This is a genomic window from Pseudomonas sp. GM49 (genome assembly GCF_000282355.1).
Lineage (GTDB): Bacteria > Pseudomonadota > Gammaproteobacteria > Pseudomonadales > Pseudomonadaceae > Aquipseudomonas.
In genome coordinates this window covers 1-43150 of sequence record NZ_AKJL01000018.1, presented here as the reverse complement: position 1 = coordinate 43150, position 43150 = coordinate 1, and the positions used below count along the sequence as shown (strand labels likewise).

The following is a 43150-nucleotide window of genomic DNA, read 5'->3' as shown; positions in this document are numbered from 1 at the left end:
GGGGGGGAGCCGTCAACACGTAGGCGCGTTTGCCGCTGAGCAGGCCTTGCGGGCCGGTTTCGGTGTACTTGAAGGTCACGCCGGCACGCAGCACATGGTCGAGCCAGGCTTTCAGGGTGCTGGGAATCGCAAAGTTGTACATGGGTGCGGCCATGACCAGTACATCGGCGGCGAGCAATTCGTCGGTCAGCTGGTTGGAGCGTTCCAGGGACGCCTGTTCGATGTCGCTGCGCTGCTCGGCGGGTTTCATCCAGCCACCCAGCAGGTTGATATCCAGGTGCGGAACCGGCTTGACGGCCAGGTCCCGGACGGTGATCTGGTCATTCGGGTGAGCGGCTTTCCACTGGCTGATGAACGTCTGGGTCAGTTGGCGGGAAACCGAGTCTTGCTGACGGGCACTGCTTTCGATGATCAGAACGCGGGACATGGGATGTAGCCTCCATCTGAGAATGCTGTAGGTCGATGGAGTGAAGGTTAAACGGAGTCATATCGATGAAAAAGCGCAAATAACTGCTATAACCCATCAATAAATTCGTTTATAAGCTCAGCATACTCTGTGGGAGCGGGCTTGCTCGCGAAGAGGTCGTGTCATTCAACTTTTCTTTTGCCTGACACACCGCTATCGCGAGCAAGCTCGCTCCTACAGAAGACCCTGGCGTCATTTCGGGGCGCAAGTCAGCTCGATGCGCAGCTTGATGATGTTGCGGCTGAACTTGACGGTGGCATTTTTGTGCTTGCCGGCCGGCACGTCGATCTTGCGGGTACGCGGTGCTTCCGGGCCATTGATGAAAACGGCCTTGCAGCTTGCATCGACGTCGCCGTAGTTGGCCACCTGAATGGAGCCGATGTCGTTATCCGTGTCGTAGGTCTGGTAATCGATCTTCATGCCGTTGAGGTCTTTCTTCACATCGATCGGGTAAGCCATCGCCGTCAGCGGCAGCAGCGCCAGCAGCACACAACAGAATTTTTTCATTCAGCAGCCTCCAATAAGGGCTGCCAGCTTAGGACAAGAGGAGCTCAACATGAAAGCGCCCCGCGTGACCCTTGATCAATGGCGAACGCTGCAGGCCGTGGTCGATCACGGTGGTTTCGCCCAGGCCGCCGAAGCGCTGCATCGCTCGCAATCGTCGGTCAGCTACACCGTGGCACGCATGCAGGATCAGCTCGGTGTACCGTTGTTGCGCATCGACGGACGCAAAGCCGTGCTGACCGAAGCCGGCGGCGTGCTGTTGCGCCGCTCCCGGCAACTGGTGAAACAGGCCAGTCAACTCGAAGACCTGGCCCATCACATGGAACAGGGCTGGGAAGCCGAAGTGCGCCTGGTGGTCGATGCCGCTTACCCAAGCGCCCGCCTCGTTCGCGCCCTGACCGCATTCATGCCGCAAAGCCGTGGCTGCCGGGTGCGCCTGCGTGAGGAAGTGCTGTCGGGTGTGGAGGAAGTCCTGCTGGAAGGCGTGGCCGACCTGGCCATCACCGGGTTCAGTATTCCCGGCTACCTGGGCGCGGAATTGAGCGACGTCGAGTTCGTCGCGGTCGCCCACCCGGAACATCCCCTGCACCGCCTCAACCGCGAACTGAACTTCCAGGACCTGGAAAGCCAGATGCAAGTGGTAATTCGCGACTCGGGCCGCCAGCAACCACGGGACGTCGGCTGGCTCGGTGCCGAACAGCGCTGGACCGTCGGCAGCCTGGCCACCGCCGCAACCTTCGTCAGCAGCGGCCTGGGTTTTGCCTGGCTGCCCAGGCACCTGATCGAGCGGGAACTCAAGGAAGGTACGCTCAAGCTGCTACCGTTGGATCAGGGCGGTAGCCGCAACCCGAGCTTTTACCTGTATTCGAACAAGGACAAGCCGCTGGGGCCTGCCACGCAGATTCTCATCGAACTGCTGCGTACGTTTGACACCGCACCACTGGACGCGCCGTTCGCCGCCCCCGAACAAGCCTGACACGGAGTGTATGCATGGCCTATTTCGAACACGAAGGTTGCAACCTGCACTATGAGGAATATGGCCACGGCACGCCGCTGCTGCTGGTCCACGGTCTCGGCTCCAGCACACTGGACTGGGAAAAACAGATCCCGGCACTTGCCACCCGCTACCGGGTGATCGTCCCGGATGTCCGCGGCCACGGCCGTTCGGACAAGCCCCGGGAGCGCTACAGCATTGCCGGATTCAGCGCTGACCTGATTGCACTGATCGAGCACCTCAATCTCGCTCCGGCACACTATGTCGGCCTGTCCATGGGTGGCATGATCGGTTTCCAGCTGGGCGTGGATCAGCCGCAACTGCTCAAGAGCCTGTGCATCGTCAACAGCGCGCCGGAGGTCAAACTGCGAAGTCGCGATGACTACTGGCAGTGGTTCAAGCGCTGGAGCCTGATGCGCGCCCTTAGCCTGGGCACCATTGGCAAGGCGCTGGGCGGCAAGCTGTTCCCGAAACCCGAGCAGGCTGACCTGCGACAAAAAATGGCCGAACGCTGGGCAAAAAACGACAAACATGCTTATCTCGCCAGCTTCAATGCAATTGTGGGCTGGGGGGTCCAGGAACGACTTTCCAAGGTTACCTGTCCAACCCTCATCGTCAGTGCCGACCGTGACTACACACCGGTGGCGCTGAAGGAAAACTACGTAAAACTGCTGCCCGATGCGCGGTTGGTGGTGATCGCCGATTCACGCCACGCCACGCCGCTGGACCAGCCGGAACACTTCAACCAGACACTGCTGGAGTTTCTGACCGCAGTCGACACCACCACTCAGGATCACTGACCCATGCTGAAAAAAATCGCCCTCGCCGCAGGCTCCGTCCTGTTTGCCGCCAACCTGATGGCGGCAACGCCTGCCAAGGCACCGCACGTGCTGCTGGACACCACCAACGGCCAGATCGAAATCGAACTGGACCCGGTCAAGGCCCCGATCAGTACCAGGAACTTCCTTGAGTACGTCGACAGTGGCTTCTACAACAACACGATTTTCCACCGGGTGATTCCGGGTTTCATGGTCCAGGGCGGTGGCTTCACCCAAGCCATGCAACAAAAAGAAACCAAAGACCCGATCAAAAACGAGCACAACAACGGCCTGGTCAACGTTCGCGGTACCTTGTCGATGGCCCGTACTTCGGTGCCTGACTCGGCCACCAGCCAGTTCTTCATCAACGTCAAGGACAACGACTTCCTTGACCAGGGCGACGGTTACGCGGTGTTCGGCAAAGTCGTCAAAGGCATGGACGTGGTCGACATCATCGTTAATTCACCAATCACCGTTCGTAACGGCATGAAGGACGTGCCGGCCGACCCGGTGTTCATCAAGTCGGCCAAGCGCATCGACTGAGACTAAGCTGGACAAGGATGTCCGAGCCGTTGCCGGTGTTTGCCGGCAACGCTCAAACCGTTAAAAGGAGAGCCCGTTCGCGGGCGAACAACCGATGCTTTATCGCCGCTTTGAAAAACTGATCGATGTTTTCCGTGAAGCACCGACGGCATCTCCGCCGGACCGGGTTTTCCCTTTTTACACTTATTACCTCAAGCAGGTCTGGCCGAGCTTCGCCGCCCTGTTGATCGTCGGCCTGATTGGTGCATTGATCGAAGTGGCGCTGTTCAGCTACCTGAGCCGCATCATCGACCTGGCCCAAGGGACGCCGAACATCAATCTGTTTCAGGAACACGCCCTCGAACTGACCTGGATGGTGGTGGTTGCGCTGGTGCTGCGCCCTATATTCGTGGGCCTGCATGACCTGCTGGTGCACCAGACCCTGAGCCCCAGCATGACCAGCATGATCCGCTGGCAGAACCACAGTTATGTGCTCAAGCAGAGCCTGAATTTTTTCCAGAATGATTTCGCCGGGCGCATCGCCCAACGCATCATGCAAACCGGCAACTCACTGCGCGACTCCGCCGTGCAGGCCGTGGATGCGCTGTGGCATGTGCTGATCTACGCCATCAGTTCGCTGGTGCTGTTCGCCGAAGCCGACTGGCGCCTGATGATCCCGCTGCTGACGTGGATTTTCGCCTTCATCGGTGCCCTCTGTTACTTCGTGCCACGGGTCAAGGATCGGTCGGTGGTGGCGTCTGATGCGCGCTCCAAACTCATGGGGCGGATTGTCGACGGCTACACCAATATCACCACCCTGAAGTTGTTCGCCCACACCAACTTCGAGCAGCAATACGCCCGCGAAGCCATCAAGGAGCAGACTGAGAAAGCCCAGCTGGCGGGTCGCGTGGTCACCAGCATGGACGTGGTCATCACCAGCATGAACGGCTTGCTGATCGTCTGCACCACCGGCCTGGCCCTGTGGTTGTGGACGCAGTCGTTGATCAGCGTGGGCGCGATTGCCCTGGCCACCGGCCTGGTGATCCGTATCGTCAACATGTCCGGCTGGATCATGTGGGTGGTGACCGGCATCTTCGAAAACATCGGCATGGTGCAGGACGGTCTGCAGACCATCTCGCAACCGGTCTCCGTCACCGACCGCGACCAGGCCAAACCCCTGGCGGTGGCCCGTGGCGAAGTGCGCTTCGAACAGGTGGATTTCCACTATGGCAAGCAGAGCGGGATCATCGGCGACCTCAACCTGAGCATCAAGCCCGGTGAAAAAATCGGCCTGATCGGCCCGTCCGGTGCCGGCAAATCGACCCTGGTAAACCTGCTGCTGCGCTTGTATGACGTCGAAGGCGGACGCATCCTGATCGACGGCCAGAACATCGCCGACGTCAGCCAGGAGAGCCTGCGCGAACGCATCGGCATGATCACCCAGGACACGTCGCTGCTGCACCGCTCGATCCGTGACAACCTGCTGTATGGCAAACCGGACGCCACCGACGCCGAACTCTGGGAAGCCGTGCACAAGGCCCGGGCCGACGGCTTCATTCCTTCACTGTCGGACGCTGAAGGTCGCACCGGTTTCGATGCCCACGTCGGTGAGCGCGGGGTGAAACTCTCCGGTGGCCAGCGCCAGCGCATCGCCATCGCCCGCGTACTGCTCAAGGACGCGCCGATCCTGATCATGGACGAGGCCACGTCGGCACTGGATTCGGAAGTCGAAGCGGCGATCCAGGAAAGCCTCGAAACCCTGATGCAGGGTAAAACCGTGATCGCCATCGCACACCGGCTCTCGACCATCGCCCGCATGGACCGGTTGGTGGTACTGGAAAACGGCCAGATCGCCGAAACCGGCAGCCATGCCGAACTGCTGGCCCATGGCGGTTTGTATGCGCGCTTGTGGCAACACCAGACCGGTGGGTTTGTCGGGATCGATTGATCCCTGGGATGGCCACATAACCTGTAGGAGCGAGCTTGCTCCGGGCGGCGTTCCGACGATGGATTAAGGGACGCCGCGCGGTGTCAGGTTTTCAGCATTATCGTTGACGACCATCGCGAGCAAGCTCGCTCCTACAGGGATTGGCGCGACCGATAGCCTCCAAAAAACCGCCAGAACCCTTCAACCACGGGTCCTGGCGGTTTTTTGTGCCTGCTGGAATTCTAAAAAAACCCTGCTGTACTCACTGCAACGTTCTGGAGGTGGTTCTGCAGTCCATCGGCTGGATGCTCAAGGCGGCATAATCTCGAAAGGGCTCACTCTCATGTCTCTGTTAAAACGTTCGGCTACAGAGTTGGTAGGTACGTTCTGGCTGGTGTTGGGTGGTTGCGGCAGTGCGGTGCTGGCGGCGGCATTTCCGGATGTGGGGATCGGTCTTCTCGGGGTGTCCTTCGCGTTTGGCCTGACCGTGCTGACCATGGCCTTCGCCATTGGCCATATTTCCGGTTGTCATCTCAATCCTGCGGTATCCCTCGGCCTGGTGGTGGGTGGACGGTTTCCGGCCAATGAATTGCCGGCCTACATCATTGCCCAGGTCATTGGCGGCGTGATTGCAGCCGCCCTGCTGTATTTCATTGCCAGCGGCAAACCCGGTTTCGAACTGGCGGGAGGATTGGCATCCAACGGCTATGGCGAACACTCGCCTGGCGGCTATTCGATGGCGGCAGGGTTTGTCTGTGAACTGGTGATGACTGCGATGTTCATCCTGATCATCCTCGGCGCCACCGACAAACGTGCACCGGCAGGACTGGCACCGATTGCCATCGGCCTGGGGCTGACGCTAATCCACCTGATCTCGATCCCCGTCACCAACACCTCGGTCAACCCGGCGCGCAGCACCGGCCCGGCGCTGATCGTCGGCGGCTGGGCGATTCAACAACTGTGGATGTTCTGGGTCGCACCGCTGCTCGGTGCCGTCGTCGGTGGCGTGCTGTATCGCTGGCTGGGCAAGGAAAACACCTGACACGCTGCACCGTGAAGGTCAGCCTTGGCGATAAGGCAAGGCTGACTTTGCGTCTTCCGCATAAGCCAGTACCCCCAACCGCTCCTGCTCCAGGAAGTCCTTCACCGCCGCTTTTAATCCCGGATGCCTCAAGTAGTGCCAGGAATGCGTAATGACTGGCTCGAATCCGCGAATCAGTTTGTGCTCACCCTGGGCTCCGGCATCGAAACGCTGGAAACCGTTGGCGATGGCGTAGTCCATGCCCTGGTAGAAACAGGTCTCGAAATGCAGGCGGTCGAACTCCGCCAGGCAGCCCCAGTAACGCCCGTAGAAACTGTCGCCCCCCACCAGGCTGAAAGCCATCGCCACCGGCCGTGAACCCTGCCTGGCCAACACCACGCGAATCGACTCCGGCATGCGTTCGGCCAACAAGCTGAAAAACTCCCGCGTCAGGTACGGCGCCTGGCGGCGCACCGCATAGGTATTGGCGTAGCAGGCATAGACGAAATCCCATTGCGCCTGGTTCAGCTCCCGCCCTTGCAGCCATTCGAACTCAAAGCCCTGCCCCGCCACCTGCTCGCGTTCCTTGCGCATCTGTTTGCGCTTGCGCGAACTCAGCACGTCAAGGAAGTCCTGGAAATCCCGGTAACCGCGATTCTGCCAGTGGTATTGACAGCCAACTCGCTGCAGCCAGCCGGGCTGCTCGCTCAATGCCGCGTCGGTGAACGGATCGGTGAAGTTGATGTGGGCGCTGGAGAGCCCTTCGAGCTCAAGGTAGCCCGGCAGGCTTTTCATTAACTCGAAGCCGTCTTCGACCGTGGCCGCCAACAGCCGCGGCCCGGTGACGGGACTGAACGGCACGGCAGTCAACAGTTTGGGGTAGTAGTCGATGCCGGCGCGTTCACAGGCATCGGCCCAGGCGTGATCGAACACGTATTCGCCGTAGGAATGCCACTTGCGATAACTGGGTAGCGCGGCGATCAGGCGGTCACCTTCAACGTGCAGCAAATGCTCGGGCTGCCAGCCGGAATGAGGTCCGACGCTGCCGCTGTCTTCCAGTGCGCTCAAAAAAGCGTGACGCAGAAAAGGCTGAGTCTCGGGCACCAGGGCGTCCCAGGTCTGCGGGGCGATTTCTGACAGTCTTTGCAGGCGTTGCAGCGGCATCACCATCCTCACTTTTCATGGTGTAAAAGCCTCGCGAGTATCGCCGATCGCTCTCCTTTGCACACGGTCAATTCGACGACAGTGCTCTAACTCAATAGTTCAAGACGACTCTATATCGTCATCGACATGACATCACATAGCCACCGCTCTGTCATAAACCATCGCGATACTGGCGCCTGTTTTTAGAGCGCCGGGTTATACCCGGCCACTGTTTTCCGCCCCCTAAGTGGTCGGTTGTGCCCCGGATGGCTCTGTCATCCCCTCTCATCTTCGGAGATTGATATGCGTCTTGCTTCCACGAAAACTGCGGCGGCCTTGTGCGGTGGCCTGCTGTTGGCCATGAGTGTTCCGGCCAGTGCCGCAGTCGACGCCAAACTGCTCGACATGCTCAAGGCTAACGGCTCGATCACCAACGCGCAGTACAGCGAACTGCAAGCCGAGCTGGCCAGGGATCAGAAAGACCAGCAAATCGCCCGTCAGGCTCAGCAAGAGACTAACGAGCAAATCGCGGCCACCGCGAAGAAAACCGAGGCACTGAGCACCTTCGACCAGAAACTGGCCTGGGCCGCCAAGACCCAATTCAAGGGTGACGTGCGTTTCCGTGAAGAAACCGTGCACAACGATGGCGTGCCAAACAACAAGGACCAGGATCGTCAGCGCATTCGTGCCCGCCTGGGTGCCTACAGCGAAATCAACCCGCAGGTCGACACCGGTATCCGTATCGCCACCGGCAGCAACGACGACGCTCGTTCGACCAACCAGGATCTGAACAACTACTTCGACAAGAAGCAGATCTGGCTGGACTTGGGTTACATCGACTACCACCCTGACGCGATCAAGAACCTGCACCTGGTTGGCGGCAAGATGCCGCAACAATGGGTGAGCATGGGCGACATCATCTGGGACAGCGACATCAACCCGGAAGGTCTGGCCGTCACCTACAAGTACCCGCTGAGCGGCAGCACCGAGCTGTTCGGTAGCGCCGGTCACTACACCCTCAAGGACAACGTCGACGGTGAAGGCGTGCAGTTCAAGCACGACCTGCGCCTGTACGCTGGTCAGTTGGGTGGTCGCTTCGCCATTACCGACAGCATGAAAATGACGTTGGGCGGCAGTATCTACTCCTACGACAACGACAGCAGCAGTGCCTGCCCTACCTCCGGCACCGTTACCACGCCATGCGCCCTGGCCGTCAACGGCAACAGCCCGAACGAAACTTTCAAACTGTACGAAGGCTTTGGTCAGCTGGACTTCAGCAACCTGCCAGTTCCGCTGTCGATCTACGGTCAGTACGTCAACAACGCCGATGCCAGCAACGACCAGGACACTGGCTGGTTGGCCGGTGTGAAGTCCAAGGTCTACGGTTTCAACCTGGACTACAACTACCGCGACGTGCAGCGTAACGCTGTGGTGGGTGCCTTCACCGACTCCGACTTCGCCAACGGCTTCACCGGTTCGCGCGGCAGCAAGCTGAAAGTGAGCTACGACCTGGACAAGAACTTCGCCCTGGGCGCGACCTACTTCATGGCGACCTCGGACCAGACCAACGCCAACATCAACAAGAAAGATTCGGACATCAACACCCTGCAACTGGATGCCGAAGCGAAGTTCTGATTCACCCCGCTACACGACCCGGGCAAGGAAGCCCGGGCCGCTTTTACAGCCTGGCGTTGATGTATCGGTCCCCATCATCCTCCGATACATCAACGCCGGGCTGTTTGTTTTTGCCAACCCGCCCTTGCAGGAGCGAGCTTGCTCGCGATAAACCCGAGCACGCCGCGGGGCGTCAGGCTTATCGCGTTATCGTTGACGACCATCATCGGAACGCCGCCCGGAGCAAGCTCGCTCCTACAGCTTGCGCAGCAACACGCTACCAATCGAATAACCGGCGCCGAACGAGCTGAGCACAGCCAGCGAACCGGCGGCCAGGTCATCCTGGTTCTTGTGGAACGCAATCACGGAACCGGCGGAACTGGTGTTGGCGTAGGTGTCGAGAATCACCGGCGCTTCCTGTTCGGTGGCGTCTCGCCCCAGCAGCTTCTTGACGATCAGGTGGTTCATGCTGAGGTTGGCCTGGTGCAGCCAGAAGCGCTTCACGTCGCTGATATTGAGCTGGTTCTCTTGCAGATGCTCAGCGATCAGCTCGGCCACCATCGGGCAGACCTCCTTGAACACCTTGCGGCCTTCCTGCACGAACAGTTTGTCCTTGGCGCCGATGCCCTCTTCCGCCGCGCGGTTGAGGAAGCCGAAGTTGTTGCGGATGTTGTTGGAGAACTTGGTCAGCAGCTTGGTGCTGACGATGTCGAACTGGTACCTGGACGTCGCCAGGTCGGCGCGCTCAATGATCACCGCGGTGGCGGCATCGCCGAAGATGAAGTGGCTGTCGCGGTCACGGAAGTTCAGGTGGCCGGTGCAGACTTCCGGGTTGACCATCAGGATCGCCCGGGCCTGGCCCAGTTGCACGCTGTTGGCGGCGGTCTGGATACCGAAAGTCGCCGAGGAGCAGGCCACGTTCATGTCGAAACCGAAACCCTGGATGCCCAGCGCTTCCTGAACTTCGATGGCGATGGCCGGGTAAGCACGTTGCAGGTTGGAGCAGGCGACGATCACGCCGTCGATGTCGGCGGCAGTCTTGCCGGCGCGCTGCAAGGCTTGTTCGGCAGCGCCAATGGCCATCTGGCACAGCACCGACCACTCGTCGTTGGAACGCTCCGGCAGGCGTGGGGCCATGCGTTGCGGGTCGAGGATGCCGTCCTTGTCCATGACAAAGCGGCTCTTGATGCCGGAGGCTTTCTCAATGAACGCGGCGCTGGACTCGGTCAACGCTTCCACTTCACCGCGCGCGATGGCGTCGGCGTTGTCGGCGTTGAATTGCGCCACGTAGGTATTGAAAGACTGCACCAGCTCTTCATTGGAAATGCTGTTGGCCGGGGTGTACAGGCCGGTGCCGCTGATGACGACGTTATGCATGGTCGTGTCTCTAATCTGTTCAGGCAGAAAGCATTGGCACCGTCGTACCAACACGCAAAGGGTCTATTCCCATCCAGGGGACGCAAACCTGGCATCGCTTTATTCCGGACCTGCCCGTAACCGTGAAGGCTCAAAACCGCGGGGCCGGCGTTTATAGGCGCGAAGTTTGCCATAAACCTTGGGTTTTGGCGCCTTTTTGCTGGATGAACCCTACCTGCAAGCCATGCAAAACTGTGGGAGCGAGCTTGCTCGCGATTGCGGCCTGACAGGCAACATAGATGTTGAATGTGATGCCCCCATCGCGAGCAAGCTCGCTCCCACAGGTATTGCACTGGCCTCGCGTCTACGGCTCGACTTGCGACCACTGCTTGTTCAGGCGCTTGTCGGAGATAGGCACCTTGGTTCCCAACTGTTGCGCAAACAGCGAAACCCGGTATTCCTCCAGCCACCAGCGATACAACTCCAGCTGCGGATCGCGCTTGCCTTCCTGGGCGTGTTTACCGGCACGGGTCTGGTATTGCGTCCACAGCCCGCTCAATTCGCCGCTCCAGACCCGGTCGCGCTGCACCTGGGCGCCGATTTTCTCGAAGCGCTGTTCAATCGCCTTGAGGTAACGCGGCAACTCCTTGAGCCATTGCATCGGCGTTTCCCGGACAAACCCCGGATACACCAGCTGGCTGAGCTGCTGCTTGATATCGTTCAGGGCCACGGCTTGCGCCAGATCAATCTTGCCCTTGAAGCGCTTTTGCAGGCCATGCCAATGCTTGAGGATTTCCAGGGTCAGCTTCGCCACACGCTCGGCGTGCTCGGTCCAGGCGCCACGCTTGCGCTCGGCCAGGGACGCCAGACCGGCGCCGTCACGGGGCAACGGGTCTTCGCCTTCGAGAATGCAGCTGTCGAGGCTGGCCAGCAGAATGTCTTCCACCAGCGCATCGACGCGCCCCATGTCGCGGTACAGCAGGCCCAGTTCGGTAAGGCCCGGCAACTTGCCACGGAGGAATTTTGCCGACTCGGCCAGTTGCTGCATCAGCAAGCGTTGCAGGGCACGGCGATGCTGGAACTCGGCCTCGGCCGGGGTCGAGAAACGCCCTTCCTTGACCGTACCGGCTTCTTCCACCAGCGCCGGATAGACCGTCATCGACAGCCCGGCGATCTTCTGTTGGGTTTTCTCGGCCACTGCGGCAAACACTTTCGGCTCCACCGGTTGCTGGCTCTTCGCGGTTTGCGGCACCGCCAACGCCGCCTGGCTGGCCTCGGCGAAACGTGCAGTCAGTTCGGCCAGATCGCGACCTTCACCGAGGAACTTGCCTTGGGCGTCGACGATTTCCAGGTTCATCCGCAGATGGCTTTCGACCTGCTGCGCCGCCTCGGCCCAGGCTTCATCGCTGACCCGCGCGCCGGTCATGCGTAGCAACTCACGACCCAAGGCCTGGGGCAGCGAACCCTCGGCAAAGGTCATGCGCTGCAAGGCCGCCTTGACGAAGTCCGGCACTGGCACGAAATTCTTGCGCAAGGCCTTGGGCAAGTTGCGCACCAGGGCAATGCACTTGGCTTCGATGACACCCGGTACCAGCCATTCCAGGCGTTCCGGCGGCAGCATCGGCAACAGCGGTGCCGGCACGCGCAGGGTCACGCCGTCCCGTGGATGGTTGGGTTCGAAGTGGTAGCTGAGGGCTAATTCCAAATCGCCGATGTGCAGCGTATCCGGGTAATGCTGGGCGGTGACTTCACTGGCTTCGCGGGCCAGCACGTCTTCTTCGCGCATGATCAGCAACTGCGAGTCTTTCTGGCTGTTGATCCGGTACCAGCTGTCGAAGGTCGCAGTCTGGTGGATCTCCGCCGGCAGACGTGCGTCGTAGAAGGCGTACAGAGTTTCTTCATCGGCAAGGATGTCGCGACGGCGGGCCTTGGCTTCCAGTTCGTCAAGTTGTTCCAGCAACTGTTTGTTGGCCGTCAGGCATTTGGCCCTGGACTGAATTTCGCCGCGCACCAGCGCTTCGCGGATGAACAGTTCGCGGGACACCACCGGGTCGACCGGGCCGTAATGCACCGGCCGGCGCCCGACCACGATCAACCCGAACAGGGTGATCTGCTCGAACGCCACAACCTGGCCGCGCTTCTTTTCCCAATGGGGCTCGAAGTGGTTTTTCTTGATCAGGTGCCCGGCCAACGGCTCGATCCAGTCGGCGTCAATCTTGGCGACCATGCGTGCATAGAGCTTGGTGGTTTCCACCAGCTCGGCGGTCATCAGCCATTGCGGGCGTTTCTTGCCGATGCCCGAGGACGGGTGAATCCAGAAGCGCCGCTGACGGGCGCCGAGGTAATCACCCTCTTCGGTTTTCTGGCCGATTTGGCTGAGCAACCCCACCAGCACCGCTTTGTGCAGTTTCGGATAGTCCGCCGGCTCTTTATTGAGGCTCAACTGCATGTCGCGGCAGATCAGGCTCAGCTGGCGATGGGAGTCGCGCCATTCGCGCAGGCGCAGGTAATTCAGGAAATTCTTGCGGCACCAATTGCGTAGCGGGTTGGCACCCAGCGCCTGACGCTGTTCTTCGAAACCGCGCCACAGGTTGACCAGTCCGGCGAAGTCCGAGTCGGCGTCCTTCCACTGGGCGTGGGCCTGATCCGCCGCTTGCTGACGTTCCGGCGGACGCTCGCGCGGGTCCTGGATCGACATGGCGCTGGCGACAATCAGCACTTCCTGCAAGCTGCCGAGCTTGGCCGCTTCCAGCAACATGCGACCCATGCGCGGGTCCACCGGCAGCCGCGCCAATTGGCGGCCGAGCGGCGTCAACTGGCTGTTGCGATCTACCGCCGAGAGTTCCTGCAGCAGGTTGTAACCGTCGCTGATGGCCTTGCCATCCGGCGGCTCGATGAACGGGAACGCGCTGACTTCGCCAAGGCGCAGATGCAGCATCTGCAAAATAACCGCCGCGAGGTTGGTACGGAGGATTTCCGGATCGGTAAATTCCGGGCGACCGAGGAAATCCTCTTCGCTGTACAGGCGCACGCAAATGCCCGGTTCGACCCGTCCGCAACGGCCCTTGCGCTGGTTGGCACTGGCCTGGGAAATGGCTTCGATGGGCAGGCGCTGGACCTTGGCGCGGTAGCTGTAGCGGCTGATGCGTGCGGTGCCGCTGTCGATCACGTAGCGGATGCCCGGCACGGTCAGCGAGGTTTCCGCGACGTTGGTCGCCAGCACCACGCGACGGCCCGGGTGCGACTGGAAAATCCGCTGTTGCTCGGCCGGCGACAACCGCGCGTACAACGGCAGGATTTCGGTGTGCTTGAGCTGAGCCTTGCGCAGCATATCGGCGGCATCGCGAATCTCGCGCTCGCCGGGCAGGAACACCAACACGTCACCGGGACTGCGGCGCTCGCTGCGCTCATACGCGGCGATTTCGTCGAGAGTGGCGAGGATCGCCTGATCCACGGTCAAGTCATCTTCGACGCGGTTGCCCTCTTCGTCCTGCTCCAGAGTCAGTGGGCGATACCAGGTGTCCACCGGGAAGGTGCGGCCGGAGACTTCGACAATCGGCGCATCGTCGAAGTGCTTGGAAAAGCGCTCCAGATCGATGGTCGCCGAGGTGATGATGACCTTCAGGTCCGGGCGGCGCGGCAACAGGGTTTTCAGGTAGCCGAGCAGGAAGTCGATGTTGAGGCTGCGTTCGTGGGCTTCGTCGACAATGATCGTGTCGTAGCGTTCCAGATAGCGATCGTTCTGGGTTTCCGCCAGCAGGATGCCGTCGGTCATCAGCTTGATCAGGGTGTTGGAATCGCTTTGATCCTCGAAGCGCACCTGATAACCGACCAGTGCGCCCAGCGGCGTGCCGAGTTCTTCGGCAACCCGGCTGGCCACGCTGCGCGCAGCGATCCGGCGTGGCTGGGTATGGCCGATCAGGCCATGTTGGCCGCGACCGATTTCCAGGCAGATCTTTGGCAACTGGGTGGTTTTACCCGAACCGGTTTCGCCGGCAATGATCAGCACCTGGTGCTTTTCCAGCGCTTTCTTGATTTCGTCGCGCTTGGCGGCAATCGGCAAACTGTCGTCGTAACGAATCACCGGCAGGCTGGCCTTGCGCGCCAGCACCTGCTCACAGGACGCCTGCATCCGCGCCACCCACTGGGCCAGCCTGGCCTCGTCGGGTTTCTTGCGCAGCTCAAGCAACTGCCGCCGCAACCGGTGGCGGTCGGCGAGCATGGCGTGATCGAGGTTTTTCAGCAGTTTGTCGATGGAGGGCGATTCGTCGGTCATCGGGTACGCAATTCAGTCGTCTAGTGGCGCAGGGTGCGGATTGTCGCAGATTTTACGACCGCTGCGCGGCCGATCGCGAGCAAGCTCGCTCCCACATGGGATCTATAGCGACCACAAAATCGGGGCACGCCACGGTCAAATGTGGGAGCGAGCTTGCTCGCGATCGATTGCGAAGCAATCGCAGAGAACTACTCGTTATCGAGGCCCTTGCGCCGATACGGAAACACATCGATCACTTTGCCGGCGCGAATCGCCTCCTGCAGGCTTTTCCAGTAATCAGCGTTGTACAGCTCGCCATGCAGTTGATCGAACAACTTGCGCTGCCCCGAATCGGCAAACAGGAACGGCGGAAACTCTTCCGGGAACACGTCCAGCGGCCCGATCGAGTACCAGGGTTCGGACGCCATCTCATCTTCCGGAGTGCGCGGTTGCGGGATGTGGCGGAAGTTGGCTTCGGTGAGAAAGCAGATCTCATCGTAGTCGTAGAACACCACCCGGCCGTGACGGGTGACGCCGAAGTTCTTCAGCAGCATGTCGCCGGGAAAGATGTTGGCCGCCGCCAGTTGCTTGATCGCCAGCCCGTAGTCTTCCAGGGCTTCGCGTACCTGCGCTTCGTTGGCGTTTTCCAGGTAGAGGTTAAGCGGGGTCATGCGCCGTTCGGTCCAACAGTGGCGGATCAGCACCGTGTCATCTTCCACCGACACCGTCGACGGTGCGACTTCCAGCAGTTCCTCCAGGCACGCCGGGTCGAACTTGCTCAGCGGGAAACGGAAGTCGGCGAATTCCTGGGTATCGGCCATGCGCCCGACCCGGTCGACGCTCTTCACCAAACGGTACTTTTCGATCACCGTGGCGCGGTCGACGTTTTTCGATGGCGAGAAACGGTCCTTGATGATTTTGAACACGGTGTTGAAACCCGGCAGGGTGAACACGCTCATGACCATGCCGCGCACGCCGGGGGCCATGATGAACTGGTCGTCGGTGTTGGCCAGGTGATTGATCAGTGCCCGGTAGAACTCCGACTTGCCGTGTTTGTAGAAGCCGATCGAGGTGTACAGCTCGGCAATGTGCTTGCCCGGCAGGATACGCCGCAGGAAGCCAATGAACTCCGCCGGCACCGGCACATCCACCATGAAATACGATCGGGTGAAGGAGAAAATGATCGACACATCCGCTTCGTCGGTGATCAGCGCATCGATCTGGATGCCACGCCCTTCAAGGTGCAACAAAGGAATTGCCAGCGGCCATTGCTCATCGGCGGTGTAGATGCGACCCACCAGGTACGCGCCTTTATTGCGGTACAGCACCGAGGAAAACAGCTCGACGCTCAGCTCCGGGTCCTTGCACACCCAGTCCGGCAGGTTTTCGCGCAGTTGCGCTTCGAGGCGCTTCAGGTCACCGGACAGGTCGGCGTAATCCTCGCTGAAGCGGTAGTCGGCGAAGATACTGGCAAGCATCGCCGACAATTGACCTTGCGGCTTGTAGGTGCGGGTTTGCGCGGCCCGGGCACGGCGCAGGCTCGGCCGGGTGGTGTGGATGAACATGCAGCCGTCGCTGATCAGGTCATGGCTGAACAGCCCGCAGAAGATCGAGTTGTACCAGGTCTCGGACAATTCATCGTCGAAGCGCAGGTCGATCAGGCTGATGTAAGCACTTTTCACCAATGGCCAGCAGCTGACGTCCAGGGTGTCGGCGTCAAACGCGGTGCGCAGTCGCTCCACCGTTTCACTGACTTTATCTTCGTACAGATTGATCCGCGCCGCCGACGCCGATTGTGTCTCTTGCCACCGGGCCTGTTCGAAGCGGGCCCGGGCGCCGTCGGTGATCTGCCGGAAATGCTCGCGGTAATCGTCAAAGCCATCGAGGATCAAACGGGCGATGTCGGCGGCTGGCCATTGCTGCGGCATGGTGAGACCTCTGCGGGAATTCGGGAGGCTTGAGCTTAGCCAGTGAACCGGGTGCAGGAGAAGTGTAATTTTCCACTCGAATTAAACGCCCGGTTTTCGGTTGCCATCGCTCACACACTCAGCAACACTTTCGCCCCTCCCCAAAGGAAGGACCGCGCTGTGAACCCCGTCGATATTTTCCGTTTACTGTCCCTGGCGGCCATTTGGGGTGCGAGTTTTCTGTTCATGCGCATCATCGCCCCGGTGATTGGCAGCATTCCTACCGCTTTTTTCCGTGTATCAATAGCCGCTGCCGGACTGCTGGTGATTCTTGGGCTGATGCGCATGAGTTGGGACTTCAAGGGCAAACTCAAAACCGTGATGCTGCTCGGAGTGATCAACTCCGGGATTCCGGCGACGCTCTATTCGGTGGCCGCGCAGGTGCTACCTGCCGGTTATTCGTCGATTTTCAATGCCACAACACCCTTGATGGGCGTGCTGATCGGCGGCCTGTTTTTCCATGAAAGGCTCACTGGCGCCAAGCTCAGCGGCGTGTTCCTGGGGCTGTTTGGCGTGGGCGTGCTGACCCGTGCCGGTCCGGTGGCGTTCGATATCGAACTGCTGATGGGTGCCGTTGCCTGCCTGCTCGCAACCACTTGCTACGGCTTTGCCGGCTTTCTCGCCCGGCGCTGGCTCGACCAGGCCGGTGGCCTCGACAGCCGTTTGTCGGCACTGGGCAGCATGCTCGGCGCGACGTTGTTCCTGCTGCCGCTGTTCGGCTACAGCGTGATCAGCCAACCACCCGCGAACTGGGGCGGCTGGAGCGTATGGCTGTCGTTGCTGGGGTTGGGTCTGGGATGCACGGCGTTTGCGTACATTATTTACTTCCGGCTCCTGAGCTCCATTGGCCCGGTGAAATCGATGACCACGACCTTCTTGATCCCGCTGTTCGGTGTGTTGTGGGGGGCGCTGTTTCTTGATGAGCCACTGTCGATGGCGCATGTCTATGGCGGGATGTTGATTGCGCTGGCGTTGTGGTTGGTGTTGAAGCCGGCTGCTGTGAAACCGGGTTTGGTGGCTGAGCGGTAGAATTGTTGCGTTGCGGATGACGCCTTCGCGGGCAAGCCCGCTCCCACAGGGTTCGATGTCGCGTACAAATTTTGTATACGACATCAAATACTGTGGGAGCGGGCTTGGTCCGGGCGGCGTTCCGACGAAGGCGGCTGATCAGACGCCAAAAATCACAAAGGCCCGGAGCAATGCTCCAGGCCTTCCCGGGTTTACGCAGGTTTACGGAACACAAACACCAGGCCGACGATGATCAACAGCATGCCGAACAGGCTCAACAGCGCCAGTCGGTTACCGAAAATCAGATAATCCATCACCGCCGTTACCGCTGGCACCAGGTAAAACAGACTGGTGACGTTCACCAGATTGCCCCGGGCGATCAAGCGGTACAGCAACAACGTCGCCAGCACTGACACCACCAGCCCCATCCACAGCACCGGCAGGATGAAGCCGCTGCTGTGCTCGTAGTGAAATGGCTGGAAGGGTACGAAAATCCCGCACAACAGCAGTCCGGCGAGGTACTGCACCGGCAGCGTGCCGAGAGGGTTTTCAGTGATGCGTTTCTGCATGATCGAACCGAACGTCATGCTCACCAGCGCCAGCAGACCGAAAAGCATTCCGGCCAGCGACATTCCGGCCAGGCCGATGCCCTGATAGACCACCATGATCAAACCGGTCAGCCCCAGAACCAGACCGAACATCCGGCTCCAGGAACGCTGACGCTCCATCAGCACCACCGTGAGGATCGGCTGCACGCCCATGATGGTCGCCATCACCCCGGGCGTGACTTTCAGGTCGAGGGCCAACAGATAGAAAATCTGATAAGCCCCCAACAACACCACGCCGGTGGCCATTGCATACAGCATCGGCTTGCCGCCCTTGGGCAGCTTCAGCTTGAGCAACGGCACCAGCAACACCAGCCCGCATAGCGCGATGACGAAACGAAACATCAGGAAGGCGAAGGGTGACGCGTGGGCCAGCCCCCATTTGGAGAAGATCGCCCCGCTGCTCCACAGCAGGACGAACAGGCTCGTGGACGCCGCCGCGAGCGCGGTTTTTTTCGAAAGGACAAACATGAATACCACCTGTAGTCAGGCAAAAAGCCAACTCAGCAAAAGCTGAAATCCAGTAGTTTTTTCAGGCGGGCGCGGGAACAGCAGAAGAAAGCTGATCAGCCCGAAATGCCAACGCCTGGCGGTGATACGACTGCGCACACCGGCGTGCTACTGACAGGTGGGGGGTAATGACTGATCTGCCCGGGCTGCTGATTCCCGCACGGCACGACGCCAGCGTTGACCGCTGAATCGACTACCGCGTTGAGGAGGGATGCAGGCATTGGGCTGATCTTTGCTCGAGGGATAAAAAGTGAGTCCGAAACTCACTGTGCGCCGACTATAACCAGCGTACGACAGGGATTGCAACGATTCGGCAACGACAGTCGGCACAGAGTCCGCATTGTGCGGCAGGAGGAGCATTCAGGGATTGCGTGAAGATCCATAAAAAAAACCGCTCACAACGAGCGGTTTTTTATTCTGTATCCGGCTTCAACCAAACAACCAATACCCCAACAACGTCAGCACCACCACCGCCAGTACCGGGCGTAGTACCCGATAGGCCTTGGGGTTGCGCCGCTTCCATTGCTTGACCAAGCCACTGAATTTATCGCTGGAGTTCTTGCTCCAGGCGTAGGCCCGATTGATCCCGCCCACACGCTCGTCGTCCAGATTCTGTGGTGCCGTGGCGCGACCCAGCCAGGCGCTGATACTGCGATTGATGCGGGCCATGAAGCGATTGTTCAGTGGACGCTCGATATCGCAGAACAGGATGACGCGGGTCTTTTCCGTTTCGTTCTTGACCCAATGCACGTAGGTTTCGTCGAACATCACGTCTTCACCATCGCGCCAGGCGTAAACCTGACCGTCGACAAAGATGCGGCAATCGTCGGAGTTCGGTGTCGACAGCCCCAGGTGATAACGCAGGGAACCGGCAAACGGATCGCGATGCGGGTTGAGGTGGCTGCCGCCCGGCAACAGCGCGAACATGGCGCCTTTGACGTTGGGAATGCGGCTGACCAGCTCCACGGTTCTCGGGCACAGGGCTTCGGCAGAAGGCAGCGGTTTGTCATACCACTTGAGATAGAAACGCTTCCAGCCCTTCTTGAAGAACGAGCCAAAACCGGCGTCATTGTTCTTTGCCGCCGCACGGATATACCCCTCGTCGAACAAGTGCATCGCTTCGTCGCGAATCACTTCCCAGTTGTCCCTGAGCACATCCAGTTCCGGGAACTTGCTGCGATCCAGATACGGTTTCGAAGGCACACCGGAAAACAGGTACATCAAGGCGTTATAGGGGGCGAACAGTGCCGAATGGTTAACGAACTGACGCAAAACCGGCAGACGCGCCTTGCCGCGTAAATGCACATAGAGGGTGCTGCCGAGAAACAGCAGCAACAACGAGGCCTTCGCAGCAAACGATAAGGTCATCAACAACTCCTTTGAAGATAAGCGACACTGCGCCACGTCCATTGCCCGACATGGCTGCCAGCATGATAAACACTACCGACCCGGTTCAAAACCTGCACTTTTCAACATTCAGTATTAACAAGCATGTAACAAAGAATTTCTTAACATAGGGCGCCTGAACGCTGGCTGATGAAAATCCATCATCAACCGGACCAGATCAATAGATCGCAACCAGCGATAACGCCTCAGCCATCACCGCCAGCCAGGATCCGCCAATGTTTAGCGTTTACTGCTGATTATCCTGTTCGGTAAACAGATCACTGAACAGCATGCTCGACAGGTAACGCTCACCGGAATCCGGCAGGATCACGACGATGGTCTTGCCCTGCATTTCCGGGGTCTCCGCCAGCCGAACGGCCACTGCCATGGCGGCGCCGCAGGAAATCCCGCATAAAATCCCTTCTTCCTGCATCAAGCGCAAGGCCATGGTCTTGGACTCTTCGTCACTGACCAGTTCCACCCGATCGACGATCGACAAATCGAGGTTCTTCGGGACAAAACCGGCACCGATGCCCTGGATCTTGTGCGGGCTCGGCTTGATTTCTTCACCGGCCAGGGCCTGGGTGATCACCGGCGACACCGCCGGTTCCACCGCCACCGAGAGTATCGGCTTGCCCTGGGTATTCTTGATATACCGTGAAACTCCGGTGATGGTTCCACCGGTTCCGACGCCTGCCACCAGCACGTCGACCGCGCCGTCGGTATCGTTCCAGATTTCCGGGCCGGTGGTTTTTTCGTGGATGGCCGGGTTGGCCGGATTGTCGAATTGCGCCGGCATGAAGTACTTCGACGGGTCGCCGGCAACAATTTCACCGGCTTTCTCGATGGCGCCCTTCATGCCTTTGGCCGGCTCGGTCAACACCAGTTCGGCACCCAGTGCCTTGAGCACCTTGCGGCGTTCGATACTCATGGACGCCGGCATGGTCAGCATCAGCTTGTAGCCACGGGCGGCGGCCACGAAGGCCAGGCCGATGCCGGTATTGCCGGAGGTGGGTTCGACGATGGTCATGCCCGGCTTGAGTTTGCCGCTGCTCTCGGCATCCCAGATCATGTTCGCGCCGATCCGGCACTTGACCGAGTAACCGGGGTTGCGCCCCTCGATCTTGGCCAGAATGGTCACACCACGCGGCGCAATGCGATTGATCTGCACCAGCGGCGTGTTGCCGATGGAGTGGGCGTTGTCAATGAAAATGCGGCTCATGGCTGGGTCCTTAACGACAGCATGGAAATAGGGCATCAAGGTAAGCCTCTTGCCCGCAGGCGTCCAGTCGGGTCGAACGTCCGCTTATCAGTGCAGTCAATGGCTTTGGATCGCCAGAGACTTGCCACCATGAAACGTCGATACAACTGGCCTCTGCGGCCCCTCATCGGCCTGGTTGTGCTGCTGATATCGCTACACATCGCCTTGCCCAATCTGGTGCGCAACTACCTCAATTTTTTGCGCGTGACGATGTACCGGCCAGTGTCTTCTGCCGCACGGGGCGAATTCGATTGCTGTTGCAGGAAATCCCAACCCAGGCAGGCCAAGGCCAACGATCGCGGCACCGCTTCGCGACCACTGCTGTATCGGGTGATGCTGCGGGTACTGACCCCCAGCGCTTCAGCCGCCTGATTAAGCGGTAACCCGGTGCGAGCACGCCAGTCGATAAAGATTCGGGTGTTCTCGTCGGCGGCATTTTGCGCCAAGGCATCCAGGTAGAGAGTGTCTGCACCAATCTGGATATCCAGTTCAGGCCATTCGACACTCCAGCCATCGTCACCCAACGCAGCATGAGCAAAAGCGTCTCCCTGCAAAGGTTGCAGGCCTGGATAGGCCAGCAGGTCGCGGCTCAAATCGAGCAGCAGTTGCTGGCCATCGATAAACGTCAGCGCCAATCGGTAATCCGGCAATGCTTGCACTGCCGATAGCCGCGGGCGTTTCATGGGTAGCATCGTTTCCACTCCTCCAGTAATTGAGTCTGGTGGGCTCTGACCCACTCCAGAGCTTCCTTGACGATCAGCGGCGGCGCCTTGCCCACCATCACTTCGACAGTTTCCAGGCTCAACATGACGTCCAGCCCGCCACCCGTCAGATGAACATGGGGTGGTGGATGATCCTTTTCGCGCAACTGAATGCGATACGTATCGCGAAAGCGGTATTTAGTAGACATGCCCGGCAAGCTATCGCCAAAATGGCGATAGCTCAATACTGGCCAGCAGCCGAGACTGAGTCAAGATGTGACGCCCCATTCAGAGACTGAATAAGCCGTCTGCGTTCACAGTCGACCGGGCACCGCGTTATAGTCGGGGCTGACCATTTTATTGCGCCCCCCGCCCTGACTCGTACAGGTCGGCGTCACCGTTCGAGGATTAGCAGATGAAGTTCGAAGGCACCCAGGCCTACGTCGCCACCGATGACCTGAAGCTGGCGGTCAACGCCGCCATCACCCTGGAACGGCCGTTGCTGGTCAAGGGCGAACCGGGCACCGGCAAGACCATGCTCGCCGAGCAACTGGCCGAATCCTTTGGCGCCAAGCTGATCACCTGGCACATCAAATCCACCACCAAGGCTCACCAGGGCCTCTATGAGTACGACGCGGTCAGCCGCCTGCGCGATTCGCAGCTCGGCACGGAAAAGGTCCACGACGTTCGCAACTACCTGAAAAAGGGCAAGCTCTGGGAAGCCTTCGAATCCGAAGAACGGGTCATCCTGCTGATCGACGAAATCGACAAGGCCGACATCGAATTCCCCAACGACCTGCTGCAAGAACTCGACAAGATGGAGTTCTACGTTTACGAGATCGACGAGACCATCAAGGCGAAAAAGCGCCCGATCATCATCATTACCTCCAACAACGAGAAAGAGCTGCCGGACGCGTTCCTGCGCCGCTGCTTCTTCCACTACATCGCCTTCCCGGATCGCGTGACGATGCAGCGGATCGTCGACGTGCACTACCCGGACATCAAGAAAGACCTGGTCAGCGAAGCGCTGGACGTGTTCTTCGACGTGCGCAAGGTGCCGGGCCTGAAGAAGAAGCCTTCGACCTCCGAACTGGTGGACTGGCTGAAGCTGCTGATGGCCGACAACATCGGCGAAGCGGTGCTGCGCGAGCGCGATCCGACCAAGGCCATCCCGCCGCTGGCCGGCGCTTTGGTGAAAAACGAACAGGACGTGCAATTGCTTGAGCGTCTGGCGTTCATGAGTCGTCGCGGCACTCGATAAGGGTCAACGCCATGTTGCTCAACCTGTTCAATGAAATGCGCGCAGCCAAGGTGCCGGTCTCGGTGCGTGAGCTGCTGGACCTGATCAACGCGCTCAAACAGCGCGTGACCTTCGCCGACATGGACGAGTTCTATTACCTGTCCCGGGCGATCCTGGTGAAGGACGAACGGCATTTCGACAAGTTCGACCGCGCGTTCGGTGCCTACTTCAATGGCCTGGAAAAACTCGACGATCACCTGCAGGCGCTGATTCCGGAAGACTGGTTGCGCAAGGAGTTCGAACGCTCGCTGACCGATGAAGAGCGGGCAGCGATCCAGTCCCTCGGCGGCCTGGACAAGCTGATCGAAGAGTTCAAGAAACGCCTCGAGGAACAGAAGGAACGCCACGCCGGTGGCAACAAGTGGATCGGCACCGGTGGCACCAGCCCGTTCGGCTCCGGCGGCTTCAACCCGGAAGGCATTCGGGTCGGCGACGCCGGCAAGCGCCAGGGCAAGGCGGCCAAGGTCTGGGACCAGCGCGAATACAAGAACCTCGACGACTCGGTCGAGCTGGGCACCCGCAACATCAAGGTCGCCCTGCGCCGCCTGCGCAAGTTCGCCCGTCAGGGTGCGGCGGAAGAGCTGGACATCGATGGCACCATCGATCACACCGCCAAGGATGCCGGCTTGCTGAACATCCAGATGCGGCCGGAGCGGCGCAACACCGTCAAGCTGTTGCTGCTGTTCGACATCGGCGGCTCGATGGACGCTCACGTGAAGATTTGCGAGGAGCTGTTCTCGGCCTGCAAGACCGAGTTCAAGCATTTGGAGTACTTCTACTTCCACAACTTCATTTATGAATCGGTGTGGAAGAACAACATGCGCCGCACCTCCGAGCGCACCTCGACCATGGACCTGCTGCACAAGTACGGCGCCGACTACAAGGTGATCTTCATCGGCGACGCCGCCATGGCGCCCTACGAAATCACTCAGCCGGGCGGCAGCGTCGAGCACTGGAACGAAGAAGCCGGCTACGTGTGGATGCAGCGGTTCAAGGAAAAGTACAAGAAACTCATCTGGATCAATCCGTATCCGAAAGATACCTGGGGCTATACCTCATCGACCAATATCGTGCGGGATTTGATTGAGGACCAGATGTATCCGTTGACACTTCGCGGATTGGAAGAAGGGATGCGGTTTCTTTCCAAGTAGTCTTTGTTGTCTGGTCTGACGCCATCGCGAGCAAGCTCGCTCCCACAGGGTCTTATGTACGGCAAAGATCCAATGTGGGAGCGAGCTTGCTCGCGAAGCTTTTAGCGGTTTATGAAGCGCTGTAAATACTCGACTTGCTCGCGATGAGCGACATCCTGCACCACCGGCCGCAATCTCACCGATGCACCCGGCAAACACTGCGCCAACCGCGCCAGCGCCAACGGCGTCAACGCCCCCAGACGCGGATACCCACCAATGGTCTGCCGATCATTGAGCAACACAATCGGCTGCCCGTCAGGCGGCACCTGGACAGCCCCCAACGGAATGCCTTCGGAAATCATCGGTTTGCCCTGGTACTGCAACGCCGTGCCCAACAGACGAATCCCCATCCGGTCGGCACGGCTGTCGAGGTTCCACACGCTATTGAACGCGTCGAACAGGCTTTGCCCGCTGAACTCGCCAATCTGCGCACCAAGCACCAGATCCAGCACCGGGTCACCGGTAAAATCCGGCACCGATTCGCTCGGCAACTCCCGCAGCATTACCAGCGAGTTCCCCGAGTAGCTCAATGAGGCGCCCTTACCCAGCGCATGGCCCATTCCGTCCAGGCCGCCGAGTTCCTCACGGACCACCGTCGCGCTACTGCCCAGCACTTTCGGTGCATCAAACCCACCCGGCGCCGCCAGATAGGCCCGGGCGCCGAGCAACGGCCGGGTGAATTGCAAACGCTGACCTTTGTGCAGCCTGAAACTGCGCCACGGCGCCAGCGCCTCACCGTCCACCTGCGCACCAAGATCCGCTCCGGCCAAGGCCAGCACGCATTCTTCCTCGGCAACGACGGTGAACCCGCCGAGAGTGATTTCGATAACCGGCTTATCCAGTCCGTTGCCCAACAGCCAGTTGGCCCAGGACATCGAACGCCAATCGGCCGCTCCGCCTTGGGTCACGCCCAGATGGCGCACGCCGAATCGACCGGCATCCTGCAACAGGCACAGAGCCGTACTCGCTTCAATCGTCAGACGGCTCATGCCTGGACCTCCAGTGGCGTATCGTCACCGCCCAGGTTAATGAACTCGGCATGACCGATCGCTTCGAACCGTACGGTGTCCCCTGGCTGCATCAGGCTGTAACCGTCACGGTTGCGATCGAACAATTTGGCCGGCGTACGGCCGATCAAATTCCAGCCCCCCGGCGACACCACCGGATAAGCCGCTGTCTGCCGTTCGGCGATGCCGACACTGCCGGCGGCGACTTTCTTGCGTGGCGTGCTCAGACGCGGTGCGGCAAGCACCTCGTCCACCAGCCCCATGAAGGCGAAGCCCGGCGCAAAGCCCAGGGCGAACACCTGATATTCACGCTCGCTGTGACGACGGATCACCTCCTCGACTGCCAATCCGCTGCGCTGCGACAACAGGCTCAGCTCTGGACCGACACTCAAGTCGTACCACACCGGCAGCACATGACAGGTGCCGCGAGTACGCGCATTGGGCGACAGATCGATCAGCGCCTGGGCAATCAATTCCCGAGACTGGGCGGGACTCAGTGCAGTCAAATCGTAATGCACCATCAATGTGGTGTAGGACGGCACCAGATCGATCAAATGCTCAGCGAACGCCGTGCGCAGACTCTCACTGGCCGCCAGCATCCACGGCATGTTGGTTTCGGCAATTTCATCGAACAGGCGCACCATCAGGCAATCGAGCGCCACCACTTCCACCCGCAGCTTCATGACGCACTCTGCCGGTTCAAGGCTTCACGGATGCGTTGCACGGCAGCGACCGAACTGGCGTTGTCGCCGTGCACGCAGAGGGTGTTGGCCTGCAAATGCAGTGCGCTACCGTCGCTGGCGGTGAGCTGATCGCCACGGGCAATGGTCAGTGCCTGCTCGATGATTTTTTCCGGGTCGTGATGCACCGCTCCCGGCAATTGTCGCGATACCAGCCTGCCGGCGCTGTCGTAAGCACGATCGGCAAAGGCCTCGAACCATAGCGTCACCCCGTACTCATCGCCCATTTGTTGGGCAGCGCTGTTGTCGCGGGTTGCCATCAACATCAACGGCAGGCTGCAGTCATAGGACGCCACCGCTTGCAAAACGGCGCGCAACTGCGCCGGGTTGGCCATCATGTCGTTGTACATCGCGCCATGGGGTTTGACGTAGCTGACCCGGCCGCCCTGGGCCCGGCAGATGCCGTCGAGGGCGCCGATCTGGTAATGCAGAATGTCTTGAAGTTCCTGGGTAGCATACGCCATGGAACGGCGGCCGAAGCCCACCAGATCCTGATAGGCCGGATGCGCGCCAACTTGCACACCGTGGCTGAGGGCCAGGCTGACGGTCTTGCGCATGATGCTCGGGTCGCCGGCGTGAAAACCGCAGGCGATGTTGGCGCAATCGATGAAGGGCATGATTTCTGCGTCCAGACCCATGGTCCAGCTGCCGAAACTCTCGCCGATGTCGCAGTTCAATAGCAGGCGGCTCACGCTGAACACTCCTGTAGGCTTTGTTCTTTTTAGCTGCGGGACATATCTGTAAGACATGCCCGCAGGTTATCAGTTACTGGGCGTCGAGTTGCTTGCCACGGGTTTCCGGCAAACTCAGGGCCGCGAGTATCACCACACCGTAGGAAACCGCTGCAAAGGCACCAATGCCCACACTCAGCGGTACTGTCTGGCTGAGCAGACCGATCAGCAGCGGGAACAACGCCGCCAGCGCCCGGCCGATGTTGTAGCAAAAACCCTGGCCCGAACCGCGAATGCGCGTGGGGAACAACTCGGTCAGAAACGCGCCCATGCCACTGAAAATCCCCGAGGCGAAGAAGCCCAACGGAAAGCCCAGCCACAGCATCACGCCGTTGCTGACCGGCATTTGCGTGTACAGCAACACAATGGTGAACGAGCCGACGGCGAACAGGATGAAGTTCTTTTTACGTCCGAGGATGTCAGTCAAATAGGCACTGATGACGTAACCGACGTAGGAACCGATGATCACCATTGCCAGATAACCGCCAGTGCCGAGTACGCTCAAACCGCGCTCGTTTTTCAGGAACGTCGGCAGCCAGGACGTGATCGCGTAGTAGCCGCCCAGCGCACCGGTGGTCAGCAACGAAGCGCGAATTGTGGTGAAGAGCATGCCGGGGGCGAAGATCTCGTAGAACTTCGAAGGATTGCTCGGCGCCTCCTTGGCTTTTGCTTCACGATAGATTTCCGGGTCCTTGACCAGGCGGCGGACAAAAATCACGAAAATTGCCGGCACGATGCCGAGGATGAACAACGCACGCCAGGCGTCTTCCGGTGGCATGACCGAGAACAGCAGCGCGTACAGAATTGCGGTCAGCCCCCAACCCAACGCCCAACCGGATTGCACCATGCCTACGGCCTTGCCACGGTCCTGGGCACGAATGACTTCACCGATCAGCACGGCGCCGGCCGTCCACTCGCCGCCAAAACCGAAGCCCATCAGGGTCCGCGCAATCAGCAGTTGCTCGTAGCTCTGGGCAAAGCCGCAGAGGAAGGTGAAGAAGGCAAACCACAGCACGGTCAGTTGCAAGGTGCGCACACGGCCGATGCGATCGGAAAGAATTCCCGCCACCCAGCCACCGATGGCCGAAGCGATCAACGTGCTGGTATGAATCAGCCCGGCCTGGCCGGTGGTGATGCCCCACATGGCAATCAGGGTCGGCACCACGAAGCTGAGCATCTGGGTGTCCATGCCATCCAGGCCATAGCCGATCTTGCAGCTCCAGAAGGTGCGGCGCTCCTGCTGATTGATGTTGCGATACCAGTCGAAAGGTCCCGGGCGAGCCGTGGCTTTCGCAATGACGGGGGTGTCGGGCGCACTCATGGCAATTCTCCGCGCTGATTTTATTGGTATTGTTCTGAGCCCCGACGACGCCTATCGTGGGAACCGGATGCGTCGATTCTTGGACCCGCACCCCTGCTGAGTCCAACTAATAAAACCCCGCCTTAGGCATAAGAAATCTTTATCCCATGAACCTGAAGTTTCTCGAGACCTTTGTCTGGGTCGCCCGACTCAAGAGTTTCCGCCTGACCGCCGACAAGCTCTTCACCACCCAGGCCTCGATTTCCAGCCGTATTGCAGTGCTTGAAGGCGAGCTCGGAGTGAAGCTGTTCCTGCGTGATTCACGCGGTGTGAGCCTGACGCCCGAAGGCTTGAAAGTGCTCGATTACGCCGAGCAGATGATGGACACCATGCAGGCGCTCAAGCAGTCGATCGAGACCCGTTCGAGCAAGGCCGGACGGGTGCGCATCGGTGTGATGGACACGGTGATCCATACCTGGCTCAGCCCGTTGGTGGCGCAGATGACCGATCACTACCCGCTGGTGGAAATCGAGCTGGTGGCCGATACCTCGCTCAACCTCTGCGATCAGCTGCAAAAAGGCTTTCTCGATGTGATCCTGCAAACCGACCTGCTGCGGCAGGAAAGCGTGCGCAGCCTGGAACTGGCCAGCCACCCGATTGGCTGGATCGTCGCCAGCAACTCGATCTACAACCGCAATTACACGAACGTCGCCGAACTGGCGCGTGAGCGAATCATTACCTACTCGAAAAACTCCCATCCTCATCAGGACGTGCTCAGCCTGATGCAGGCCAATGGCGTGCTCGCGCCACGGCTCAACTGCGTGAACTCGGTGTCGGCGATTACCCGATTGCTGCGTGATGGCTTCGGTATTGGTGCGTTACCGCCGGTGCTGGTCAGCGAAGAATTGGCCCGCGGCGAATTGACCTTGCTGGCAATCGACCAACGCCCGCCCAACCTGCAAGTAGTGGTGTCATGGCGGGTCGGCGCAGAGTGGGTCGAAGAGATCGTGACGTTGTGTCAGAACGTGGTGGAGCACTATGCGCAGAAGGTGGGCGAGCACTACATGGTCTTGAGCAAACCCCAGGCCAGACTCTGAAAAAGGGCCTTCTAAATCACAAGTAGCAATCACTATCATTTGCATTATTGTTTTGAAAATGTATTCTCTGCGCGCATTCAGCTAAACCATTGTCCAGAAGGAGTCGGACTTGATGCGCGCTTACACGCAAAAACAGCAGCAATTGCTCTCGCACTGGAGCGAAGCCCTCGGCACTCAGGCCTTCCAGTCCCACCGCATCACCCTCGACCATTTGAGCAATGCCCTGGAGCCCGCCGCCCAGCGCTGCTTCCAACGCCTGATCCAGGCGCTGTTTCGCGAAGGTCTGATCAACCCCGACGCCTGCGAATACGACGACAACAGCCGTTGCTGGCTGCCGCTTGGCGACGGTGCGCACCTTTGCTTCGATCACCTGTCGGGCGGAAGAATGAACAGCTGGGACGTTCGCGGCAGCATCGTCCTGCACACCCCCGACAGCCTGCCCCACAAAATCCAGTTGCCCAGCGAACTGCTCGCTCACCTCGGCACTCAGCTCAACCCGCCCGCCTCCCCGCAAGTACTGGAACGTCTGGCCTGCGAGCTGGACGATAGCTACAGCAACGACACCCTGTGCCTGGCGTTCCACCATGGATGGACCGAGCGCCTGAGAGAGCAGATCGACACCAGGCACGACAACAATCTGCTCGCCTGGCTCAAAGCCAGCCCCGACCACCAGAACCCGACGTCACTGCTCGAACAGTGGGGCACGCTCGGCCATCCCTGGCATCCGAACTACAAGACCAAACTGGGCTTGAGCGCCGCGCAGGTCATCGCTTTCTCGCCGGAATTCGAAGCGAGTTTTCCGATTGTGCTGTGCGCCCTGCACCGTCAGTACACATACGTCGAGTCACTGGCCGGCACCGCCGATTACTGGGACTGGTGGCAGGGCCACTTCCCGCAGGCCGCCGAACAATTGCAGCGCCATTTGCAGCAACGGGGCCTGGAGGCAGCGGACTACCTCCCGCTGCCGTCGCACCCATGGCAAGCCAATGAAGAACTGCCCAATTTGTTCGCCGGCGAGATCGCCGACAACCTGCTGATCATCACCGACATCGTTGCCTTCACTGGCCACCCGACCATGTCCTTCCGCACGGTCGTACCCGAGGCCAGCCGCGTTGCGCCGATGGTCAAACTGCCGGTGGCCCTGCGACTGACCAGTGTGCAGCGCACCGTGTCGCCGCGCTCGGCCCGGATGGGACCGCGCATCAGCCAACTGATACTGCAGATTCTCGATCATGAACCGCAGATTCAGCGCCTGCTGAACATCGTGCCGGAGCGCATCGGCGTGCACTACGCACCACAACCGGCCAATGACGAACGGTCCCGGCATGCCGCTGTGCTGTACCGCGACAACCCGCTGACCCTGCTGCAGGAAGGCGAACTGGCCGTGCCGGTCGGCAGCCTGTTCGCCGTCAACGAATTCGAACAACCGTTGCTGCGTGACTGGGTGCAACTGGCTCAGGGCCGTGACGACAGCGAGGCCATGCTGGCGTTCTTCGATGATTACCTGTCGATTGCCGTCCCGAGCCTGCTGGGCATCTACCTGATGTATGGCGTGGCGTTCGAAGCGCACCAGCAAAACAGCTTCATGGTGATGGGCGCTGACGGGCAGTTGAATCGGCTGTTGCTGCGTGACTTCGGCGACATTCGCATTGATCGCAAAACCCTGCACGCCAAGGGTCTGGATATCCAGCTGCATGACCCGAAAATGACCCTGTACGACGACGCCGGATTTGTCCGCGACAAGCTCCTGCACACCACGTTCATGTGCCACCTCGGTGAGTTGACGTTGCTCTGCGCCCGCCACTGGAATGTGCCGGAAAATATCCTTTGGGAGCGTCTGGCTACGCACGTTGAACAGTGCTTCGAAAGCGTGCGCGAGCACGTCGAACCGGCACGCTGGGAAAGCGAGCGTCAGGCGCTGCTGGAACAGGATTGGCCGGCCAAATCGTTCATGCGCATGCGCTTGCACGACAGCCACGCCGACATCGTCGGACGCTTGAGCAATCCGCTGCGAACCAACGCCGATGCTAGCTGATGGTCGTGCGTTGCGACTGCTGATCGTCATCCAGTTTGTCTCCATGGGTGCCATGGAAATGAGCGGTCCGTTCTGGCCCTTGCAGATCCAGCATCTGCTTGGGCCAGAAGGCGCCGGCTACACCGCGCTGTTGTCGGCGCTGGTCTATGCCGGCCCGATGCTGGCGGCCATGCTACTGACGCCCGCATGGGGACGGTTGGGTGATCGCACCGGGCACAAGCCGATGATCGTTCGGGCGTTGCTGGCACTTGCGCTGTGCCAAGGGCTGGCGGCCATTACCCTCGACCCGTGGCTGCTGGTGGGCATTCGCGTGATGCAAGGCGCATTGGCCGGGTTTCTCGCCGCCGCGCAAGCCTATGCCCTGGCCTGCTGCGACAGCTCCCGGCGCGGTCACACCCTGGCCCGTCTGCAATCGGCGACCGCCGTCGGCTCGTTGATCGGCCCGGTACTGGGCGGCTGGCTGATGGACATCTCGGGGTTTGCCCTGCTCTGTTATGGCGCGACGGCGATTTGCCTGCTGTGCGCACTGGGGAGCTTTTTCCTGCCGGCCGACAAGGCGCGAGCCTCGACGAAAAAACCGGTTGCGCCGGTGGCCCTGCCTAAAGGCTGGCTCGGTGGAATCCTGTTGGTGATCGTGTTGATTCAAGCCGCGAAGATGATGCCGCAACCCTTCTACGCGCTGTACGTCGCCGACATTCTGCACGCGCCGGGCTGGCTGATCGGTGCTACTTACGCGGCGAGCGCCGCGACCCTGGCCATTTGCGCGCCGCTGTGGGGGCGTCTGTTCGACCGCTGGCAGCCGGCTTACACCTTGCGCGTCATCGAAGGCGTTGCCTGGCTCTGCGCCCTGACGCTAGCGGCCACGGCACTGGCTAACGAATGGCTGGGTTTTCTCGTCAGCCGGTTGGTCTGGGGCATCTGGCAAGGCGCGTTGCTCCCCGTCGCCTATGCACTGATCGCCAACACCGTGTCTTCAAGCCAGCAGGGTTTTGCCCTCGGCCTGGGCAACAGCGCGGCCAAGGCTGGCGCCCTGCTCGGTGCCGTCCTCGGCGGGATCGGCATGGGGCTGGTCGGGCTGGCCCACAGTTTCTGGCTGGTGGCGTTGACCTACGCACTGGCCGCCATCGGGATCCGCTGGGTGCGCTCATTCACCTCCACACCTGCCCCCGCAGTTTTATCTACCCACACTTATCACGACTAAAAAAAAGACCCTCTCATGACCCGAACCAAACTTTCTTTGCTGATTCCGCTGCTCGGCTCCGTCAGCGCCCAGACCTGGGCCGAGGACACCGAACAGCAACCCGGCACGTTGACCATGCAAGCCACCGTCGTTTCCGCGACTCGCAGCGAAGCGACCATTGCCTCGATTCCAGGCTCGGTCCAGGTGATCGACGAACAACAGATCCGCCAACAGACTGGCGCCGGGCGTCGGGTCTCCGACATTCTGGGGCAACTGGTTCCCGGCCTGGCGCCGTCCAGCGGCGGGATGAGCAACTTCGGCCAGACCCTGCGCGGGCGCAACATGCTGGTGTTGATCGACGGCGTGTCGCAGAACGCCACCCGTGACAACTTCCGCCAGCTCAACAGCATCGCACCGGCCAGTATCGAACGCATCGAGGTGGTTTCCGGTGCCAGCAGCATTTATGGTGCCGGTGCTTCGGGCGGCATCATCAACATCATCACCAAGCGCAACCAGGGGCAGGACCTTGCCTACAGCAGCAAACTGGGCCTGACCAGCGGCAACAACCTCAACAGCAAAGGTTTCGCCTACGAGGCCTTTCAGAGTGCGACCGGGCGCAAGGATGCCCTGGACTGGTACGTGTCCGCCGACCTGACCCAGCGCAACGATCAGTACGACGGCAACGGCAATCGCATCCCTCAGGACACATCCCAGGGCAGCAACATGGACACCGAAACCTATGACCTGCAAGGTCGTTTCGGTTACGAACTGGATGCCGATAAGAAACTCAGCCTGTCGTTGCAGGACTACAAGGACCAGCAGGACACTGGCTACACAAAAGACCCGAAAAACCTGCAAGAGGCCGTGGCGGTCAAAGGACTGAAACTCGACGACCAGCCCTACACGCATAACCAGGCAGCCAACCTCAACTACACCGACAACGACTTCTACGGCCAGGGCCTGCAACTGGAAAGCTACTGGCGCCGGGCCGACGCGCTGTTCTTCCCGGACCTGTCGCGGGGCAAGGCCGGGATCGCCGACAACAACAGCGTGCAGGATGTTTACGGCCTGCGTGCAGCCATCGACACGCCGTTGCCGGCCATCGGCAGCGCCACAGGCAACCTGGTCTGGGGCGCCGACTATGATCACGAACGCTCCCGCCAGCGCGGAGACCAATACACCCTCAAAGGGCTGACCTACACCAAAACTGGCACCACTTACGAGATGGGCCCGGATATCGAAACCACCACCAAGGCGCTGTTCGGGCAGATGTCCTGGGACATCGGAGACTGGACCTTGCGTGGCGGTGTGCGCCGTGAATGGATCGAAAGCGAGGTCTCCGACAGCATCGCTTACGGTCAGATCGTCCAGACCGGCGTACGCGCCATCCTGCCCGGTGACACCCTCAAATACGACGCCACGCTCTATAACCTGGGCGCGGTCTATCACCTGAGTGAAAACCAGGACGTCTTCGCCAATTACAGCCAGGGGTTTTCGCTGCCGGACATCCAGCGCTTCCTGCGTGACGTGAACAGCACCTTCGACATCCAGAGTCTCAACGCCCAGGCCATCAAGGTCGACAGCTACGAGATGGGCTGGCGCGGTAACTGGGACCAGTGGCAGGCCGACGTCACCGTCTATGAAAACACCTCGGACGTGACCCAGTTCTACGATGCCAATGACCGTGTCTTGCGTCTGATCAACCAGAAGGAACGGGTTCGCGGCATCGAAAACAGCCTGACCTACCTCGCGACCGATCACTGGTCGGTGGGTGGCACCTATGCCTGGGCCAAAGGCGAGACCCGGCAGAACGGCAAATGGATCGATCTGCCGGCGACACGTATTTCACCGGCCAAAACCACGCTGTTCGTCGGCTACACCGAAGACGACTACAACTTGCGCCTGCAAGGCATGCACCTGTCCAGCTACGACGCTGCCGCCAAGGACAACAACGGACGCGACATCGAAGGCTATACGCTGGTGGACCTGCTCGGCTCCGTGTACCTGCCGGTCGGTCGCCTGGAAGGCGGGGTGTACAACCTGACCAACCGCACGTACGTCAACCTGTTCGCCCAGGCCAACGCCAGAGCGCCATTCCCCAATGCCGAAGGCCGTACCTTGAGCATGACCTATTCGATTGATTGGTAACCAGGCAAGGAGCCGGCTTGCCGGCTCCTTGACGTTCGCCGGTGTTACAAGCCGCGTAAATCCCGCTCTTCAATCGGCCGGCTCTGGCGCAGACGCTTGCCACCCAGCACCACCCAGTCGATCAGTCGGAACAGGCACTCGATCCCGAACGACAGCAGCAACGCGCCACTCATGCCCCAGACCATCGCTTCGGGCGTCAACAGGATCTGGTAGCTGTAGCCATTCCAGGTTTCCTTGCGGATGTCCGGATCGGCAGCCAGCACCACTTGCAGGAAGCGGATGTACCACGGCCCCTGCATCGCCTGGAACTGCTTGTCCAGCGCCAGTTGACGGGTCAGCAGGTTGCTCAGGCTGTCGGCGTCGCTGCGGAAGATCGGGTCCTCGCTGGCGCGGTAATGGGCCACCAGGGCCTGCATGTCACCCTTGAAGAACTGATTGGCGGTGTTCTGAAAGCCGCTCAACCCGGCTTGTGCCTCGATCAGATGGGCTTCCACCCGCTTGGCGTAATCGTTGATGAAGCCCGGCACCTGGACACCGATCAACAGGCCCGCCGCAAACAACACCAGCCGTAGATAACTGAGCAACATGGAAAGCGGATCCTTATTCGGTCTTGCCCTGACTGACGCATTCGCCGCGTCGCCACAGGCTCCATTGACCCGGTTCGTAGCGGGTCCAGGTTTCGTTTTCGGTCAGGGGTTCGGTGGCGATGACGGTGACCACATCGTTGGGTGTGGTTTCGGCCTGAAAGTCGACGATCACGTCGACATCTTTCAAGCGCGCCGGGCCAAATGGTGCGCGACGAGTGATTTGCGCCAGTTTGGTCGAGCAATAGCAGAACAGCCAGTCGCCATCGCTGAGCAGGCAGTTGAATACACCTTTGCTGCGGTACTCGGCACAAGCGGCCACCAGATCCGGCAGCAACGCTTCGATCTCGACCGGCTCGGGGAACGCCGAACGCACACGGTTGAGCAAATCGCAGAACGCCGCTTCGCTGTCGGTATCACCCACAGGGCGATAGAAACTGGCCGCTGGCTGAAAATCCGCCAACTGGCCGTTGTGGGCGAAACACCAGTTGCGTCCCCACAGTTCACGGACGAACGGATGCGTGTTGGACAGGCAGACCTTGCCAACATTGGCCTGGCGGATGTGCCCGATCACCACTTCGCTCTTGATCGGATAGCGCTGCACCAGGTTCGCGACTTCCGACTCGCAGCTGGCCGCCGGATCCTGGAACAGCCGCAATCCACGGCCTTCGTAGAAGGCAATTCCCCAGCCATCGCGGTGTGGGCCGGTGCGTCCGCCGCGCTGCATCAGCCCGGTGAAGCTGAACACGATATCGGTCGGGACATTGGCGCTCATGCCCAATAACTCACACATGCTCGGACTCTCGCTCAATCGCAGGGGCAAGGTTACAGACGGGGTTCGACTCGCATCCGCTGAGGATTGCTCGGCACGGGGGGACGGCCATAACGATCATCGCCGGCACCGCCGAACGGTTGATCATCCTCAGGCTCGTCGGCACGGACGGCGGCTTTGGTGGCAGCTTCACGCTCCTTGCGGGCGTTGGAGGCGCGCTCGATGGGGAAGCGGATCGCCACCAGCACCAGATAGAGGCCGAATGCGATCATGCCGTACATGAACAGATCGGAAATCGCCCGCCAGGCGTTGTTGCCAACCTTGAACAGCAGGTCGAGCGCGGTAATGGCGACGGCCGGTGCGACTTTATCCTTGACCGGGTCGATGATGGTCGGGCTGAACAGCAGCACGGCCATCGCCAGCCGCAGTGGCTCACGTAGCCAACGCCACATCCAGCGGGTCAAGCGCATCCACACCAACAGGCAGCCCAAAGCGGCGAAGGCGTAGAGGCCCCAAGCGATCAGATAGTCGTTCTCGGTCATGGTGTCCATGGCAAGGCAGGCAAAGAGGCGCTTATGATAACGGCTTTTCGCCCATCAGGCTGCATCAATGCCTGACTGTTGAGCGCTATCCATGTGGGAGCGGGCTTGCTCGCGAATGCGGCTTATCATTCAACAATGATATTGACTGGCCCAACGCCTTCGCGAGCAAGCCCGCTCCCACAGGTTGCCAGGCTCCTATTCCGTACACTGTTCGAGACCCCTTCATGCCCCTATCCGCCAACACTTGCGACGCTCCGATTGCCCACAAGGCTGAAGGTTCCGACCCGTATGCCTGGCTGCAAGAGCGCGACACCGATGCAGTGCTCGACTACCTGAAAGCCGAAAACAACTATCAGCAAGCGCAAACAGCCGACCAGGCCGGATTGCGCGAAACCCTGTTCGAAGAGATCAAGGGGCGGATTCTCGAGACCGATTTGTCCCTGCCCTCGCCGTGGGGACCGTATCTGTACTACACCCGCACCATGGCGGGCGATGAGTACGCCCGGCACTACCGCTGCCCGCGTCCGGCCGATGACAGCCTGACCCTCGACGAAAGCCGCGAACAACTGCTGCTGGACCCCAACGAGTTGGCCAATGGCGGTTTCTTTTCCCTGGGAGCGTTCAGCATCAGCCCGGACCATCAGCGCCTGGCCTACAGCATCGACTCCAGCGGCGACGAGATTTATACGCTGTTCGTGAAGGAGTTGTCCGACGGCCGCATCAGCGAGCTGGAATTCCAGGACTGTGACGGCAGCATGACCTGGGCCAACGACAGCCTGACGCTGTTCTTTGGCGAACTGGATGACACCCATCGTCCGCACAAGCTGTACCGCTATCGCCTGGACGGCACGGCAGCCGAAAAAGTGTTCCATGAGCCGGACGGTCGCTTCTTCATGCATTGCTACCGTTCAAGTTCCGAACAGCAACTGCTGCTGTCCGTGGGCAGCAAGACCACCAGCGAAGTCTGGGTCCTAGATGCTTCCCAGCCCCAGCAGGCGTTCACCTGCCTGGCGCCACGGGCTGAGGATCATGAGTACGACGTCGACCACGGCGTACTCGACGGCCAACGGACCTGGTTCATTCGCAGCAACCGTGACGGCATCAATTTCGCCTTGTACACAGCCGTCGATACCGGCGCCGTGCCGACCGAAGCCGACTGGCAGAACCTGATCCCCCACAGCGACACGGTGATGATCGACGGCATCAGCCTGAACACCGGGGCCATGACCCTCAGCCTGCGGGTCGGCGGCTTGCCGGTCATTGAAGTTCACCCGCAAGGCCTGGCGCCCTATCGTGTACAACTGCCGGATGCAGCCTACAGCCTGCACGTGCAAAACAGCCTGGAATTCGAAAGCGACCGGATTCGCCTGCGCTACGAAGCGTTGAACCGTCCTGCGCAAATCCGTCAGCTTGAACTGGCGACCGGCGAGCAGAAAGTGCTCAAGCAAACCCCGGTGCTCGGTCCGTTCGACGCTGACGCCTACGTCAGCCAGCGCCTGTGGGCCACTGCGCCGGACGGCACGCAAGTCCCCATCAGCCTGGTGATCAACCGCGCAGACCTGGGCAAGCCCGTGCCGCTGTACCTCTACGGCTATGGCGCCTATGGCGAAAGCCTCGACCCGTGGTTTTCCCATGCGCGCCTGAGCCTGCTGGATCGCGGCATGGCGTTTGCCATTGCCCACGTGCGCGGCGGCGGCGAACTGGGGGAAGCCTGGTATCGCGCCGGCAAGCAGGAGCACAAGCACAACACCTTCAGTGACTTCATCGCCTGTGCCGAACACCTGATTGCCCAAGGCTTTACCACTGCACCGCAACTGGCGATCAGCGGCGGCAGCGCTGGTGGTTTGCTGATCGGCGCGGTGCTCAATCAACGACCGGAACTGTTTGGCGCCGCCATCGCCGAAGTGCCATTCGTCGACGTACTCAACACCATGCTCGACCCTGACCTGCCATTGACCGTGACGGAATACGACGAGTGGGGCAACCCGCAAGAGCCGGACGTCTATGAACGGATCAAGGCCTACGCCCCCTACGAAAACGTCACCGCGCAAGCTTATCCGGCGACCCTGGTGATCGCCGGTTACAACGACAGCCGTGTGCAGTATTGGGAAGCAGCCAAGTGGGTGGCGAAATTGCGCGCGACCAAGACCGACAGCAATCCCCTGCTACTCAAGACTGAACTGGGAGCCGGGCATGGCGGGATGAGCGGTCGATATCAGGGATTGCGTGACGTAGCTCTCGAATATGCATTTTTGTTCAAGGTTTTGGGTATTGCCTGAGGAACCTGGCGCGGTGTGCCGGTCTTAATTGCGCACACCGACAGGCGATACAACCCGTACCCCTTGTGGGAGCGAGCTTTTGTGGCGAGGGGGCTTGCCCCCGTTCGATTGCGCAGCAATCGCAAACCTGTCACTGCGATCGAGATCAGGATTGCGGCAAATGGTTTCAGGGGCGCTTCGCACCCCAACGGGGGCAAGCCCCCTCGCCACAGGCCCGCTCCCACAGGGGATTTGCGGTGAATTCAAATTCGAGTCAGCAACATTCACAAAAAAGACCGTGACGACATGTCTGAATCAACCTTTCTGAACAACGAAATTCGCGACTGGCTGATGGATTGCGGCCTGTTCAATCAACTGCTGCCGGCAGACTTCGCCGCGGCTTCGGGCTACTTCAGTATCAGCACCATTGCCCAGGGCGAGGAGATCTTCCAGGAGGGCGATGCTGGCAGTTTCATGTGCATCATCCATACCGGTCAGGTGGCCGTGCAGAAAACCACCGCTGACGGACAACGAATCACCATCGCCACCTTGCGCAGCGGCCGGTCGTTCGGCGAAATGGCCGTGCTCGACGGCGAACGGCGCTCGGCCAGTTGCGTGGCCGCAAGCAACTGCCAGTTGCTCAACCTGGGCAAGGACTCGCTGGAAAAGATGCTCAACGATGCACCGAAAATCGCCGCCAAGATCATCCGCGCCCTCGCCGTTTCCCTCTCAAAACGCCTGCGGATGGCCGACGGCCAACTGCTTTCGCAGCAGGTCTAGCCGCCCGGCGACTTGGGTTTCGGCGGATTGAACTCCAGCCCCGGCACGGGCTGGTCCTTGGTCGGCGGGCTCGGCATTTCAATCGGCACCAACGGCGGACCGCTACTGCCGGGGCCGACTTTAGGCAAAGGCGCCGGGCTGATTTGCGGGTACGGCGTGGGCGTCGCGGTGCCGGGCGAACCGGGCATTGGCGCGGGGCTGACAGGAATCGATTGCAACTGTTGGCCCTGCACTGCAGTTATCGAGAGCGCGGCCAGGGCAATGACCGTTAGAATGATGCGCTTCATCAATGGCTCCGTTGGCCTTGTCGTCATAAACAGGCTACTCCCAACTGCGTCTGTTTGCCCTCCCGTGTTCTGCCAATTTTCCTCAAGTGAGCCCCATGAAACGTTTCGTTCTGCTGGACACCACCCCCATTCCTGAAAACGGCGGTGCCCTGTGCCTGTTCGAATACGGCGAGGATTTCGTCATCAAGATCCAGGGTGGCGATGGCGGACAATTGATGAACACGCGCATGCACGGCTCCGAAGATGCCCTGGCCGAAATTCCGTGTCGCAAAGTCGCCGGTCGGCCGAATTCGCGGGTACTCATCGGCGGCCTGGGCATGGGGTTCACCCTCGCTTCGGCGCTCAAGCACCTGGGCAAGACCGCCGAAGTGGTGGTCGCCGAACTGGTCCCCGGTGTCGTTGAGTGGAACCGTGGACCGCTGGGCGAGAAGGCTGGCAATCCGCTGCTCGACCCGCGGACCGTGATTCGCATGGAAGACGTGGCCAAAGTCCTGCAGGCCGAACCCCAGGGCTTCGATGCCATCATGCTCGACGTCGACAACGGTCCCGAAGGCCTGACCCAGAAAGCCAACAGCTGGCTGTACTCCGCCGCCGGACTGAACGCCTGCGCCAGGGCCATGCGCCCCAAAGGTATACTGGCCGTCTGGTCGGCCAGCGCTGACCGGCAATTTTCCGACAAACTGAAGAAAGCCGGCTTCAAGGCCGAGGAAGTGCAGGTCTTCGCCCACGGCAACAAGGGCACCCGCCACACCATCTGGATTGCCGAGAAGCTCAAGGGCTGAGCTAAACTTTGCTTGATACCGTCATTAGTCATTCTACAAAGGTGAACCCATGAGTTCGTCCACCCCGACCAACACTTCGAAGCTGGATCGTATCCTCGCCGACAACCAGCGCGACAAGGAAATGGGCTACCGCGACAAGGCCCTGAAGATGTATCCGCACGTCTGTGGCCGCTGCGCCCGTGAATTCTCCGGCAAACGCCTGAGCGAACTGACCGTGCACCACCGCGACCACAACCACGACAACAACCCGCAGGACGGCTCGAACTGGGAGCTGTTGTGTCTGTACTGCCACGATAACGAACACTCGCGTTATACCGACCAGCAGTATTTCGACGAAGGCTCGCTGAGCACGCCGAAAATCGCCAAGGCCACGCACAACCCGTTTGCGGCGTTGGCGGGGTTGATGAAGAAAGAAGACTGATATCTTCAGCGCCTGAACTGGCCCCTTCGCGAGCAAGCCCGCTCCCACATGGTTCTGCGTCCGTCAGGACACCTCGGTCAACTGTGGGAGCGAGCTTGCTCGCGATAGCAATAGTCCTGCCACCACCAATCTCCAAACTGACCACTGCCGCCCAATCCCCGTATAATCGCGCTTTTTTTCCCGAAAGGCACCCCGCTCGTGGCAGACAAACGGTACAGCTGCATTGGTTTGTATAACCCCAAATCACCGGAGAACGTCGGTTCGGTGATGCGCGCCGCTGGCTGTTATGGCGTGGCGTCGGTGTTCTACACCGGTAAGCGCTATGAGCGCGCCGCCGATTTCGTCACCGATACCAAGCGCGTGCACTACGACATCCCGCTGATCGGCATCGACGACCTGAAGAAAATCCTGCCGCTCAATTGTGTGCCCGTCGCCGTGGAACTGGTTGAAGGTGCCCGACCGCTGCCGGAATACACCCACCCGGATCGCGCGCTCTACATCTTCGGCCCGGAAGACGGATCCCTGGATAAGGAGATTCGCGACTGGTGCGAAGACGTGGTCTACATTCCGACCACCGGTTGCATGAATCTGGCCGCCACGGTCAACGTCGTGCTCTACGACCGCATGTCCAAGGGGCTCAATACCCGCTCCGGGCCAAAATTTCGCTGAATCGCCGCACATCCGATTGAACGAGCTGCCCGCCCAGGCAGTCAGCTTTTCTATCGATCACTGAAGCCAGGAGACAGACCATGAGCGAACTCAAACGCGTCGAGCGTATCGAACCCACCCCGTTCCAGAGCCCTTCCGAGCAGAACGTGCAGGGCTGGGAACGCATCGGCTCCCTGGCCGGCGGCGTGGTGATGGTGGGCAAGGGCCTGCGTCGGGGCGGGATCTTTGGCCTGATCCAGGTGGCCATCGGTGGCGTGGCCCTGGCGCGCGGTATTACCGGCCACAGCTCGGCGAAAAGCCTGCTGGAGAAAAGCCGTCAGGATATGGACAACGTGCGGGCGAAAATCCAGCGGGCGGGGGAAGAACTGAAAACGCTGAAGGCCAATGCCGAGGCGGCGACCAAAACCGCCACCGTTACCGGCAATGATTCGTTGAAGTCGCCGAAGACTGGGGTTTGATCTTGCTTTTCCGGCGGGGCTGATGACCCTATCGTCGGAACGCCGCCCGGAGCAAGCTCGCTCCCACAGGGGATTTGTGTACGGCACAGATCAAATGTGGGAGCGGGCTTGCTCGCGAATGACGGTGTTACTGAATCAACTCGGTACTGAGCACTTTTGAAGAACCACCGATCACGCTTTCACTGAGCTGAACAAACGCCTGGGTATCGATTTCCCCCAGCCGCATCGCCCCGCGCAACACATCGTCCAGCGAACGCTTGTTATGGGTTTTCAGGCGAATCTCGCGGTCCAGCTCCTGCAGCAACACCACCGCCCTGGCCACCTGCGCCGGGCTGATCTGCTCACCGCGCAGCGTGGTGACTTTCTGGCTGTTCCTGACCAGTTTGCCGTGCAGGTTCTCGTAGCGTTCATCGCTCATGCCGCCGGCCCGGCGCACCAGTTCGATGGCGTAATACTCAGCAAAGCCTTCGCCGATCCAGTCACTGCGCTGCGTACCGTTGATCCGCCCGAACACCTGGGCCAACTCACGGACCAGGACACTGGAGCCGCTTTCGCTGACCAACGGCAGGTGACTGTTGAGGTAGATCGACTCGTGCGCCGACCGACTGCCGCGCCACATTGGATCATTGGCCCCGACGATCAGCAGTTTGCCAGGGTGTCGCGGATACAGCGCCTGCACTTGCGGCCAGACGAAGGTCAGCAGCGTCAGCACATCCATCCGGCGCATACCCTGCCCTAGTGGCGAGGCGACGGTGACTTCGGTCTCGCCCAGACGAGTGCGGCGGCTGCCGAGCTGGCCGGCGAGCATCCA

The 43150-nt window shown here is 60.2% G+C and carries 38 protein-coding genes and 1 pseudogene; 19 read left to right on the top strand and 20 right to left on the bottom strand.

What is annotated here, in order from left to right:
* The coding region (locus PMI29_RS27240) for an FMN-dependent NADH-azoreductase (RefSeq protein WP_007993838.1) at positions 1-427 on the bottom strand (427 nt) is incomplete at its 3' end.
* A gap of 231 nt (positions 428-658) precedes the next feature.
* Positions 659-973, bottom strand: a complete 315-nt coding sequence (locus tag PMI29_RS27245) for a hypothetical protein (protein WP_007993837.1) — start codon at positions 971-973, stop codon at positions 659-661.
* A 49-nt stretch (positions 974-1022) separates the two neighbouring features.
* On the opposite strand from PMI29_RS27245, the gene PMI29_RS27250 reads away from it, so the two are divergent.
* From PMI29_RS27250 to aqpZ, 5 genes are all read left to right on the top strand, one after another.
* Complete coding sequence (locus PMI29_RS27250; RefSeq protein WP_007993836.1) at positions 1023-1946, top strand: LysR family transcriptional regulator; 924 nt, start codon at positions 1023-1025, stop codon at positions 1944-1946.
* A 14-nt stretch (positions 1947-1960) separates the two neighbouring features.
* The gene (locus tag PMI29_RS27255) at positions 1961-2764 is read left to right on the top strand and encodes an alpha/beta fold hydrolase (protein WP_007993835.1); all 804 of its coding nucleotides are present in this window, start codon (positions 1961-1963) and stop codon (positions 2762-2764) included.
* A gap of 3 nt (positions 2765-2767) precedes the next feature.
* A complete protein-coding gene (locus tag PMI29_RS27260) occupies positions 2768-3325 on the top strand; it encodes a peptidylprolyl isomerase A (RefSeq protein ID WP_007993833.1) in 558 nt (185 codons plus the stop codon).
* Positions 3326-3419: 94 nt separating this feature from the next.
* A complete protein-coding gene (locus PMI29_RS27265; RefSeq protein WP_007993831.1) occupies positions 3420-5252 on the top strand; it encodes an ABC transporter ATP-binding protein in 1833 nt (610 codons plus the stop codon).
* Positions 5253-5574: 322 nt separating this feature from the next.
* Positions 5575-6273, top strand: a complete 699-nt coding sequence (aqpZ, locus tag PMI29_RS27270; protein WP_007993828.1) for an aquaporin Z — start codon at positions 5575-5577, stop codon at positions 6271-6273.
* Positions 6274-6291: 18 nt separating this feature from the next.
* On the opposite strand, the gene PMI29_RS27275 is transcribed toward aqpZ, so the two are convergent.
* On the bottom strand, positions 6292-7416 hold the full coding sequence (locus PMI29_RS27275; protein ID WP_007993827.1) for a GNAT family N-acetyltransferase: 1125 nt from the start codon (positions 7414-7416) through the stop codon (positions 6292-6294).
* 282 nt (positions 7417-7698) lie between these two features.
* On the opposite strand from PMI29_RS27275, the gene PMI29_RS27280 reads away from it, so the two are divergent.
* Positions 7699-9030 (top strand): putative porin, encoded by a 1332-nt coding sequence (locus tag PMI29_RS27280; RefSeq protein ID WP_007993825.1) that lies wholly within the window; start codon positions 7699-7701, stop codon positions 9028-9030.
* 234 nt (positions 9031-9264) lie between these two features.
* Here PMI29_RS27280 and PMI29_RS27285 read toward each other — a convergent pair whose 3' ends face one another.
* The 3 genes from PMI29_RS27285 to aceK all read right to left on the bottom strand — a co-directional run bounded on the left by PMI29_RS27285 (position 9265) and on the right by aceK (position 16548).
* Entirely contained in the window at positions 9265-10386 is a 1122-nt protein-coding gene (locus tag PMI29_RS27285; RefSeq protein WP_007993823.1) for a beta-ketoacyl-ACP synthase III, read from the bottom strand.
* 343 nt (positions 10387-10729) lie between these two features.
* Positions 10730-14641: an ATP-dependent RNA helicase HrpA gene (hrpA, locus tag PMI29_RS27290; RefSeq protein WP_007993822.1), complete on the bottom strand. Its 3912-nt coding sequence runs from the start codon at positions 14639-14641 to the stop codon at positions 10730-10732.
* Between the two features lie 188 nt (positions 14642-14829).
* Positions 14830-16548, bottom strand: a complete 1719-nt coding sequence (gene aceK, locus PMI29_RS27295; RefSeq protein WP_007993820.1) for a bifunctional isocitrate dehydrogenase kinase/phosphatase — start codon at positions 16546-16548, stop codon at positions 14830-14832.
* 159 nt (positions 16549-16707) lie between these two features.
* Here aceK and PMI29_RS27300 point away from each other — a divergent pair, with 159 nt between their 5' ends.
* Complete coding sequence (locus PMI29_RS27300) at positions 16708-17616, top strand: DMT family transporter (RefSeq protein ID WP_007993818.1); 909 nt, start codon at positions 16708-16710, stop codon at positions 17614-17616.
* Positions 17617-17807: 191 nt separating this feature from the next.
* Here PMI29_RS27300 and PMI29_RS27305 read toward each other — a convergent pair whose 3' ends face one another.
* From PMI29_RS27305 to PMI29_RS30730, 5 genes are all read right to left on the bottom strand, one after another.
* The gene (locus PMI29_RS27305; RefSeq protein ID WP_007993817.1) at positions 17808-18671 is read right to left on the bottom strand and encodes a DMT family transporter; all 864 of its coding nucleotides are present in this window, start codon (positions 18669-18671) and stop codon (positions 17808-17810) included.
* A gap of 468 nt (positions 18672-19139) precedes the next feature.
* Entirely contained in the window at positions 19140-20078 is a 939-nt protein-coding gene (locus tag PMI29_RS27310) for an aspartyl/asparaginyl beta-hydroxylase domain-containing protein (RefSeq protein ID WP_007993815.1), read from the bottom strand.
* Positions 20079-20343: 265 nt separating this feature from the next.
* On the bottom strand, positions 20344-21318 hold the full coding sequence (gene cysK, locus PMI29_RS27315; protein ID WP_007993812.1) for a cysteine synthase A: 975 nt from the start codon (positions 21316-21318) through the stop codon (positions 20344-20346).
* Positions 21319-21542: 224 nt separating this feature from the next.
* Entirely contained in the window at positions 21543-22049 is a 507-nt protein-coding gene (locus PMI29_RS27320) for a DUF2442 domain-containing protein (protein ID WP_007993811.1), read from the bottom strand.
* On the bottom strand, positions 22037-22267 hold the full coding sequence (locus PMI29_RS30730) for a DUF4160 domain-containing protein (protein WP_081501616.1): 231 nt from the start codon (positions 22265-22267) through the stop codon (positions 22037-22039). The genes PMI29_RS27320 and PMI29_RS30730 overlap by 13 nt, the downstream gene beginning before the upstream one ends.
* A gap of 206 nt (positions 22268-22473) precedes the next feature.
* Between PMI29_RS30730 and PMI29_RS27325 the strand changes: the two genes are divergently transcribed.
* Positions 22474-23319 (top strand): AAA family ATPase, encoded by an 846-nt coding sequence (locus PMI29_RS27325; protein ID WP_007984829.1) that lies wholly within the window; start codon positions 22474-22476, stop codon positions 23317-23319.
* 11 nt (positions 23320-23330) lie between these two features.
* Positions 23331-24509: a vWA domain-containing protein gene (locus PMI29_RS27330; protein ID WP_007984827.1), complete on the top strand. Its 1179-nt coding sequence runs from the start codon at positions 23331-23333 to the stop codon at positions 24507-24509.
* A gap of 101 nt (positions 24510-24610) precedes the next feature.
* Here the strand turns inward: PMI29_RS27330 and PMI29_RS27335 are convergent, their stop codons facing one another.
* The 4 genes from PMI29_RS27335 to PMI29_RS27350 form a co-directional block, all read right to left on the bottom strand.
* Positions 24611-25537 (bottom strand): biotin-dependent carboxyltransferase family protein, encoded by a 927-nt coding sequence (locus tag PMI29_RS27335; RefSeq protein WP_007993809.1) that lies wholly within the window; start codon positions 25535-25537, stop codon positions 24611-24613.
* A complete protein-coding gene (pxpB, locus tag PMI29_RS27340; RefSeq protein ID WP_007993808.1) occupies positions 25534-26238 on the bottom strand; it encodes a 5-oxoprolinase subunit PxpB in 705 nt (234 codons plus the stop codon). The genes PMI29_RS27335 and pxpB overlap by 4 nt, the downstream gene beginning before the upstream one ends.
* Positions 26235-26987, bottom strand: coding sequence for a 5-oxoprolinase subunit PxpA (locus tag PMI29_RS27345; RefSeq protein WP_007993807.1), 753 nt, complete (start codon positions 26985-26987; stop codon positions 26235-26237). The genes pxpB and PMI29_RS27345 overlap by 4 nt, the downstream gene beginning before the upstream one ends.
* A gap of 73 nt (positions 26988-27060) precedes the next feature.
* A complete protein-coding gene (locus PMI29_RS27350; protein WP_007993806.1) occupies positions 27061-28347 on the bottom strand; it encodes an MFS transporter in 1287 nt (428 codons plus the stop codon).
* A 146-nt stretch (positions 28348-28493) separates the two neighbouring features.
* Between PMI29_RS27350 and PMI29_RS27355 the strand changes: the two genes are divergently transcribed.
* The 4 genes from PMI29_RS27355 (at position 28494) to PMI29_RS27370 (ending at position 34786) form a co-directional block, all read left to right on the top strand.
* Positions 28494-29423, top strand: coding sequence for a LysR family transcriptional regulator (locus PMI29_RS27355; RefSeq protein WP_007993803.1), 930 nt, complete (start codon positions 28494-28496; stop codon positions 29421-29423).
* A 112-nt stretch (positions 29424-29535) separates the two neighbouring features.
* Entirely contained in the window at positions 29536-31458 is a 1923-nt protein-coding gene (locus tag PMI29_RS27360) for an IucA/IucC family protein (protein WP_007993801.1), read from the top strand.
* Positions 31448-32659: an MFS transporter gene (locus tag PMI29_RS27365; RefSeq protein WP_007993799.1), complete on the top strand. Its 1212-nt coding sequence runs from the start codon at positions 31448-31450 to the stop codon at positions 32657-32659. The genes PMI29_RS27360 and PMI29_RS27365 overlap by 11 nt, the downstream gene beginning before the upstream one ends.
* A 15-nt stretch (positions 32660-32674) precedes the next feature.
* Positions 32675-34786, top strand: coding sequence for a TonB-dependent receptor (locus tag PMI29_RS27370; RefSeq protein WP_007993796.1), 2112 nt, complete (start codon positions 32675-32677; stop codon positions 34784-34786).
* Positions 34787-34830: 44 nt separating this feature from the next.
* Here the strand turns inward: PMI29_RS27370 and PMI29_RS27375 are convergent, their stop codons facing one another.
* The 3 genes from PMI29_RS27375 to PMI29_RS27385 are packed head-to-tail and all read right to left on the bottom strand — an operon-like array spanning position 34831 to position 36693.
* Positions 34831-35373 (bottom strand): DUF2937 family protein, encoded by a 543-nt coding sequence (locus PMI29_RS27375; protein WP_007993795.1) that lies wholly within the window; start codon positions 35371-35373, stop codon positions 34831-34833.
* Between the two features lie 13 nt (positions 35374-35386).
* Entirely contained in the window at positions 35387-36163 is a 777-nt protein-coding gene (locus PMI29_RS27380) for a class II glutamine amidotransferase (RefSeq protein ID WP_007993793.1), read from the bottom strand.
* Positions 36164-36195: 32 nt separating this feature from the next.
* On the bottom strand, positions 36196-36693 hold the full coding sequence (locus PMI29_RS27385; protein WP_007993791.1) for a hypothetical protein: 498 nt from the start codon (positions 36691-36693) through the stop codon (positions 36196-36198).
* Between the two features lie 215 nt (positions 36694-36908).
* Here PMI29_RS27385 and PMI29_RS27390 point away from each other — a divergent pair, with 215 nt between their 5' ends.
* Together PMI29_RS27390 and PMI29_RS27395 are read left to right on the top strand one after the other, a co-directional pair.
* Positions 36909-38963: a S9 family peptidase gene (locus PMI29_RS27390; protein WP_007993789.1), complete on the top strand. Its 2055-nt coding sequence runs from the start codon at positions 36909-36911 to the stop codon at positions 38961-38963.
* 285 nt (positions 38964-39248) lie between these two features.
* Positions 39249-39722, top strand: a complete 474-nt coding sequence (locus PMI29_RS27395) for a cyclic nucleotide-binding domain-containing protein (RefSeq protein ID WP_007993787.1) — start codon at positions 39249-39251, stop codon at positions 39720-39722.
* Here the strand turns inward: PMI29_RS27395 and PMI29_RS27400 are convergent.
* Positions 39719-40009: a hypothetical protein gene (locus PMI29_RS27400; RefSeq protein ID WP_007993786.1), complete on the bottom strand. Its 291-nt coding sequence runs from the start codon at positions 40007-40009 to the stop codon at positions 39719-39721. The genes PMI29_RS27395 and PMI29_RS27400 overlap by 4 nt on opposite strands.
* A gap of 95 nt (positions 40010-40104) precedes the next feature.
* Here PMI29_RS27400 and PMI29_RS27405 point away from each other — a divergent pair, with 95 nt between their 5' ends.
* The 4 genes from PMI29_RS27405 (at position 40105) to PMI29_RS27420 (ending at position 42339) form a co-directional block, all read left to right on the top strand.
* Positions 40105-40791 carry a spermidine synthase gene (locus PMI29_RS27405; RefSeq protein WP_007993785.1) on the top strand — a complete coding sequence of 229 codons (687 nt, stop codon included), beginning with the start codon at positions 40105-40107 and terminating at the stop codon, positions 40789-40791.
* A gap of 49 nt (positions 40792-40840) precedes the next feature.
* Positions 40841-41212: a YajD family HNH nuclease gene (locus PMI29_RS27410; RefSeq protein WP_007898702.1), complete on the top strand. Its 372-nt coding sequence runs from the start codon at positions 40841-40843 to the stop codon at positions 41210-41212.
* Between the two features lie 198 nt (positions 41213-41410).
* Positions 41411-41881, top strand: a complete 471-nt coding sequence (locus tag PMI29_RS27415; RefSeq protein ID WP_007993783.1) for an RNA methyltransferase — start codon at positions 41411-41413, stop codon at positions 41879-41881.
* Positions 41882-41961: 80 nt separating this feature from the next.
* Positions 41962-42339: a YgaP family membrane protein gene (locus tag PMI29_RS27420; RefSeq protein WP_007993781.1), complete on the top strand. Its 378-nt coding sequence runs from the start codon at positions 41962-41964 to the stop codon at positions 42337-42339.
* A 127-nt stretch (positions 42340-42466) separates the two neighbouring features.
* Here the strand turns inward: PMI29_RS27420 and PMI29_RS27425 are convergent.
* Positions 42467-43150 (bottom strand): annotated as a pseudogene (locus tag PMI29_RS27425) (hypothetical protein); the annotation flags it as partial.

Bases quoted from the DNA above. Each gene is read 5' to 3' on its own strand.
- PMI29_RS27245 (WP_007993837.1), bottom strand. From the start codon at position 973: ATGAAAAAATTCTGTTGTGTGCTGCTGGCGCTGCTGCCGCTGACGGCG.
- PMI29_RS27250 (WP_007993836.1), top strand. From the start codon at position 1,023: ATGAAAGCGCCCCGCGTGACCCTTGATCAATGGCGAACGCTGCAGGCC.
- PMI29_RS27255 (WP_007993835.1), top strand. From the start codon at position 1,961: ATGGCCTATTTCGAACACGAAGGTTGCAACCTGCACTATGAGGAATAT.
- PMI29_RS27260 (WP_007993833.1), top strand. From the start codon at position 2,768: ATGCTGAAAAAAATCGCCCTCGCCGCAGGCTCCGTCCTGTTTGCCGCC.
- PMI29_RS27265 (WP_007993831.1), top strand. From the start codon at position 3,420: ATGCTTTATCGCCGCTTTGAAAAACTGATCGATGTTTTCCGTGAAGCA.
- aqpZ (WP_007993828.1), top strand. From the start codon at position 5,575: ATGTCTCTGTTAAAACGTTCGGCTACAGAGTTGGTAGGTACGTTCTGG.
- PMI29_RS27275 (WP_007993827.1), bottom strand. From the start codon at position 7,416: ATGCCGCTGCAACGCCTGCAAAGACTGTCAGAAATCGCCCCGCAGACC.
- PMI29_RS27280 (WP_007993825.1), top strand. From the start codon at position 7,699: ATGCGTCTTGCTTCCACGAAAACTGCGGCGGCCTTGTGCGGTGGCCTG.
- PMI29_RS27285 (WP_007993823.1), bottom strand. From the start codon at position 10,386: ATGCATAACGTCGTCATCAGCGGCACCGGCCTGTACACCCCGGCCAAC.
- hrpA (WP_007993822.1), bottom strand. From the start codon at position 14,641: ATGACCGACGAATCGCCCTCCATCGACAAACTGCTGAAAAACCTCGAT.
- aceK (WP_007993820.1), bottom strand. From the start codon at position 16,548: ATGCCGCAGCAATGGCCAGCCGCCGACATCGCCCGTTTGATCCTCGAT.
- PMI29_RS27305 (WP_007993817.1), bottom strand. From the start codon at position 18,671: ATGTTTGTCCTTTCGAAAAAAACCGCGCTCGCGGCGGCGTCCACGAGC.
- PMI29_RS27310 (WP_007993815.1), bottom strand. From the start codon at position 20,078: ATGACCTTATCGTTTGCTGCGAAGGCCTCGTTGTTGCTGCTGTTTCTC.
- cysK (WP_007993812.1), bottom strand. From the start codon at position 21,318: ATGAGCCGCATTTTCATTGACAACGCCCACTCCATCGGCAACACGCCG.
- PMI29_RS27320 (WP_007993811.1), bottom strand. From the start codon at position 22,049: ATGCTACCCATGAAACGCCCGCGGCTATCGGCAGTGCAAGCATTGCCG.
- PMI29_RS30730 (WP_081501616.1), bottom strand. From the start codon at position 22,267: ATGTCTACTAAATACCGCTTTCGCGATACGTATCGCATTCAGTTGCGC.
- PMI29_RS27325 (WP_007984829.1), top strand. From the start codon at position 22,474: ATGAAGTTCGAAGGCACCCAGGCCTACGTCGCCACCGATGACCTGAAG.
- PMI29_RS27330 (WP_007984827.1), top strand. From the start codon at position 23,331: ATGTTGCTCAACCTGTTCAATGAAATGCGCGCAGCCAAGGTGCCGGTC.
- PMI29_RS27335 (WP_007993809.1), bottom strand. From the start codon at position 25,537: ATGAGCCGTCTGACGATTGAAGCGAGTACGGCTCTGTGCCTGTTGCAG.
- pxpB (WP_007993808.1), bottom strand. From the start codon at position 26,238: ATGAAGCTGCGGGTGGAAGTGGTGGCGCTCGATTGCCTGATGGTGCGC.
- PMI29_RS27350 (WP_007993806.1), bottom strand. From the start codon at position 28,347: ATGAGTGCGCCCGACACCCCCGTCATTGCGAAAGCCACGGCTCGCCCG.
- PMI29_RS27355 (WP_007993803.1), top strand. From the start codon at position 28,494: ATGAACCTGAAGTTTCTCGAGACCTTTGTCTGGGTCGCCCGACTCAAG.
- PMI29_RS27360 (WP_007993801.1), top strand. From the start codon at position 29,536: ATGCGCGCTTACACGCAAAAACAGCAGCAATTGCTCTCGCACTGGAGC.
- PMI29_RS27365 (WP_007993799.1), top strand. From the start codon at position 31,448: ATGCTAGCTGATGGTCGTGCGTTGCGACTGCTGATCGTCATCCAGTTT.
- PMI29_RS27370 (WP_007993796.1), top strand. From the start codon at position 32,675: ATGACCCGAACCAAACTTTCTTTGCTGATTCCGCTGCTCGGCTCCGTC.
- PMI29_RS27375 (WP_007993795.1), bottom strand. From the start codon at position 35,373: ATGTTGCTCAGTTATCTACGGCTGGTGTTGTTTGCGGCGGGCCTGTTG.
- PMI29_RS27380 (WP_007993793.1), bottom strand. From the start codon at position 36,163: ATGTGTGAGTTATTGGGCATGAGCGCCAATGTCCCGACCGATATCGTG.
- PMI29_RS27385 (WP_007993791.1), bottom strand. From the start codon at position 36,693: ATGGACACCATGACCGAGAACGACTATCTGATCGCTTGGGGCCTCTAC.
- PMI29_RS27390 (WP_007993789.1), top strand. From the start codon at position 36,909: ATGCCCCTATCCGCCAACACTTGCGACGCTCCGATTGCCCACAAGGCT.
- PMI29_RS27395 (WP_007993787.1), top strand. From the start codon at position 39,249: ATGTCTGAATCAACCTTTCTGAACAACGAAATTCGCGACTGGCTGATG.
- PMI29_RS27400 (WP_007993786.1), bottom strand. From the start codon at position 40,009: ATGAAGCGCATCATTCTAACGGTCATTGCCCTGGCCGCGCTCTCGATA.
- PMI29_RS27405 (WP_007993785.1), top strand. From the start codon at position 40,105: ATGAAACGTTTCGTTCTGCTGGACACCACCCCCATTCCTGAAAACGGC.
- PMI29_RS27410 (WP_007898702.1), top strand. From the start codon at position 40,841: ATGAGTTCGTCCACCCCGACCAACACTTCGAAGCTGGATCGTATCCTC.
- PMI29_RS27420 (WP_007993781.1), top strand. From the start codon at position 41,962: ATGAGCGAACTCAAACGCGTCGAGCGTATCGAACCCACCCCGTTCCAG.